Below are 41,558 nucleotides of genomic sequence, written 5' to 3'. Positions count from 1 at the left end.
CCGTCAGTGTGTTGCTTGGCACGCTGCGCTCGGTCATCCCGCCACGACCCCTCCCGTGCGTTCAGCGTCTGCGGCTCCGTGCCACTTGCGGCCCGGCTCGGTGCCTTGTGCGGCCCGTGCGACTTCCGCCGCCCGCTGGCCCGCCCCCTCCCGCTGTAGGCGGCTGGTCCACCGCCGGGTGCCCGTTCTGTAGGGAGAAGGGCACAGCCCAGCCCCCGGGGGGATACGCCGAAGGCCCCGTCCAGGTGGGCGGGGCCTTCGGGAAAGGTGGCTGGGGCCGGGATCGAACCGGCGACCTATCGCTTTTCAGGCGATCGCTCGTACCAACTGAGCTACCCAGCCACGCGATTTCCGCGAGCGGAATTCGCAAGCGGTCCTGACGGGATTTGAACCCGCGGCCTCCACCTTGACAGGGTGGCGAGCACTCCAAACTGCTCCACAGGACCAAGCTTCGTGCGAGCACCAGTCTCGCACAGGTGTTGCTCCCAACGGGATGCGCGGGCTCCCCAGGGCGGCACGGACAGTCAGCGGCACGCGGTTCCAGGCTATGTCAGGCGGCGGCTCGCGTGGCCGGCCGGGGCGTGGTCGGCTCAAGGCGTCGGGCGCGCACGGCCAGGATGATCATGACTGCCGGGATCAGGAGGTCGTTGACGAGGACCCCGCCGGTGTTGCCGGGGGCGTGGTCACCGCCCGCGAACCACTGGTAGACGTGGCCGGCCAGGGCTCCCCAGAGGAACATCCCACCGCCGAGCCCGATGGTGATGCGCTCGCGCGCGGATGCCGACGCGGCCCGGAAGCCCATGACCGCCAGGCCGAGGTTGGCGAAGGCGATCTCGAACATGAAGGGCGTCCGGTCGAAGCCGATCGCCGTCGCCATGACGTCCGGCGCGCCGAGGAACGCGACCGTCATCCACAGACTGCCGCAGCCGAAGGCGCCGATGGCCCACCAGCGTTGCCAGGTCTCCAGCGCCTGCTGAGGGGAGGAGGCGTGGCGGGTTCGGATGCAGGCTCCGACGGTCGGCACCAGGAGCCACACCAGGGGGAACGCGGACTGCGCGAGGTAGGAGAGGTTGCCCATGAGTCAGTCTTAACAGGTTAATATTAACCTCGCAAGAGTCGGGTACAGTGGTGCTGTGGATGACGGACTCGCAGACCTGCTGCACCGAGTGGTCCTGCTGCTCGGCGACGCGGCCCGGCGGCGTACCGACGGCCCCGACGGCTTGACCTACAGCCAGATCCGGCTTCTCGGCACGCTGGAGGACATCGAGCCGACGACGCAGCACCGGCTCGCGCAGGCCCTTTCGGTGTCCGACCCGGCGATCAGCCGGGCGCTGGGGCCGCTGCGGGCGGGCGGCCTGGTGCAGATCACCGTCGACCCCGAGCACGCGCGGCGGCGGCTTGTCCGGCTCACCGAGGCCGGCCGGGCAGCCTTCCACGCCACGGGAAAGCCGCTCGACGAGGAGTTCCGGGCCGCACTCGTCGCCGCGGGCTTTCCCTACGACCGCTATCTCGAAGACACCCTCCGGCTGGCCGATCTCCTCGCGTCCGACTGAGTGCGCCGCCAGGAGTAGAGAGTCTGATGGTTCCGTTCGCCCACAAGCTGTGGCTCGCGGGCGAAGGGGGCCGTTGTCGCCCTGGGTGGGTCTTCGCCGGGATGCAATGCAAAGAGAACGCCCCGGACGGCATGCCGTCCGGGGCGTTCTCGAAGTGGTGGCTGGGGCCGGGATCGAACCGGCGACCTATCGCTTTTCAGGCGATCGCTCGTACCAACTGAGCTACCCAGCCACGCGATTTCCGCGAGCGGAAATCGCAAGCGGTCCTGACGGGATTTGAACCCGCGGCCTCCACCTTGACAGGGTGGCGAGCACTCCAAACTGCTCCACAGGACCAAGCTGTGCAGAAACGAACACTGCACATGGTGTTGCGTGCCCCCAACGGGATTCGAACCCGTGCTACCGCCTTGAAAGGGCGGCGTCCTGGGCCACTAGACGATGAGGGCTAAGGGCCCGCCGTGGGCGCTTTGCAGCGCGTCGGGGACGTGAGAAGCATATGGGATGGGAGGAGGGATCGCCAAAACGGTTTACGAGGGCGGCGCCGGCGGGGGCGTCGAGGGGTCGGCGCCGGGCTGGTTCTCCTTGGGGAGGTGGCGGCTGACCTCGGCCTTCGTGAGGCCGAGGCCGCCCAGCTTGATCGCAGCCGCGTGCCTTTCTCCATGACCTCCATCTCCTGGTGGTGCACGTGCCCCGCGAGCACCAGCGGCACCGCCCCGTCCGTCTTCCTCGCGGCCGTCGGGTTGTGCGCCACCGCCACGTCCACCGGCCTGCCCTTCGCCGCCTCGGCGAACAGGGACGTGGCGAGGTCGGTGCCCGCCATCTCCTGCACCTCCTCCCCCTCCTGCTTCTCCGAGCGGTCCGGTGTGAACTGGGGGTCCCCGATGCCCGCGAACCGCAGGCCCGCGACGTCCACCGGCCTTCCGCCGTCCAGGACGTGGGTGTTCTTGAGTTTCCCGAGGTACTTCTGGGTGGTGCGGGAGTCGTGGTTGCCCCGTGCCCAGACGTAGGGCGCGCCGAGGTCCTCGATCGGGTCGAGGAACGCGTTCTCCGCCGCCGTCCCGTGGTCCATCGTGTCCCCGGAGTCCACGATGACGTCGATCTCGTACTGCTCCACGAGGGAAGAGATGATCTTCCAGCTCGCCGGGTTGAGGTGGATGTCCGACACGTGCAGCACGCGGATCGTCGACGGGTCCGGTTCGTACGCGGGCAGCGTCGATGTCACGTCGTACAGTTTGGTCACGTTCGTCACCAGGCGCGCCAACTCCCGCTGGTAGACGTCGAACTCGCTCACGATGCTGCGGGCGTTGCCGACGACGGAGGGGGCGCTGCCGAGCAGCCCGGAGAACTTCGGCTCCAGGACCGACTTCGGGTTCCACGTCGCGTACGCCACCCCTCCCGACGCCGCCAGGAGCGTCAGCGCGAGACCGCCCGCCGCCAGTGCCCTGCGCGGCCTGCGGTACACCGCGAGGCCCAGTGCCGTCGCGCCCGCGACCACGGCGGCGCAGGACCGTACCGCCAGGTCGAGCGTCCCGTGCGCGACGTCCTCGGCCACCTCCTCCTGCATCCCCGAGATCCGCTCCGGGTGGTCCACGAGCGCCTCCGACCGCACCGGGTCGAGGCGGTCCACCTCGACGTCCAGGCGGATCGGCGCCACGTGCGAGTTCAGCTCCAGGGCGCCGAGCGGGGACACGTCGATCTTCGTTCCGCCGGTCAGGGACGGGCGCAGCTGCATCCGGGTGTCCATCGGCCCCACCGAGGTGCGGACACTGCCCACCACCAGCAGGCCGAGCCAGGCCCCGAGCACCACCACCGCCACCAGGCCGAGCGCGCGGCCGAACGGGTGCGGGGCGCGGGTGAGGTCCGCCGTCGGTGGTGGGTGGCCTGTGCGGCAGCGGCGTACCAGAGCTGTCGGCGCCCCGCGCAGGCTGCTCAGCTTTCGTAGAACGACCGGCACTTCGCGCCCCATTGGGCCCGTATGCCCGTGCCCGCCCGCCACCATGCCCCCTCCGGGGAGGTGGGGGAGGCCGGGTGTGGCCGACAATGGGCGGGTGCTGGAGATGACGCGCGAGGAGTTCGAGGAACTGGTGGCCGAGGCGCTCGACCGGATCCCCCCTGAGCTGACGCGGCTCATGGACAACGTGGCGGTGTTCGTCGAGGACGAGCCGCCCAGCGACGACCCCGAGCTCCTCGGTCTGTACGAGGGGACTCCGCTGACCGATCGCGGCGAGTGGTACGCGGGGGTCCTGCCCGACCGCATCACCGTCTACCGGGGGCCCACCCTGCGGATGTGCGAGTCCCGCGAGGACGTGGTCGCCGAGACCGAGATCACCGTCGTGCACGAGGTCGCCCACCACTTCGGGATCGACGACGACCGGCTCCACGCCCTGGGCTACGGCTGACCTGCCGCCGGGCGCGGTGACGCCGGGGCTGGACGTGGGGCGGGGCCGGGGCCGGACCGGGGTTGGACCTGGGCCGGGGTTGGGCCGGGGCCGGAGCCGCAGCACAGCTCCACGGCGGAGCCGTCCCCGTCCGTGTCCTCCCGCAGGGCGCGGGAGTTGGGCAGGGCGTCCCTTCCCCCAGCGCCCTCGGAGGTGCTCGGCCGTGCGCCAGTTGTACGTAACCGTCAGGTGGGCCGCGGCCGCGGTGGCCGTCGCGGCGACCACGGGCTGTATGAGCATCGGCGACGACGGGAGCGGTGCCCCCGCCCCCGCGCGGTCCGCCGGTGAGCGAAGCGGCGACGTCGTCCCCGACGGGGGGTCCGTGAGTCCCGGGGGAGCGCGCGGCCCCGGGGCCGAGGGCGGCCGCGAGGAACGCGACGGCAAGGGCCGCAAGGGCGCCAAGGACGGCAAGGACGGCAAGGACGGGAGGGACGGGAAGCGGGGGCGGGGGGACCGCGGCGGCGACGGCGAGAAGACCGCCGCCGGCCACGGCAAGGGCGCCGCCGTGGACGGCGAGCCCTCGCGCGGCGGGAACAGCGGTGGTTCGAGCGTGACCCCCACCGGCGGCCGCCCCACCCCCACCCGTACCCGTCCGGGCCCCGCGCCCACCCGCAGCACGCCCCCGCCCGAGCCCTCGACCCCCACGCCCACCCCCACGCCCACCCCCACACCGCCCGAGCCCTCCTCGTCCGCGCACGGCGGGGTGGGGGAGCGCGCGGGGCGGGGGGAGCCCTCTCCGCACGCCGGTCCCGCCTAGTGGGGAGACGGGTGCTCGGCGAAGGCTGGTGGGGGATGTGAAGCCCCGATATGGTGGGCGTTTGCCATATGGGGTGGGGGGTGCGTATGGTGGTAGATCGTTTGATCCCATTTGCCCGGCGCCGCCAAAGAGAGCGCCGCGTGGCGCGTACTCTCCCTTGCCGTGGCTGACCGCATAGAGGCGGTCCATTGCGAAATCACGGAGTTGTGGGCGCGTGCCGAGACTCCGGAAGGTTTCGCATTTCGCATGTCCATTTCCAGTTTTGACGTTCAGGCTGCCCAGGTCCAGGACGAGAACCAGACCACCGAGCCCGTCGAGTCCGTAGCGGCCGTCGAGCCCATCGAGACCGTCGAGCCCATCGAGTCCGTCGAGTCCGTCGCGACCGTCCAGGGCGAGGCCCCGGCTGCCGACGTCTCCGAGGCCCCGGCCGACGCGGCCGCGGCCACCGCCGACGCCGCCGAGGACGACGCCGAGCCCGGCCTCACCTTCGGTGACCTCGGTCTGCCCGACGGCGTCGTGCGCAAGCTCGCGCGCAACGGCGTGCACACCCCCTTCCCGATCCAGGCCGCGACCATCCCGGACGCCCTGGCCGGCAAGGACATCCTCGGCCGCGGCCGCACCGGCTCCGGCAAGACGCTCTCCTTCGGCCTGCCGACCATGGCGCGCCTCGCCGAGGGCCACACCGAGAAGAAGAAGCCCCGCGCGGTCATCCTGACCCCGACCCGCGAGCTGGCGATGCAGGTCGCCGACGCCCTCCAGCCCTACGGGGACGTCCTCGGCCTGAAGATGAAGGTCGTCTGCGGCGGTACGTCCATGGGCAACCAGATCTACGCCCTGGAGCGCGGCGTCGACATCCTCGTCGCCACCCCGGGCCGCCTTCGCGACATCATCAACCGCGGCGCCTGCTCCCTGGAGAACGTCGAGGTCGCCGTCCTCGACGAGGCCGACCAGATGTCCGACCTCGGCTTCCTGCCCGAGGTCACCGAGCTGCTCGACCAGATCCCGGCCGGCGGCCAGCGCATGCTGTTCTCGGCCACGATGGAGAACGAGATCTCCACGCTGGTCAAGCGCTACCTGCACAACCCGGTGACGCACGAGGTCGACAGCGCCCAGGGCAACGTCACGACCATGACGCACCACATCCTGATCGTGAAGCCCCGCGACAAGGCGCCCGTCACGGCCGCCATCGCCGCCCGCAAGGGCCGCACGATCATCTTCGTCCGCACCCAGCTGGGCGCCGACCGCATCGCCGAGCAGCTCCGCGACTCCGGCGTGAAGGCCGACGCCCTGCACGGCGGCATGACGCAGGGCGCCCGTACGCGCGTCCTCGCGGACTTCAAGGAGGGCTACGTCAACGCCCTCGTCGCCACCGACGTCGCCGCCCGCGGCATCCACGTCGACGGCATCGACCTGGTCCTGAACGTGGACCCGGCCGGCGACCACAAGGACTACCTGCACCGCTCCGGCCGCACCGCTCGCGCGGGCCGCTCCGGCACGGTCGTGTCCCTCTCGCTGCCGCACCAGCGCCGCCAGATCTTCCGCCTCATGGAGGACGCGGGCGTCGACGCCTCGCGCCACATCATCAACGGCGGCGGCACCTTCGAGCCGGAGGTCGCCGAGATCACCGGCGCCCGCTCCATGACCGAGGTGCAGGCCGACTCCGCGGGCAACGCCGCGAGCCAGGCCGAGCGTGAGGTCCGCGACCTCACCAAGGAGCTGGAGCGCGCCCAGCGCCGCGCCGCCGAGCTGCGCGACGAGGCCGACCGGCTGACCGCCCGCGCCGCCCGTGAGCGCGGCGAGGACCCCGCCGTCGCGGTCGCCGAGGCCGCCGCCGCTGCCGAGGCCCCCGCCGAGGCCGTGGCCGAGCCCGCCGTGGCGTCGGTCCCGGAGCAGTCCGCGCCCGAGCGCCCGGCGGCCCGCGAGGACCGTCCGTCGTACGAGCAGCGCCGTCCCGCCCGGGACGAGCGCGGCAACTACGAGCGCCGCCCCTCCCACCGCGACGACCGTGGTGGTGACCGTGGTGGCTTCCGCCGTGACGACCGTCGTGACGACCGCGGTGGCCGTTCCTTCGAGCGCCGTGACGACCGCGGTGGCTTCCGTCGCGACGACCGCCGTGACGACCGTGGCGGCTTCAACCGCGACGACCGCAGTGGCGACCGCGGCTTCCGCCGTGACGACCGCGGTGGCGAGCGTGGCGGCTTCCGTCGTGACGACCGCGGCGGCCGTCCCTTCGAGCGCCGTGACGACCGCGGCGGCTCCGGCTTCAACCGCGACCGCCGTGACGACCGCGGTGACCGCGGTGGCGACCGTGGCGGTTTCCGCGGCGGCGACCGTCGTGACGACCGTGGCGGCCGCCCGTTCGAGCGCCGTGACGACCGCGGTGGCTTCCGCCGTGACGACCGCCCGTCCGGCGGTCACCGGGGCAGCGACCGCCCGTTCAACCGTGACCGCCGCGACGACCGCCCCTCCGGCGGCCACCGCGCCGGCGGCCACGACCGCCCGTCCTACAACCGCGGCTCCGGCTCCGGCACCGGTTCCTTCGGCCGCCGCGACGACAAGCCGCGCTGGAAGCGCAACGGCTGACGCAGGCCCGCGGTAGCGAGCAGCAACGAGTGAAGGCCCGTACGACACCCCGTCGTACGGGCCTTCCCCGTTCTTCCCGCGCCCCCGCGAGGAACGCGCGGGCACCCGGTCGGCGATACCCGATCGGAAGCCGAGGCCCGTCCGGCTATGCTCATGGGGGTGCCGACGTCCTGTCGGCGAGGACCGTTAGCTCAATTGGCAGAGCAGTGGACTTTTAATCCATTGGTTGTGGGTTCGAGTCCCACACGGTCTACGGCTCAGGCCCAGGTCAGCGGCTACGCGACCTGGGCCTGCGGCGTGTTCAGGGGGCCCAGTGATCGTTAGCTCGGCCCCTGCTCGGCCGAAATGTCAGCGATCATGAAGAAGCGACCCCGCCGGACCGGAGTCCCACGGGGCCGCCCTCACCCGCCGCGCTGCCTTTCCAAGCTGGCGACGGGAGCTTGATCCAAAAATGTACGGTCGGCTGTACAGACGCGCTTGCATGATCCGACAACTGTGGGAGGAGTGCCAGCCCCACCGTCCGAGCGAGTGCTCGCTGCTCGCCGAGCCGTCGGTGAGCGCATCCGCACCGCGCGCCTCCACGCGAATCTCACGCAGGAGCGGCTGGCCGAACTGGCGGAACTCGATCGGCAGTCGATCAACCGGATCGAACAGGGCCACGCCAGCCCGCTCCTGGACAACCTCGTCCGCATCGCCGACGCGCTCGGCGTCCCGCTCGCTGACCTCGTCCGCTGACGTACTCATGAACCCGTCCGCTCCGTTGCCGGGGGTGCCTGGAGCGGACGGGCGTTTGGGGGTTCAGCAGTCCCTGCCCCGTGGGCGGGCGTGGCACCGTTCCAGGTGCAGGTAGCTGAACAGCATCCCGGTCGTCCCCATGAACAGGTAGGGCCGGAAGGTGTCCGGCTCGACCGTGTGGTGGCAGTGCGAGCAGAACGCCTTCGGCTTCTTCGCCCGGGCCAGTGCGTCGAGGTGGGCGTGGCCGAGGGCGCGGGCGGTGATGCACGGCGGGTCCATCGTGCACAGGGGGCACTGGGCGGCGTGGTCGTGCCAGTCGAGGTAGGTGGCGAGCGCGCGTGTCTGGGCGTCGTAGCAGTCGCGGCAGGCGTGGGGCAGCCAGCTGCCGGAGCCGCCCAGGTTGATGCCCTGCCCCGGTCGCAGGGTGCGCGTGCACCATGCGCAGGCGCTGCCTGCGTTCTGCTGCACGTCGAGGAGAGCGGCGCCGGGTACGACGTACAGGTGCAGGGGTTCGGTCACGTCCCGCATCGGGTGCCTCCCGTGCGGTTCAGGTGGGCCCTGACGGCGGCGCCGCGTGCGGCGTTCCACGCCCGGCGCAGGCGGGTCCCCTTCGGGCAGTAGTCCATGCGCCGACAGGGCGGGCAGGCGTGCAGGTGTCCCATGTACGTCGCGTAGACCCGCGCCGCCGCGGCGTCGAGCTCCGCCGCCATGGCGCTCACGACTCCACCTCCAGCGGTTCGGCCGTGGCGAGGAGCGCGGCCAGGTGCGAGGGGTCGCACAGATACCCGGGGCGAGCGGGGGTCACGACCCAGTGCGCGTGCAGGGACAGCACACCGGGGCGGGGCACGCCCAGATACGTCTCGAGACGGAGGCACTCCTCGGCGCCTTCCCATACGGCGTCCGGTTCGATCAGTACGTAGTACGGCCCCATGCTGTTGCGGAGATCCCGGATGACCGGGCCGTCGAGCCAGGAGCGCAGGGCGGTGGCGACTTTCTGCGGGTCGTCGCTGCCGACGGCGGCGTGGATGCGCTCGCACGGGACGCGGATTGCGTCGAAGCGCCGGCCGAGCGGGAGCAGGGCGATGCCGTCCTTCGCCCACGCGCGGTAGACCGAGCCTGGGTCGGAGTCGGTCTGCGCCAGCCATTTGGCGATGCCGCTTCGGTCCAGTGCCTGCTCCCGTGCGCTGCTTTCCGGCAGCGGCGGACGGCCCGTAGTGTCGGCCACGTCGACTCCTTCGTAGTCGGCCACGCCCCGGGGCCGGTCGCACGGTCGCCGGGGTGCTTTGCTGCCAACTGTCGTGGGAGCACCCGCAAGCCCTCATCCCCAGCGCGGGTATACCCATGATGGGTAGCTTTCCTGGATCCGCCGCCGCTGGCTGCGACCGCACGGAAGAGTGCAGCTCATGACCGGATACACGCCGCCGACAGCCCTCCCGGCATGGCTCGTGGGTGACAGCGAGCTGCGCGCAGCAGCTGCCCGCCACGACTTCGGGACCGTGTTCCGTCTGGCCCGAAAGCGTGCAGGGATCAGCTACTCGCAGATCGCGGCCGAGTGCGACATCAAGCCCGACCGCGTCGGGACCCTGGCGCGAGGCCGGGGCAAGGTGGCAACCTTCGAAAAGATCGCTCAGATTTGCGATGCGCTGCGCATCCCTGGGCGCCTGGTGGGTTTGGCCGAACGGCCGTGGGAGACGGGGCCGAACGCCTCGGCAGGGGCAGGGGCGGAGGTGGACGAGGAGTTGCTGCGCCGCCACTTCCTCGGAGTCGCCGGACTCGCCGCCACTATGCCGGCCTACCTCGCCCGCCCGCCCGGCAGGATCGGCCCCGCCGAGGTCACCTGCCTGCGCGAGCGCACCGCGCGGCTGCGGCGCCTCGACGACATCCTCGGCGGTGGCGACACGTACAGGGTGTACACGGCAGAGTACCAGGCCACGAAGAAGCTTCTGCGCGATGCGACCTATAGCGAGACCACCGGCCGTGCGCTGCTGTCCGTCCTCGCGGAACAGGCACAGCAGGCCGGATGGGCGGCGTTCGACGGTGGACGTGAGGCGGACGCGACGAGTCTGTATGAGGCGAGCCGGGTGGCCGCGCTCGACGCGGGGGCCCCGGCGCTGGTGGGCAACGCGCTCGCGTTCCTCGCGTACCAGCGGCTCGGCGGAGACCGCCGGGCAGGCGCGGAGATCGCGAGCCGGTCCACGGAGACCATCGACGGCCGCACACCCGCCAGCGTGCGCGCGCTGCTGCACGAGCGGCGGGCATGGGCGTGCGCTGTCGCCGCCATGCCGGTCGAGGCAGAGCGGTCCCTGGTCGCAGCCCACGAAGCGCTGGCCGCAGCCGACGGGCAGCCGCAGCCGGACTGGGCGACGTGGGTGGACCGCACCGAACTGGACATCATGACGGGCCGGTGCTGGGCAGAGCTGCGCCGCCCGCTGCGCGCGGTGCCCGTGCTGGAGCAGGCCCTGGCCCGGTACAACGACAGCCACGCACGGGACAAGGCCCTGTACTCCTCATGGCTCGCGCAGGCCTACCTCACAGCGGGCGAAGCAGAGCAGGCAGCAGTCGTGACCAGCCGCGCACTGGTTCTGTCGGACGGCGTGGCGTCGGTGCGGCCAAGGCGACGGCTGAAGCCGGTCCTGGCAGAGCTGTCAGCGGGCCGGTACCGGGCGCTGCCCGCGGTCGCCGAAGTGCTCGACCAGGCCCGCTTCTAGTCCGCGGCGGTGTACGAACGGATCCACTCCAGACAGGCGTCCGGGGCGGCCACGATCGGTACCGCGCAGACCTCCGGGTTCTGCCACGGGTGATTGTCCAGCAGGTGCTTCTCCAACTGCGGATACCGGTCGGTGGTGGTCTTGATGAGCAGCTGCCATTCCTCTCCGGTGCCGAACTCTCCGTTGTGCCAGAACACGGAGGTGACGGGGCCGATGATCTGGGCGCCTGCGGCGAGCCTGTCGCGCACGGCGGTGCGCGCCAACTCGACGGCCTGGTCACGGTTCTCGGTGGCGGTAGATACCTGCACGTAGTCAGCCATGCGGCGAGGGTATCGGCGTCCGGACATGACGAAGCGGCTTCGATCAGTACGTAGTACGGCCCCGTGCTGTTGCGCAGGTCCCGGATGACCGGGCCGTCGAGCCAGGAGCGCAGGGCGGTGGCGACTGTCTGCGGGTCGTCGCTGCCGACGGCGGCGTGGATGCGTTCGCACGGGACGCGGATTGCGTCGAAGCGGCGGCCGAGCGGGAGCAGGGCGATGCCGTCCTTCGCCCACGCGCGGTAGACCGCGCCTGGGTCGGAGTCGGTCTGCGCCAGCCATTCAGTGATCAGATGCCTGTCGCTCATCAGGACGCCCTCACGGTCGCGGTGATCTGCCTCACAGCAGTGACCGTAAGGGCGCGCCCCACTGAGGGAGGACCGGATTCCGGTCCCTCCGTCAAGCAGCCAAGATGCCGACCCGTACGGCCAGCTCAGAAGCGCGACGGCGCCGCTCGGCCTGCTTCGACTCGACCTCTTCGAGGATGATCCGGCGCGCGTACCCGTTGTACGCGATCGTCTCCGGCGCCGCCTCGTACGCCTTCTGGAGCGTGGCGATGGCGACGTCCGGCTGTCCGTCGAGCTGGAAGCCACGCGCTTCCTCGATCCGGTGCCGAGCACGACGAGGCAGCGACTTGATGACCGCCTTGTCGGCCTTCGCCGCTTGGCGAACGGACTCGCCACCCTGGTGGAGTTCGACCGCTACGGTCACCGCGTGCGCGCCCATGACGGCGCGGCTGAAGCTGGTGACCGGGTGGTAGTAGCCCTGCGGCAGACCCTTGGCCATGTCGTTCGCTCTGTCCCAGTGCCGCCATGCCGTCCCGGTCTCTCGCCGACGGGCTGCCGTGTAACCGAGCTCGAACTGGAGAGCACCCGCGATGGCCAGGACATCATCCGAGGCGTCGGGCAGAAGCGGTTCGAGGAAGCGCACGGCTTCGAGGGTGACGGCGTCGGCTGCGTCGAAGTGACGCTGTCCGCTGTCTCGGTGTGCCTGCGCCAGCAGCCAGGCCGCCACGCCGATCGTGTGCGGGTCCTCGGATTCCTGCGCTGCGGTCATGCCGCGTTCAGCAACTCGCCAGAGCAGGCTCGGGTCTGGCTGGTAGGCGACGAAGAACTGGCACAGGCTGTACGCCTCTGCGAGTAGGGCCTGCGCGGCCCGACGCTCGGCGGCGCTGTCCGAGTGGCGCACGAGTGCCCGGCTGTCACGGATGAGGTCCGGAAGCAACTTGCCGATGACGTCCCGGTGGTTGCGGGCCTGATGCCGCGCTGTCCATGCCGCGTGCAGGCGCGCGTCGAGGTGCGCGACGGGGGGCGGCTCGACCGCGGAGGAGAACGCGAACGAGTCGACCGCGGCCTTGACGGAAGGGAGCCGGGGGTGGCCGGGTCCCGCGAAGAGATCGACGTGCATATCGGGACGGCCTGTCAGGTCGGCGAGGTCGCCCACTCGCAGTGCTTCGGCGATGCGCAGCACCATCGCCAGGCCGGGGGCCTGCTGCTGACCGTTCTCGATCTTCTTCAAGGTGTGCGGTGAGACGCCCACGAAGTCGGCCAGCTGGGGCCGCGTCATCCCGCGGCGTTCGCGGAGGATCTGTACGCGTTGGCCGAAGCGCAGCGGGTCGGCGTATGGGTCCGAGGTAGCGTCTGAAGACATCGCGGCCTTGCCCCTCCCTGAACAGCTCGTCACTGTCAGGGTATTGGGCAGGGCCCTTCTCATGTGAGACGTCTCTCACCCCCGGTCTTGGCTGACGGTGGTCGACGTCTCAGTGGACCCCTCGCTCCGCAGGGCGACCCGCCTCCGCCGCACGGGGGAGGCAGTTCCTGCGCAGGCGGGATTCGCGGGGTTCTCCGACGTCCCGTACACCAGCGCCTGGTGGCGGCTGCTCGCTGCCGCCGTCAGTGGCCTGATGGCGCTGTGGGGGCCGCTGATCCTCGCCCTGACGTACGGCTACCACCGGCGCCGGTGCCGCGTGTCCGCGTGAGAACGGACCGTCGGCGGCACACCGGTCGCGGGGCCGCGGGGAACCGATTCGCTATCCGCGTCCCGCATGGCGTACTGTTGGGTTCACCGACGCGGGGTGGAGCAGCTCGGTAGCTCGCTGGGCTCATAACCCAGAGGTCGCAGGTTCAAATCCTGTCCCCGCTACTGAAACCGAAGGCCCGGAATCGTTCATCGATTCCGGGCCTTCGGCATGTGGGGCCCACCCCGGCGCCCGGGCTCCGGTTCCGGCGGCTCCTTCCGGTGGCTTTCGGCTGTTCGTGCTGCCCTTTCGCGCCGTTGTCCCCGGCGGCCTTTGCCTTGACTCGTGTGCCGTGCGTAGCGTTGCGGTCACCATGAGTCGGGTGCGGTACGTGCTGTCAGTGGTGCTGCTGACCATCTGCGCGCTGTTCGCCGGTGTGTGCCACGGGCCGCACGGGCTCGCCGCCACGAGCCAGGCCGCCGCCGCCCCCGCCCACCACGTCTGCCCCGGCCCCGCGCACGGCGAGCACGCCGGTTCCGCGCACGGCGCCGCCCTCGCCGCCCAGCCCGCCGACCGGGAGCGGCCCGAAGGCGCGGGCGGCGGCAGGAGCGGTGACCGCGGCGCCGACGACCTGGCGCCCCCCGCCCCGGCCCCGGGGGCCGCGGCCGCATCCCGGGACGGACCCCCGTGCCCCGCCTTCGGCCAACGACTCCTCGTCGCCATCGGAGTGGACCGGAACTGAGGGGCCCCGCGGTCCCCGGGCGCCGGCGCGTACCTCGTACGCCCCGGCCGCGCGGACCCCGAGCCACCCCCCATCCACGTACCGAAGCACCGAAGGACGCACCCCCATGATCGGAAAGCTTCAGCCCGCGGCGGCGGCCGTGGGCAACACGCCCGTGCTCTGGATCGACGAACCCGCCCCCGACGGCGGCCGCGGCTACTGGGCCAAGCTCGAAGGCTTCAACTTCGGCGGCATCAAGGACCGCGCCGCCCTGCACCTGGTCGAACGCGCCCGCGCCCGCGGCGAACTGCGGCCCGGCGCGCCCGTCGTCGAGTCGACGTCCGGCACCCTCGGGCTCGGCCTGGCCCTCGCGGGCGTGCACTACGGCCACCCCGTGCACATCGTCACCGACCCCGGCCTCGAACCCATCGTGGAGCGGATGCTGGTCGCGCACGGCGCCCGCGTCCACCTCGTACGCGAACCCGGTGCCGTCGGCGGCTGGCAGCAGGCCCGGGTCGACCGGGTCGAGGCTCTGCTCCAGCGGCCCGAGTTCGCGGGCGCCTGGTGCCCGAACCAGTACCACAACCCCGACAATCCGGAGGCCTATCGGGGACTGGCCGCCGAACTCGTCCAGCAGATCGGGCAGTTCGACGTGCTGGTGTGCGCCGTCGGCACCGGCGGGCACTCCGCGGGGATCGCGCGCACCCTGCGTGCCGCCTCCCTGCCCGGGCTCGAACTCGTCGGCGTCGACAGCGTCGCCTCGACGATCTTCGGGCTGCCCGCGGGCCCCCGGCTCATGCGCGGGCTCGGCTCCTCGATCCATCCGCGCAACGTCGACCACGCCGCGTTCGACGAGGTCCACTGGGTGGGCCCGGCCGAAGCGGTGCGCAGTGCCCGGCGGCTCGCCGGGCGGCAGTTCGCCACGGGGGGCTGGAGCGTCGGCGCGGTCGCGCTCGTCGCGGGCTGGCTGGCGCGTACGCGGCCTCGCGGGACGCGTGTCGCCGCGGTCTTCCCCGACGGCCCCCAGCGGTACTTCGACACCGTCTTCAATGACGAGTACTGCCACGAGCGGGGGCTGCTCGGCGGCGCGGGCTCCGTCCCCGACGAGCCGCGGGAGGTCGCGGGGCCCGGCGAGGGGATCGTCGAGTGGAGCCGGTGGCGGGCCGAGCGGCGCGCACGCACCGGGGCCCGCGGGGACGCGGGGGCGGCGGGCGGGCAGGCCGGGGTTCCGGCGGGGGCGGGTGCCCAGTGAGCGCCGGGAGCCGGGTGGGCGCGGTGGGCGGTGTCCGGGCTCGGGTGCGGGCCTTCGAGCCCGCCGTGCAGCTGCTCTTCGTCAACCAGTTCAGCATCAACCTCGGTTTCTACATGCTGATGCCGTACCTCGCCGCCCACCTCTCCGGCGACCTCGGCCTCGCCGCCTGGGCGGTGGGCCTGGTGCTCGGCGTGCGCAACCTCTCCCAGCAGGGGATGTTCCTGGTCGGCGGGGCGCTCGCCGACCGGCTCGGGTACAAGCCGATGATCGTGGCCGGCTGCGCCCTGCGCACCGCGGGCTTCGCCGCCCTCGCCTTCGCGCAGACACTGCCGGTGCTCATCGCGGCTTCGGCGGCGACCGGGCTCGCGGGCGCGCTGTTCAATCCGGCGGTACGGGCGTACGTCGCCGCCGAAGCGGGCACGGCGGAGCGGCGCGTGGAGGCGTTCGCGCTGTTCAACGTCTTCTACCAGACCGGCATCCTGCTCGGTCCGCTCGTCGGGCTCGCCCTGACCGGCGTGGATTTCAAGCTGACCTGCGCGGTGGCGGCGGTCCTCTTCGCCGTGCTCTCGGTGGTGCAGGTGCTGCGGCTTCCGGTGCGGCGGGGGGAGGCGGGCTCCTCCGGCGACGGCGACGGTGACGGCGTCGGTGCTGGTGCCGGTGCCGGGGGCGGGCAGTGGCGTGCGGTGTTCGGCAACCGGCCGTTCTGGCTGTTCTCGCTCGCCATGACCGGGTCGTACGTCCTGTCGTTCCAGGTGTACCTGGCGTTGCCCCTGGAAGTGGAGCGGCTGCTCGGCGGGGGGACCTCCACGACCGTCGCGACCAGCGCGCTGTTCGTCGTGTCCGGGCTCGTCGCCCTAGTGGGCCAACTCCGGATCACCGACTGGTGCAAGCGGACGTGGACGCGGGAGCAGTGCCTGGTCGCCGGGCTCGGCCTGATGGGTACGGCGTTCCTGCCGCCCGCGCTCGGCGGGCCCGGGTACGCGGGCGTCACCGTGCTGCTGCTGTGCGCGGCGGCGCTCGCCGCCGCGAACGCCGTGCTCTACCCCTTCGAGATGGACACCGTCGTCTCGCTAGCCCGCGAGCGGTGGGTGGCCACGCACTACGGCCTCTACAACACGGTGTGCGGCGTCGGGATCACGGCGGGGAACCTCGCCATGGGCGCCCTGCTCGACCTGGGGGAGAGCCGGGGGCTGCCCGCCGTGCCGTGGCTGGTGCTCGCCGCCCTTGGCGCGGGCTGCGCGCTGGCCCTGCGTGCGCTGGGGCGGTCGGGCCGGCTCACGGCACCCGTACCGGCGCTCGGAGGTGACACCACCTGACACGTACGCGCCCGGGGCGCACGCCGGGCCCACCCGCTCGCCCCGCACCCCGGGCGCCTTCCACCACCGGCGACCCCTAACCCACTCGGCCCACACCAGGTCGCCTCCCGGCGCCGCTGCGGGAAGCCTGGGTGGGCCGAGGCGGCACGGGTTGAGGTGAGAGCGGAGCGGTGGTGGTTGCTGTGCGTGGTGGGGGGCCGAGCGATGCGCGCGGCGGGCGGGGCTCGGGTGCGGGAAGTGAGTCGGGCGGCGCAGGTGGTCAGCGGGGCGTAGGTGCCGAGAGTGGGGCCGGTGGTGGGCGGGACTCCGGTGCCGGGCATGAGGCCGGTGGTGTGCGGGGTACGAGGGCCGGGGGCGGCTCTGGTGCTGGGCGTGGCTCGGGTGTTGGGCATGGCTCCGGTGCTGGGCGTGGCTCCGGCGCCGGGCGTGGCTCCAGTGCCGGGCGTGGGGCCCGTGGTGTGCGGGGCTCGGGTGCGGGGCGCGGTCCCGGGGGAGCGCGGAACGTGCCCCGGGAGCGCGCCCTCGTCAGGGCGCTGCCCCCGCTGCTCCTCGTCGTCGGCATCTGCTTCGACGCGCTCACCCCGCCCGAGTTCACCGCGTCCCCGCTGTTCGCCGCCGCCCCCCTGATCACCGCCCCGTTCTTCCGGCTGCGCACCACCGTGGCGGTCGCCGCGATGTCCTGCGCGGCCGTGATCGGCCTGCGCCTGCGCGGCGACGGCGCGAGCGCCGACGTCGAGGTGGTCACCGAGTTCCTGACCATGCTGACCGTCGGCGTCCTGGCCGTCGTCATCAACCGCGTCGTACGCCGCGGCGACGCCCGCCTCGCCTCCGCACGCTCCATCGCCGAGACGGCCCAGCGCGCGGTGCTCCCGCAGCCCGACCCCCGCATCGGCGGCCTCGACATCGCCGCGCGCTACGAGGCCGCGCAGGCCGACGCCTTCATCGGCGGTGACCTGTACGCCGTGCAGGACACCCCGCACGGCGTACGCGTCATCGTCGGTGACGTACGCGGCAAGGGCATGGGCGCGGTGGCCGCCGTCGCCGTGGTGATCGGTGCCTTCCGGGAGGCCGCCGAGCAGGAGTCGACCCTGGAGGCGGTGGCGCAGCGCCTGGAGCGGGCACTCGCCAGGGAGGGCATGCGGCGGGACGGCCTCGACGCCTTCGAGGGGTTCACCACGGCCGTGCTCGCGGAGGTCCCGAGGGGCGGCGAGGGGATCGTACGGATCATCAACCGGGGGCACCCGGAGCCCTTGGTCCTGCGCGGCGACGGGCGGCTGTGCGTGCTCACGCCGGCCGAGCCCGCGCTGCCGCTCGGCATGGGGGACCTCGGCACCTGGCCGGACCGCGCCGACCGCGTCGAGTTCCCGCCCGGTGCCACACTGCTGCTCTACACCGACGGGCTCTCGGAGGCCAGGAACGCGGAGGGGGAGTTCTTCGACCCCGCCGTACGGCTCGGCGGCCGCGTCTTCCCCGGCCCCGGCGGCCCCGACGCGCTCCTGGCCGCCCTCGTGGACGACGTCCGCGCCCACACCGTGGACGGCGCCACGGACGACATGGCCCTGCTCGCCGTACGACGACCCGTCACAGCCGGTGACTGAACGGCGTCCCTCCGCACAACGGCTGACGCGGCATCAGCCGATCCGCGGGGGCCGTATCGCTGCGCTGGGTCATGACCACCGTTCAACTCGCCCCACTCACACCGCAGATGTCCCTTGTGTTCGTGGCGTAAGCGTTTAACGATCAGCCGGAACAGCTTGGAATACCGACCCGCTGTCTATTAACGTTCGATAACGCAGCGCGGTCGTCCCAGTCGACACTCAAGTCGGCTCCGTGCGCACACGCCTAATCCCGCAAGGGAGCCGGGGAACCACCACATTGGGGTGAATCGGGCATGATCCGTGCCCGTAGGAGACCTTCCTGCTCCGAACCCGTCAGCTAACCCGGTAGGCGAAAGGAAGGAAAGGAGTGCGCCCCAGTGGCGTCCAACCGGCCTGCCCCCGAAGCGCTCTATGTACCGAACGGCGAATCCGTCGAAGGGCCCGAAGCCCCGACCGGATTCGGCGGGTACGCCCCGCAGGAGCCGTGGGAGGAGTGGAACCCCACCGCCGAGTCCGTCCGCCCCGTGCGCGGCCGGCACCGGATCCACAAGAAGGGCGGCGGCGGCCTCGCCCGCAGCTCCACCGTCCTCGGCGTCGGCGTCATCGCGGCCGTCGGCGCGGGCGGCATAGCCACCGCGCAGGGCGGCAAGCCGCCCGTCTCCATAGCCCTGCCGGACATGTCGGCGGTCACGGACTCGCTGCCCGACGCCGGGTCCCTGCCGGGCGTGGGCGCCCTGCTGTCGGACGACGCGCCCGAGGACACCGTCACCGTCGCGGCCGCCGCGCCCCTCAGCTCCGCGGGCGTGAGCGCCGCCGACGCCGAGCAGGGCACCACCGGCGCCGGTGAGGCACTGCGGGCCCGCATCATGCAGCAGGCCGAGAACCAGCAGAGCCAGGCGGACGACGCCGTGCGCAAGGCGGCCGAGGACGCGGCCGTGCGCAAGGCCGCCGAGCAGGCCAAGGCCCAGCAGTCGAAGGCGCAGGCCGAAGCCAAGGCCAAGGCGGCCGAGGAGAAGCGGAAGAAGGAAGAGGCCGCGCGCAAGAAGGCCGAGGCGGAGCGCCTCGCCAAGCTCGCCAAGAGCTATTCACTGCCCACCTCCTCGTACACCCTCACCTCGCACTTCGGTGTCTCCGGCTCCATGTGGTCCTCCGGTCAGCACACCGGTCTCGACTTCGCTGCCCCTACGGGTACCCCGCTCAAGGCCGTGCATTCAGGCACCGTCAAGGAAGCGGGCTGGGCGGGCGCGTACGGCTACCGCACCATCCTCGAACTCGACGACGGCACCGAGATCTGGTACTGCCACCAGTCCTCGCTGAGCGTCGGCGCCGGCCAGAAGGTCACCACCGGCGACGTCATCGGCCGCGTCGGCGCCACCGGCAACGTCACCGGCCCGCACCTCCACCTGGAGGTCCACACCAGCGGCGGCGCCAACGTCGACCCGCTCGGCTGGCTCCAGGGCAAGGGCCTCAACCCGTAACACCCGGGCTTCGGCGGCCCTGGCGACAACCCCCCGACGCCAGGGCCGCCGGAATTACCGCCTCCGTGTGCGTGTTGATCTCCCCATGACCATTCTTCGCCCCCTGGGCTCCTCCGACCTCGAAGTCTTCCCGCTCGCCCTCGGCGGCAACGTCTTCGGCTGGACCGCAGACGAGCAGCAGTCCTTCGCGGTCCTCGACGCCTACACCGCGGCGGGCGGCAACTTCGTGGACACCGCCGACGTGTACTCGGTGTGGGCGCCCGGCAACGAGGGCGGCGTGTCCGAGACCGTCATCGGCCGGTGGCTCGCCGCGCGCGGCAACCGCTCCGACGTGCTGATCGCCACCAAGGTCGGCGGCCACCCCGACTACAAGGGCCTCTCGGCGAGCACCATCAAGTCCGCCGCTGAGGAGTCGCTGCGCCGCCTCGGCACCGACTACATCGACCTGTACTACACGCACTACGACGACCCGTCCGTGCCCGTCGAGGAGTTCCTGACCGCCCTCGACGACCTGGTGCGGTCCGGCAAGGTGCGGGCCGTCGCGGCCTCCAACATCACCGCCGAACGCCTCCAGGAGTCCCTGGACTTCTCCGACCGCGAGGGCCTCGTGCGGTACGTGGCCCTCCAGCCGCACTACAACCTCGTCTCGCGCGACACCTACGAGGGCCCCCTCCAGGATGTCGCGTCCCGCGCGGGCCTCGCGGCCGTGCCCTACTACGCGCTCGCCGCGGGCTTCCTGACCGGCAAGTACCGCAAGGGCACCCAGGTCGACAGCGCACGGGCCGGGGGAGCGGCGCAGCACCTGGAGACCGAGCGCGGGCAGCGCGTCCTCGCCGCCCTCGACGAGATAGCCGCGGACCGCGGCGCCGAGCACGCCACGGTGGCCCTCGCCTGGCTCGCCGCCCAGCCGACGGTGGCCGCGCCGCTCGCCTCCGCCCGCTCCGTGGAACAGCTTCCCGCGCTGCTCGCGGTGGCCGACCTGGAGCTGACGCGGGACGAACTGTCCCGTCTGACCGCCGCGTCGGCATGACCGCGACGGCCGGGCCTCAGGTCCGGTAGGGGTTGGACGAGGGGTGGACGGGGCCCGCCGGGGACCCGTGCCCGGCGTGGGGCTGCCCGTACGGCGCGTGCGGCGTTCCGTACGCGGTACGGGGCACCCCGTACGCGGTGGGGAAGGGACCGTACGCGGCGTACGGGAGCGGCAGCACGACGGGCGCCGTCGCCCGGGCCGCGTACGCCAGCGCGGGGCGCGCCACCTCGCGCCGCTCCCACAGGGCGTCGAGCAGCTCCCGCTCCCGTACGACGAAGTCGGCGCCGGCCCGGCCGCGGTGGGCCCGGTGCCGCAGCAGGGCGAGGGAGGTCGCGTACGTCTCGTAGTCGACGACGGCACGGCCCGCGGCTCTGCCCAGGTGGTACGCGGCGTGGTCGCGGGCGAGGGTCCGCGCGCGCATCGAGCCGAGCGCGAACGGCTCGGCCGCGGTGAGCCAGCCCGCCACCACGTAGGCGGGCAGCTCGGCCCGCACGAGGGCGAGCTCGCGCCGGCGCAGCCAGACGGCGAGCCAGGTGAGCAGCCCGAACACCGGCAGCATGAAGGTCGCGTACACGACGAAGAAGCCGTATTCGCCGAAGCTCGCCGAGCCGTTCCAGAAGGCGTGCGTGCCCATCGCGAGCAGCAGCCCCCCGAGGGGCAGGAGCACCCGGCGGGCCGTGTGCCGCTCGCCGCTGAGGGCGGCGATGCCGAAGCCGATGCCGGTGAGCACGGTGAACAGCGGATGCGCGAACGGCGACATGACGACGCGGACGAAGAAGGTCGCCGCCGTCACCGAGGCGAGGCCGGTCTCGCCGCTGAGCTGGTCGGTGCCGAAGGCGTTGCCGAGGTAGAGGATGTTCTCGGTGAAGGCGAAGCCGGTCGCGGTGACGCCCGCTATGACGAAGCCGTCGACGACACCGGTGAAGTCGGATCTGCGGAAGAGGAAGACGAGCAGTACGGCCGCGGCCTTGGCGGTCTCCTCGACGACCGGGGCTATGACGGTCGCGCCGAGGGTGTCGGCGCTCGACGGGTCGGCGGTGGCGGTGGCTATCCACTGGGTCGCGAAGCTGTTCGCGACGATCGCTATCAGGGCGGCCGCGCAGGCCCCCCACGCGAAGGCGAACACCAGGTTCCGCCGGGGCCCGGGAGCCACCCGGTCCAGCCACCGGAACGCGGCGACGAGCAGCGGCACCGGCAGGGTGGCGAGGCCGAGCCCGACCAGGAACCCCTCGGTCCCCGTCTGCTCGCGCACCAGGGCGAGGATCACCAGACCGGAGAGCGCGAGCAGCGTGACGAGCGCGCCCGCCCGGAGCGCCCCCCGCTGCCACCAGCGCGGATGCCGGTTTCCCGCGGTCCCCGCGGACCCGGCGGGCGGCGCCGGGTAGGTCGGGTACGCGGGACTGGTGGCCACGGCTTCGACAGTAACGAGGGTTGCGGCGGACCGCGACGGTGCCTCGGGGGCCCTGGGTCTCAGCCGTCTGCCGGGTTCGCGGGGTTCCGGGAGCCCTGGGGGTCCTGGGGGGCCGCGGGGGCCTGGACGTCCGGTTCCGGGCGCTCCGTGAGGGTGGCCGCGCGGCGGAACAGCAGGTCGTGGACGACGTGGCCCTTCCTGAGGCCCTGCCCCTCGAACCGGGTGAGCGGCCGGAAGTCGGGCCGGGGCGCGAACCCGCCGTCCTGCCGGGTGTTCTCGAAGTCCGGGTGCGCGGTCAGGACCTCCAGCATGTGCTCGGCGTACGGCTCCCAGTCCGTGGCGCAGTGCAGCACTCCGCCGGGCTTCAGGCGGGGGGCGAGCAGGGAGAGGAACTCCGGTTGGATCAGGCGGCGCTTGTTGTGCCGGGCCTTGGGCCAGGGGTCCGGGAAGTACACGCGGACGCCGTCCAGGGACTCCGGGGCGAGCATCTCGCGCAGCAGGATGACGGCGTCGCCGTTGGCGACCCGGACGTTGCTCAGCCCGTTGCGCTCCGCGAGGTTGAGCAGGTTGCCCTGGCCGGGGGTGTGCACGTCCACCGCGAGGATGTCGGTGTCCGGGTCGGCCGCGGCCATCTGCGCGGTGGCTTCGCCCATGCCGAAGCCGATCTCCAGGACGACGGGGCGCGGGGCCCCCGGCTCGGGCCGCCGGAAGAGCGCGGCCAGGTCCAGGACGTCCTTGCCGTCGATGTCCAGGCCCCACACCTGCCACAGCCGGCGCAGGGCGTCGCCCTGGGCGGTGGTGACGCGGCTGCGGCGCGGGGTGAAGCTGCGGATCCGCCGCTCGAACTGGGACCCCGTGGGGTCGGGGGTGGGACCTTCGGGGAAGCGGGGGGTGCCCTTCGGGCGGGAGTTCTCAGACACAGTGCGTCGATTTTAGTCGGGGATGCGGGCGGGCGTGAGCCTTGCCGGGGGCTCCCCGCTGTAGCCATCAGCGCGCTCCGCGCGCGGGCACCCCTTGCCGATCCTGGGGCTCCGCCCCAGACCCCGTATCGGCGCTCCGCGCCTCGTCCTCAAACGCCGGACGGGCTGGATCCGTGCCGGTCGGGTGGTGACTTCGCCGCACCGGCGAGAGTTTTTGAGCCCGTCCGGCGATTGAGGACGAGGCCGCAGGCCGACAACGGGGTCCGGGGCGGAGCCCCGGTTTCGGGAAGGGGCGGGATGGGGGAGCCCCCCGGCAAGGACTACAGCGCGGCCAGCGCCCGCCGGGCCACCTCCCTGCCGATGGGCAGCGAAGCGGTGGCCGCGGGCGAGGGCGCGTTCAGGACGTGCACCGCGCGCGCCGACTCCCGGAAGAGGAAGTCGTCGACGAGCGTCCCGTCCCGCAGGACGGCCTGCGCCCGCACCCCGGCCGCCGCGGGCATTAGATCCTCCTCCCGCACGGCGGGCAGCAGCCGCCGCACGGCTTCGGCGAAGGCCGCCTTGGAGATCGAGCGCCGCAGCTCCCCGGCGCCGTACCGCCAGTGCCGCCGGGCGAGCTGCCAGGACCCGGGCCAGCCGAGCGTCCCGGCCAGCTCGCGGGGCCGGACGACGGACCAGTCGTACCCCTCGCGGGCCAGCGCGGGCACCGCGTTCGGCCCCACGTGCACCCCGCCGTCGATGCCACGGGTGAGGTGGACGCCGAGGAAGGGGAAGGCGGGGTCGGGGACGGGATAGACCAGGCCGCGCACGAGCCCGGGCCGGACGAGGGTGAAGTACTCGCCGCGGAAGGGCACGATCCGCATGCCGGGGTCGTCGCCGGTCATCCGCGCGACGCCGTCGCAGTGCAGCCCGGCGCAGTTCACCAGGACCCGCCCGCGCACGACGTCACCCGCGGCGGTGCGCACCGCGACGCCGAGGTCCGCGCGCCGGTCGATCCGCACGACCTGGGCGCCGTAGCGCACCTCGACGCCGGAGGCGCGGGCGAGCTGGGCCGCCACCGCCCCGTAGTCGCAGATGCCGGTGGTGCCCACGTGGATGGCGGCGAGGCCGCGCACGCACGGCTCGTACGCGGCTATCTGGGCGGGGCCGAGCTCGCGGACCGGGATGCCGTTCTCCCGGCCGCGCTGGACCAGGGCGTGCAGGCGGGGCAGCTCGGCGCGGTCGGTGGCGACGATCAGCTTGCCGGTGACCTCGTGCGCGATGCCGTACTCCGCGCAGAACTTGATCATCTCGGCGGCGCCGCGCACGGCGTACCGGGCCTTCAGGGAGCCGGGGCGGTAGTAGATCCCGCTGTGGATGACGCCGCTGTTGCGCCCCGTCTGGTGGCGGGCGGGGCCCGGCTCCTTCTCCAGGACCGTGACGCGGGTGCCGGGGCGGGCACGGGTGAGGGCATACGCCGTCGCGAGCCCGACGATCCCGCCGCCGACCACGAGCACGTCACAGTCGTACGTCACGGCTGCACCCCGACCCCTCACCTCTGCACCTCCCGCCCCCGATACTGCCCTGCACCACTGACAACGTCCGCAAACCTGCCGGCGGAGGGGCGGCACTGAGGCGTGCGGCACACACGCGGTGGGCCGCCGCCCCCGGCGGGCTAGGCGGGCGCGACGAGCAGCGGCCGTGCCCGCTCGCGCAGCTCCACCACCCGTGGCTCGTCCCCGTACGGTTCGAGCCGGTGCAGGAGGTCCTTGACGTACTCGGTGGTGCGCGCGGAGGAGATGCGTCCGGCGACCTCCACGGCGCGCACGCCCTGCTCGCACGCCGCGTCGAGGTTCCCCGACTCCAGCTCGGCCACCGCGGACACCACGAGCCGCAGCCCGTGCGAGCGCACGAACTCCTCGGTGGGCCGGGACAGGGCCTGCTCGGTGAAGCGCCGGACCTGCCGTGGCGCCTTCAGGTCGCGGTAGCACTCGGCGGCGTCCGCGGCGAAGCGGTCGTAGCCGTAGAAGCCGAGCCACGAGGGGTCGTTGTCGCCGTCCCTGGCCCGCTCCAGCCAGCCCTCGGCGGCCCGCAGCGCCGCTCCGGCGGCCGGTGCGTCGCCGGCGCGCGCGTGCGCGCGTGCCTCGACCAGGCGGAAGAAGCTCATGGTGCGGGCGGTGGCGAGCCCGCGGTTGCGTTCGAGCGCGGCCTGCGCGAGGTCCACGCCCTCGTCGCCGAAGCCGCGGTAGGTCGCCTGGAGCGACATGGACGCGAGGACGTACCCCCCGAGGGGCACGTCGGCGGCGGCGCGGGCGAGCCGCAGGGCCTGGATGTAGTACCGCTGGGCGGCCTCCTGCTGGCCGGTGTCGAAGGCCATCCAGCCGGCGAGCCGGGTGAGCTCGGCGCTGGCCCCGAAGAGCGCGCGGCCGACCTCGTCGGAGTACGAGCCGAGGAGCAGCGGTGCCGCCTCCACGCGCAGGCACTCGGGGACCATGGACGAACGCCAGTCGCCGCCGCCGTACTTGGAGTCCCAGCGGCGGGCGTCCTCGGCGGCCTCGCGCAGTTTGAGCACGTCGCTGTGGCCGACCTTCATCGGCGGTCCGCCGTCGTCCTGGTGGGCCGTGTCGCGTGGCCCGTCCTGGGAGGCGTCGCGCGCGACGGAGCTGTCGGCCGGGGTTATGAGCCAGCGGGACGCGGGTGTGGCGTACGCGCTGACCGCGAAGGAGCCCGCGAGGGACTGCCAGATGCCGCCGCCGGTGCGGCGGCCCGCCAGATCGAGGCGGTACAGCTCGGTGGCCGACTTCACCGCGGCGCCGACGTCGCGCGGGAAGGCGAGGCCCACTTCGGGCGCCGGGTCCGCGTCGGCGAGGCCGATCTCGTGCAGCGGCACGGGGCGGCCGAGCTTCTGCCCGATGGCGGCGGCGATGAGGTGCGGGGCGGCGCCCTGCGGCACCATGCCCTTGGACACCCACCGGGCCACCGATGTCTTGTCGTAACGAAGCGTCAACCCGCGTTGGGAGCCGAGGTCGTTGACCCGGCGTGCGAGTCCCGCGTTGCTGATTCCCGCGAGGGCGAGAACGGTGCCGAGTTTCTCGTTCGGCCCGCGTTGCTCCCTGGACATGCGCCACCCCTCGACACAGACGGCTGCCGGGCAGTGGCTGGACCGCGCGGCATTCGTGCTGTGTTCTCCCGGGGACAGCGACTGGGTTCGGGAACCGTCGGCGTGACGTGCACCACGGTCCCTCCCCGGCCGCAAGAGCACTTGGCCGAGCCCCCAGGAATATGCCTCCGCGAAAACAGCAGCACACCCAGCGTAGTTCGACGGATCCCAAGCGTTAAGAGGCGCAGTTCCGGATGGCGAGATTGTTGTCCGTACGGGAGTGCGGCGCTCCGGTGGCGTGCTCCGGCCGTGTGGCCGTGCGCCCGTGCGTGCGCTCTTCTCCGGCCAGATGGGGAGCGCTTCCATGGTGGGGCGTGGGTCGGCCCGCTGCGCTGGAGTCAGTGGGCTGGGGGACACCGCCGCCTCCATCCCCGCGGGCGGCGGACCGGTCCGGGAGGCGTATGCCGCCTCCCGGGCTGTGCGTGGGTGCCGTGGCGGGGTGGGGCGTGTTCGGCCATGGCTGAATTGGCCGAAAAGCGACCCCTCGAAAGTGTGCTCACAGCGCTCCACGTCGCCTTGTCGGTGCCGTTGCGGTATCAACAAGGGATCACTCAGGGCGCGTTCGCGCCGGTGCGAGCGCCGTCCGGGCTCCTCCCGTGCCCCTCTTGTGCGCCTCCTTCGTGGCAGCATGGGACCCCGGTCCCTCGGTTCCCGGGCGCACTGGTGCCGTTCACGGTCCCCGCACCCGGTTTCCGTATTCGGGCGGACCAGGTGCGGGCCGGTTCCTGCGCGTACCGGCCGTCCACAGCCTGTGGAGGCGGCGATGCGGTGGTTGGTGGGGTGGAGCAGTACCACCACGAGGCCTTCAGCCGCCCTCGGCACGGCGGGCGCCACCGGTGACGACGGCGAGACGCTGCACCCCGTGGGGTCCCAGCTCCTGTGGGGCGACCCCGACCCGCTGTGGGCCGTCGGCGACTGGCGCCCCGACGAGGTGCGCACGGTGAAGGCCGACGACCAGACCCGCATCGCCGTGCTCGGCACCTGCGGGGCCAGCGACGAGGAGCTGCGCGTCAGCCTGTTCGCGGCCCGCGGCGGCGCCCTGCGGCACCTGACGGCCTGGCCCGGCAGCTACACCGCCGTCGTCCAGGTCGGCCGCCGCGTGATGGTCGCCGGTGATCTGGCGGGCGCGCGGCCGGTGTTCCACACTCCCTGGGCGGACGGCACCGCGTACGCGACGGCCGCGCTGCCCCTGGCGGACCTCATCGAGGCCCACCTGGACATCGGGCACCTCGCGGCGCTGCTCGCGGCCCCCGACGTCCCGGAGGCGCTGCACGACTCGACCCCGTACCAGGACGTGCGCCGGGTGCCGCCGGGCCACGCGCTCATCCTCCGCGCGGGCGCACGGGAGATCGCCGGCTACGAACCCGTCGCCTCGCTCGCCGTCGCCGCGCCCGCCGCCGACGAGGCGGACGCCCTCGGCGGGGTCAGGGACGCCCTCGTCGACGCCGTACGCGCACGGCTGCGCGCGCCGCGCCACGTACCCGGAACGGACATCGACCCCGGGCCCGTGCCGGGCATGGGGCCCGCCGAGCGGCGGGCCGCCCGCGGCATGCCGGTGCCCGGCATCGGAGCCGACCTCTCCGGAGGGCCCGCGTCGGGGACCCTCGCCCTTCTCGCCGCCGGTCTGCCGGGCATGCCGGGAACGGTCCTCGGACACGGCACGGGGGCCGGTGAGCGGCTGCTCGCCGTCACCTTCAACGACCTGGTGACGGGCGGCCGCGAGGCCGAGCTGGAGCGGGCGGGCGTCATCGCCGCCAACCCGCGGCTGCACCACGTCGTCGTCGCCGCGGGCGAGGAGGCGCTTCCGTACGCCGACCTCGACGGCCCCCTGACGGACGAGCCGAGCGGCGTCATCGTCACCGCCCAGCGGCACCGCCTGCGGCTCGCCGCCGGCAGCGCCGACCACTTCACGGGCCACGGCGCCCGGCAGGTCCTCGACGCCCACCCGGCCCGCCTCGCCGACCTCCTGATGGACCGCAAGCGGCGGCACCTGGTGCGGCCCGTGACGGCCCTCGCCAAGGCCGAGGGCTCCGTCATGGTGCCCGCGCGCGTGTACGGGGCCGCGCGCAGACTCGCCCGCACGACGCACCGCGCGGGCGTCAAGGCGCTCGCCGATCGCCTCCTGCACCGCTCCTTCGACGAGCCCGGCGGGGCCGTGGGGGCCTCGCTCGCCGCCCTGGCCTGGGCCAGACCCGGGCCCGCCGCGCGCTGGCTCACCGGTGAGGCCCTCGCAGAAGTATCGGTTCGGCTCCAGGAGACGGCGATCCGGCCGGGGCCCGGGCCGGGCCAGCGCCCCGGCGAGTTCCGCGCGCGGGCGGCGCTGTTCAGGCACGCGGCGGATCTGCGCGTCCTTGAGCAGGCCGCAGAGGTCCGCTTCCAGCGGCTGCACGCGCCGTTCCTCGACAACCAGGTGGTACGCGCGTGCCGGGCGCTGCCGGAGTCCCTGCGGGTGCAGCCCGGTGCCCGGGCCGCCATCCTCCGTACGGTCCTGGAGGGCGCCGGTGTCACCGAACTCCCGCCCGGCTGGGGCGCCCCCTCGCACGCCTCCGCCGCGGCGGCCGCCCGTACGGGGCTCAGGGTCGCCGTGGACGGCCTCGTCGGCCTCTTCGACACGCCGCTGCTCGCGCAGGCGGGCCTGGTCGAGGCCCGCGTCGTCCGCAAGGCGCTGCGGGCCGCGGCGCAGGGCGAGCCCCTCCCCCTGGACGGCCTCGCCGACCTCGTCGCCGTGGAGGTCTGGCTGCGGCGGCTCCTCGCCCGCCGCGGCACCTGCTGGACGGGCACCCCGGCTCGGCAGCGGGCGGTGCCCACGGGGTCGGTGGTGCCGGAGCGGGGCGCGCTGGGCGCCGGCCGCTGAGGCTGTAGGGGGTCGGTTCGTCACCGCCGCGCGACCCTGAGCCAGCCCTACCTCCCCCCTGTGGGCAGCTGGTCCGCCCAGAGGGCGGAACGGGTGGGCACAGCCCACCCTTACGGTGCCCCCGTTGCAGGGGGAGGGGCACAACGCCCGGCCCGCAGTGCCCGCCGCGGTCCGGCGGCTACAGGAGGCAGGGGCAGGGGTGCGACCCGTACCGGGACCCGGCGGGGGCAGGGGTGCGTCCCGTACCGGGGCCGCCGGGCCAGGACACAATGGCCCCGTGCGGTACCGGATCCTGGGCGCCACGCAGGCGCACGACGACGAAGGGACACCCCTGCCCGTGGGAGGCCCCCGCCTGCGGGCGCTCCTCGCGGCACTGGCCCTGCGCCCCGACCGCACCGTCCCGGTGACCACCCTCATCGACGACATCTGGGCGGACAGTCCCCCCGCGGACGCCCCCGCCGCCCTCCAAGCCCTGGTGGGCCGCCTCCGCCGGGCCCTCGGCAGCCACACCGTCGTCTCCGGCCCCGGCGGCTACCGCCTCACCGCCACTCCCGACGACGTCGACCTGCACCGCTTCGAACGCCTCACCCGCGAGGGCACCGCCGCCCTGGACCGCGACGACCCGGCGACAGCCGCCCGCGTCCTCGGCGAAGCCCTGTCCCTGTGGCACGGCCCCGCCCTCGCCGACCTGCCCGACCGCACGGCGGCCACCCGCCCGGAGGCCCGCCGCCAGGAGGCCACCCGCGCGCGGGTCACGGCGGACCTGCTGCTCGGCCGCGGCACCGACGTACTGCCGGACCTGAAGGAACTCGTCGCCGACCACCCCTACGACGAGGCCCTGCGCGCCCAGCTCATCCGCGCCCTGCGCGACGCGGGCCGCGGCGCCGACGCGCTCGCCGCGTACGAGGACGCCCGCCGCACCCTCGCCGACGGCCTCGGCACCGACCCGGGCGAGGACCTGCGGGCCCTGCACGCCGAGTTGCTGGCGGCACCGACGGCAGCGGCGGCAGCAGGGCGTGCGATAGCCACCGGCGGCACAGCGGCCACCCCCGCCCCCCGGCCCCCCACCGACCGCAGGGGCAACCTCCGGCCCCGTCTGACGTCCTTCGTCGGGCGGGAACCCGAACTCGCCGCCATCCGTTCCGATCTGTGCGGAGCCCGCCTGGTCACGCTCACCGGCCCCGGCGGTTCCGGCAAGACCCGCCTCGCCGAGGAAGCCGCCGCCGGGCATCCGAGCGCGTGGCTGGCCGAGCTCGCCCCGCTCGACCGGCCGGAGGCGGTCCCCGGCGCGGTCGTCAGCGCGCTCGGCCTGCGCGAGGTCGTGCTGCGGACCAGCGAGCTGACCACCCCGCAGGGCGACCCGGTCGCCCAGCTCGTCGAGTACTGCGCCCAGCGCAGCCTGCTCCTGATCCTCGACAACTGCGAGCACGTCATCGGTGCCGCCGCCGAGTTGGCGGAGACCCTCCTCACCCGCTGCTCGGGGCTCACGGTCCTCGCGACCAGCCGCGAACCCCTGGGCGTGCCCGGTGAGCGCGTGCGCCCCGTCGAGCCGCTGCCGCCCGACCCCGCGCACCGCCTGTTCGCCGAGCGGGCCGCGGCCGTGCGCCCCGACTTCGACCCGGTCGGCCAGTCCGGGGCGGTCGCCGAGATCTGCCGCCGTCTCGACGGCCTGCCCCTGGCCATCGAGCTGGCCGCCGCCCGGCTGCGGCTGCTCACGCCCCGGCAGATCGCCGACCGCCTCGACGACCGCTTCCGCCTGCTCACCAACGGCGCCCGCACGGTCCTGCCGCGCCAGCAGACCCTGCGTGCCGTCGTCGACTGGTCCTGGGACCTGCTCGACGCCGCCGAGCGCACGGTGCTGCGCGAGGTGTCCGTCTTCGCGGGCGGCTGGGACCTGGAGGCCGCCGAGGCGGTCTGCTCCGGCCCCGCGGCGGACCTCGTCGGCGCCCTCGTCGACAAGTCCCTGGTCGTCGCCACGCCGTACGATCCCGCGTACCCCGATGCCACGGACCCCGATGCCACGGACCCCGGCGGGCCGGGCCCCGGCATGCGCTACCGCCTCCTGGAGACCATCCACGAGTACGCGGGGGAGCGCGCGGCCGAAGCCACCGCCCTGCGCGCCAGGGCCGAGCGGCGCCACGCCGCCTACTTCCTCGCGCTCGCCGAGACCGCCGAGCCGCGGCTGCGTTCCGCCGAGCAGATGCCGTGGATCCACCGCCTGGAGACCGAGCTCGACAATCTGCGCGCGGTGCTCCAGCGCGCCGTGGAGTCCCGCGACGAGGACCTCGCCCTCGCGCTGTCCCTGGCCCTCGGCTGGTTCTGGTGGCTGCGCAACTACCGCGTGGAGGGGTCGGAGTGGGCCGAGAGGGTGCTCACCCTGACCGCGCCGCCGGAGGCGGACGGCACGACCGGGACCGGCCGGGCCGCGCGGGGCGGGAGTGCCAGGAGCGACAGAGCCGACAGAGGTGACAGGGGCGACAGGGGCGACGAGGGCAGCGGCACGGGCCGCCCCGGTGCGTCGTCGCCGTTCGCCGTGGGAGCCGCCGGGCTCGACGCGGACCTGGACGCCCACCGCGCGGACGAGGACGCCCCGCGGTTCTGGCCGCGCATGAGCCTGCGGTTGCTGCATGTGTTCCTGACGGTGGAGTCGAGGCCCACGGAGGCGCTGCGCGGCGAACGGGACAAGGCGTACATCCTGCGGGTGCGGGACGTGTTCACCCGGCCGGTGCCCGCGAGCGGCCGCTTCCCTGGACTGGTGTGGCCGTTCACGCTGTACTTCGTCGAGGAGGCCAGCGAGGTACTGGCGTATCTGGACCGGGCGACCGCCAACTGCCGTCGCTTCGGCGGCGACTGGGAGGTCGCGATCACCCTGATGTTCCGGGTGCACACCGCCGTGGACCAGCAGGGCAGCCTCCTCGAGGTCGACAGGGACCTGGCGGAGCTGCGGGAGCTGAGCCGGCGGGTGGGCGACCGGTGGCTGCGCGCGCAGGTGTGCGGCGCGGCCGGCGAGGCGGCGATGGCACGCAGCCTGCACGAGGAGGCACGGCAGCAGTACGAGGAGGCCCTGCGGCTCGCGTACGAGGTGGGCGCCTACGCCGAGGGCCCCTTCCTGATCGCCAGGATCGCGGAGATCGCCTATCGGACGGGTGACCGCGACCTCGCCGAGAGGGGCTGGGAGGCGTCCTCCGCGGCGGCCGAGCAGTACGGCGTGATCGACTCCCGGGCCTTCGTCTGCCTGATGCGAGCCGACATGGCGCTGCGCGACGGCGATGTGGAGCGGGCGCGAACCCTGTGCGACGCCGCCCGTGACGAGGCGGCGCGCGGGACCCCGCCGCCGCAGTTCACCGCGGGCCTCGGCGCGGTCCGGGCACGGGTCACGGCGGCCGAGTCCGGGCCCGGAGCCGGACTCGCCGTCCTGGTCGACGTCCTGCCGCAGGCGCTGCGCACCCGCTGCTCGGAAGCGGTCGTCGCCACCTTGGTGGACGGGGCGGCCGCGCTCACGTCCCGTTCCGGCGACCACGCGCGCGCGGCAAGGCTCCTGGCGTTCGCGACCCGCTGGCGCGGGGGCCTCGCACGGCCCATGCCGGAGCGGGCCGACATCGAACACACGGAGCGGGAGATCGGCGCGGCGCTCGGCGAGAGCGCCCACGGACGCGAGTCGGCCGCGGGGCGCGCGCTGACCATGGAACAGGCCCTCGAGGAACTGGCGGCCGCGGCCCGCCGCGCCGCCCCCGGAGGGTCTACTCGCAGCTGAGCCGTGACTGGGCCCAGCCCGCGAGGGCCACCGTGTCGAACGCCGTGTGGGGCTCCACGACCAGGCGGATCGTCCTGCGTCCGGTCAGCGCGACCCGTACGGGCACCGCCGGGTCGCCGCCCCTGACCAGCGGGGAGCGCCACAGCCGTACCCCGTCGGCGTACACGGAGAAGCGCACCTTGCCGAGCCCCATCGTCATGTCGTCCACGCCCACGAGCGCGTCGTAGGTCGAGCAGGTGCGGTTGAGGTCGATGGTGACCGAGGACCTGCCGTGCACGGTGACGCCGTGGCCGTAGTGCTTGTCGCCGATGTCCATGCCCTGGCGCTGCCACACCCAGCTGCTCTCGCCGAGCCGCATCTCGGGCTCGGTGCCGTCGCCGAAGAGCCCGTACTTCAGCTCGTTCCAGTGGTAGACGGCCGGGGCCGGGGCCGGTGGCCGCGGGGGCGTCGGCTTCGGCCGGGGCTTCGACGGGGTGGGCGTCGGCTTCGGCGGGGCGGGCGGGGGCGGCGGCTCGGGCCGTGGCCGCTTCGGCGGCGGCTTCGGCTTCGGGGTCGGCTCGGGGGTCGGCTCGGGAGTGGGTCTCGGCTTCGGCCGCTGGGCGGGCTCGGGCGCGGGCCTGGGCCTCGCCACCGGGGCGGGGGGTTTCGGCTTCGGCTCGGCCTTGGGGGGCGGCGGCTGGGGGTTGCCCGGCAGGCGGGGTTCGACCGCGGGGGGTTTGGCCGCGGGTTTCTCCTCGGGCTTCGGGTCACCGGCGAGCGCGAGAGCCGCCGCGACCGCGGCCGCGACGACGACTCCCGCGGCGATGGCGGCCTTGGCGGGCGCGCCGAGCCCCTCGGAGGCAGCCGCGCCCCCGGCCGAACCGCCACCGCCCGCCGCGGCCCCCGCGGCTCCCGCCGCGCCCGCGCTCGCGCCGCCGCCGACGAGCGCGGCCACCTTCGCGTACCCGGCGGTGCCGAACCAGCCGATGACGGCGATCGGCACGACCCCGGGGATGCCGCTCGCGACTTCCTTGATCTGACCCGCGGCCAGGCGGCAGTCGGCGCACTCCTCCAGATGCTTGCGCAGCCCCCGTTCGGCGCGGGTGCGCAGGCCGCCGCGGGCGTAGGCGCCGAGCCGGTCCGCGTAGCGCGCGCACTCCTCGTTCTCGGTGCGGGTGGCGCTCACATGTGCCTGGAGGTAGGCCTGCTTGAGGCCCTCGCGGGCGCGGCTCGCCAGCACCCGGGTGCCGTTGGCGTCCAGGCCGAAGAGCGTGGCGACCTCGCTCGGCGACTCGTCCTCGACCTCGGTGTGCCACAGCACGGCCTGCCAGCGCTCGGGCAGGCTGCGGAAGGCCCGCATGGCGAGCGACTGCTCGGCCTCGTGCATGGCGCGCACATCGGCGCCGAGCTCCAGCGTGTCGTCGTCGAGCGCGTCGGAGCCACGGGAGGCCTGGGCGGCGAAGACCGCGAAGTCGTCGACCAGTTGCTCCCGCTTCGCCGACCTCGTCCAGCCGGCCGCGACGCGCCGCACCGTGGTCAGCAGATAGGCACGCACCGCGTGCTCGGGCCCGGACCCGGACCGTACGGCCGCCAGCATCCGTGCGAAGACCTCGGCCGTGAGGTCGTCGGCGGTGTGGGCGTCGCGGCAGCAGGTGCGGGCGTAGCGGCGGACGGCTTCGGCGTGCCTGCGGTACAGCTCCTCGTACGCCGAGTCGTCGCCCGCCCGCATCCGGCCGATCAGGTCGGCGTCGGGCGGCGGGATCTCCCGGGAACCGGACCGCGCGCCCGGGACGCCGGCCTGCGCACCCGCGGCGGGCCCGCCCACCGGACCGTCGTGCTCGGGGCCGCGCTCGCGCTGACTGGGCACGCTGGGGTCGGGTCCGGGACCCGCGGGTCCCGCGCCCGAGGCTCCGCCGCCACCGCCGGGACCGCCCTGGTTCGGCACCTGCCGGTGCGGGGACCCTCCCGGCTCACCCCCGCCGGGGGTGGGCTCGTCCCGCCCGTCGACACTCATCGCGGAAAGCCTCCGCACGCACACTCGGACCCGAACACCGGGCAAGAGTGCCACAGGGCCGCGCTCCGTCGAATAGCGCCGACGGGCAGTCACCCGTCCGGGGTGGGTTCCCGGAATCGGGGGCTACTGTTCACCCGTTCGGGGCAAGCTCAACCCCCGTCGTACAAACGAGGGTTGAGCACCCCGAAGGCGATGTTCCGCTACGGCGGGCCCGGCCTTCCGCTGCGAAAGCCGGGCCTTCCGCTACGAGGGCCGGGACCGGAGCCCCTCCAGCAGGATGTCGAGCAGCCGCGACGAAGCCGCCGCCTGCTGTGCCGCATCCGGCAGCGAGGGCGCCGCCGTGGCTATCACGAGCAGCACGTCCGACACGGTCACGTCCGCGCGCAGCTCACCCGCGGCCCGTGCCCGCTCCACGAGGCGTCCCACGACGTCGAGCAGCGCCGAGGCGCCCGCGTCGTCGTGCTCCACCGCCGGCGCCGTCCGCTGCTCCACGAGGCGCAGCTCCGGCGACGACGACAGCGAGGACACCTGCCGCTGCTGCGGCACCCGGGCTCCGGGCGCGTCGGCGCCCTCGGCCACGTCGTCGACCCCGACGCGCAGCACCTGCGGCGGCAGCAGCCGCCCCGCGCCCGAGGCCACGGACGTCCGCAGGAAGCGCGAGAGCGCCGACCACGGCTCGTCCTCCTGGCCCAGTGCCGCCCGGGCCTGTTCCGTCAGCCGGGAGGTCTCCTCCTCGGCTATCCGTCGCACCAGTACGTCCTTGCTGGGGAAGCGGCGGTAGACCGTGCCCACTCCCACGCGGGCGCGCCGCGCCACGTCCTCCATCGGCGCGCCGTACCCCAGCTCTCCGAATACCTCACGGGCCGCCCTCAACACGTGTTCGAGATTGCGCTGCGCATCCACGCGCAGCGGTGTCGAACGCGGTCCGTCGCTGAGCTCGCGGCCGTTTCCACCGTGGGCGACGGCGGCAGCCGACGCTGTGGCAGAAGTCCAGTGAGTGTCCTGAATGTGCATATACGTTCCCCCGGTAATGACGTCTCCCCCCGGAGACTCTCCCCGCCATACTTGAACGGCGTGTGAGAGCGAGCTCCTACGCGAGTCCGACAAACCGGACCCGACGAGCGCATCCCCCGACACCCCGACGTCACACGAACATAGTTGAGCCAGAGTCAATTCAGAAGAGGTGGGTTCCGCACACAGCGCCCCCCGATCGGAGTACGCACCGGTTCCCACCCGATTGCACCCCGCACAACCACCCCGGCACTCCGCTCTGACCTGCACACATTCCACCCGCACCGACGGCGGGACCACACGGTCGCACCACTCGCTTCCGGTCATACAAATTGTCGAGCCTGTGGACAAACACGAAGTGCGGGTGCGTCATGGGATGGTGACGGAACCTGTGCGCATTCTCGTTGTCGGTGGTGGCTACGTCGGGATGTACACCGCGCTGAGCCTCCAGCGGAAACTGAAGCCGGAGCTCAAGCACGGCGAAGTGGAGATCGTGGTGATCTCACCCGATCCCTATATGACGTACCAGCCGTTCCTGCCCGAAGCGGCGGCGGGATCGATCTCACCCCGCCATGTCGTCGTACCGCTGCGCCGCGTCCTCGGCGCCTGCCGGGTGATCGTCGGCGAGGTGCGGGCGATCGACCACGCCAAGCGCACGGCGTCCTTCACGACCCTCGCCACCGCCGAGGAGGGCACGGGCCCCCTGGACATCGCGTACGACGAACTGGTCCTCGCCCCCGGCTCCGTCTCCCGCACCCTGCCCGTCCCCGGCCTCGCCGACCACGGCATCGGCTTCAAGACCGTCGAAGAGGCCATCGGCCTGCGCAACCACGTCATCGAGCAGATGGACATCGCCTCCTCCACCCGCGACCCCGCCGTCCGCGACGCCGCGCTGACCTTCGTCTTCGTAGGCGGCGGCTACGCGGGCGTGGAGGCGCTCGGCGAGCTGGAGAACATGGCCCGCTACGCCGCGCGGTACTACCACAACGTCAAGCCCGAGGACATGAAGTGGATCCTCGTCGAGGCCTCCGGGCGGATCCTGCCCGAGGTCGGCGCGGAGATGGGCAAGTACACCGTCAGCCAGCTGCGCAAACGCAACATCGACGTACGCCTGGAGACGCGCCTCGACAGCTGCGAGGACCGGGTCGCCGTGCTCAGCGACGGCGCCCGCTTCCCCACCCGCACGGTCGTGTGGACCGCGGGCGTCAAACCGCACCCCCTGCTCACCGCCACCGATCTGCCCCGCAACGAACGCGGCCGCTTGAAGTGCACCGCCGAACTCGCCGTCGAGGGCGCACCCCACGCGTGGGCGGCCGGTGACGCCGCCGCCGTCCCCGACGTCACCGCGGACGAACCCGGCAAGGAGTGCGCGCCCAACGCCCAGCACGCCGTGCGCCAGGCCAAGGTCCTCGGCGAGAACATCGCCGCTTCCCTGCGGAAGCAGCCCCTCCAGGAGTACGCGCACGCATACGTCGGCTCCGTGGCGTCCCTCGGGCTGCACAAGGGCGTCGCCCACGTCTACGGACGCAAGCTCAGGGGCTACCCCGCCTGGTTCATGCACCGCGTCTACCACCTGAGCCGGGTGCCGACCGTCAACCGCAAGTCCCGGGTGCTCGCCGAGTGGGTCCTGTCCGGCCTCTTCAAGCGGGAGATCGTCTCCCTGGGGTCGCTCGAACATCCCCGTGCGGAGTTCGAACTCGCGGCCGGGGGCGAGCGGCCGAAGGAGTCGTGAACACTCCGTACAGGAACTCCGCAAGCGGGTCCGGCGTCTGACGGATGTCAGTCCTGTCGGCCAGACTGTGCGTGTGACCATGATGGGCGGTGCACACCTCAAGAAGGCGAGCCGCTCCACGCCCCGCAGTGCTCCGCAGTCCCACGCAGTGCCCCGCAGTCCCACGCAGTGCCCCGCAGCCCTACGCAGTGCCCCGCAGTGCCATGCAGTGTCTTCCCGGGAGGCGGCGTCGACAGCAGCCGCGCCACCGGCCGGACCCCCGGCCGGCCCACCCCGCCCGATCCAGAAGCGACACCACGAGGCCTACCGCAGTGAACTTCACGCGCTGGAGCGCCCGGCTCCCCGGAACACAGCGCCGCGCAGCGGCGCGCACCGAGACCGGCGGATCACCGGCACAGCGGGGCGAGAGCTCCGTCCCCGCGGCCCGCGCCGAGCGCCTCGCGGACACGCCCGCCGCCGGCGTCGACGAACTGCCGGCCCGCGAGGTGCTCGACCGCATCCCGGCCCTCGTCGCGCTCGTGCACGGCCCCGAGCACCGCGTCGCGTACACCAACGACGCGTACGCCGCCGCGTTCGGCGCCCGGCCCCTCGGCACGCCCGCGCGCGAGGCGCTGCCGGAGCTGGCCGAGGTCGGCCTGCTGCCGCTCCTCGACCAGGTCCTGCGCAGCGCGAGACCGCGCACGGTCAAGTCCCGCAAGGCCCCCGGCGGCCGCTCGTACACCTTCACCTGCACCCCGGTCGCGCTGCCGCTCGGCGCCGCCGCGGGCGACGGCTCGGGCGGCGTCCTGGTCTTCGCCGCCGACGTCACCGACCACGCCGAGGCCGCCGAACGCCTGCGCGCCAGCGAACGCAGCCAGCGCGAGACCGCCGTCACCCTGCAACGCTCCCTCCTGCCCCAGGAGTTGGAGCAGCCCGACGACCTGCGCATCGCCGCCACGTACCAACCGGGCGGCACGGACGCCGCGGTCGGCGGCGACTGGTACGACGTGATCACCCTCGGCGGCGGCCGCACCGCGCTGGTCATCGGCGACGTCATGGGGCGCGGCGTGCGCGCGGCCGCCGTCATGGGCCAGCTGCGCACCGCCGTGCGCGCCTACGCCCGTCTGGACCTGCCGCCGCACGAGGTCCTCCAGCTCCTTGACGGCCTCGCCGCGGAGATCGACGCCAGCCAGATCGCCACCTGCGTGTACGCGGTGCACGACCCGAACGAGGGCAGCCTCACGTACGCGTCGGCCGGTCATCTGCCGATCCTCGTCCGCGACGAGAACGGCACGATCCACCGCGCGGAGGAGCCCACGGGCCCGCCGCTCGGCACCGGCGGCTGGCTGCACGCATCCGGCTCGGTGCCGCTCGGCCCCGGCTCCACCGCCGTGCTCTACACCGACGGCCTGGTCGAGCGCCGCAGTGAGGACATCGACGAGGGCGTGGCCGCCCTGGAGCGCGCCCTGGCCGGGGCCACCGGCACGCCCCAGGTGGTCTGCGACCGCCTCATCCGCGCCCTGGGCGTGACCGCCGACCACGACGACGATGTGGCGGTCCTCGTCCTCCAGCAGCCCTCCCGTACGGGTGTGCACGCGGAGCTGTTCCGCAATGCCGCCCTGGAGCTGCTCGGTGGTGTGGAGGCGGCCCCACGCGCGCGTGCCTTCGCCACCGGCGTGCTCGCCAGCTGGCGCTTCCCGCCCGACCTGCACGACCTCGGCGTCCTCGCGGCCAGCGAACTCGTCGCCAACTCGCTCCAGCACGGCACACCGCCGATGCGCCTGCGGCTGCGCCGCACGGACCGCCGACTGATCATCGAGGTCACCGACGGCGACGACCACCTGCCGCGGCGCCGCCGCGCCGAGCCCGCCGACGAGGCGGGCCGTGGCATCGCCATCGTCGCCACGATCGCCTCGAACTGGGGCTCGCGGCGCACGCCGGGCGGCGGCAAGGCGGTCTGGTGCGAGTTCGCGCTGCCGCGCGCCCAGGCGACCCGCTAGGGCCTGTCGGACGACGCAGGCCCTAGGAGTGCGCGGCGACGTTCTCCGGAGCGTCCGGTGAGCCCTGCGCCACCACGCGGCTCTGCTGCTGGTACGGGTGGTTCTGCGCCGGGCTGAGGTGGCGCCCGAGGCGCAGCGCGAGCACGGTGATGCCGAGCGAGAAGAGCAGGAACGTCACTACGTACGGAGCGTGCAGCGTGGCACCCATCGGGCCGCCCACGGCCGGTCCGACCGCCAGGGCGAGCTGCTTGACCAGGGCGAAGGCCGAGTTGTACCGGCCGACCATCGACTCCGGCGCCAGATCGGCGACCAGCGGCGCCACGGTCGGCGCGAGCATCGTCTCGCCGATGCCGAAGAGCGCGTACGTGGAGATGAACGCGGCGGTCGCCATGGCCTGGCTGCCCTGGCCCGTGCCCGCGTACCCGGCGGCGATCCACGCCACCGCCCAGATGAGGCCGACGGCGGCGATCACCTGCGAGCGCTTGCGGCGCTCGACGAACCGCAGGACCGCGAACTGGGCGATCACGATGGCGCCGGTGTTGGCGGCCAGGGCGATGCCGAGCGTCGACGGGGAGATGCCCGCCGCTTCCACGCCGTACGCCGAAAGGCCCGACTCGAACTGGCCGTAGCAGGCGAAGAACAGGACGAACCCGAGGACGCACAGCTGGAGCATCACGGGGTTGCGGAACACGTCCCTGATGCTGCCGCCGGACTGCGGCGTGGTGTCCGCGATGCGCGGGGAGCGGGGGATGCGGGTCGTCAGCATGACGCCGATGAGCACCAGGAAGATGACGGTCTCGATGGCGAACAACAGGGTGAAGTCGCTCGGCCGCTCGTGCTTGACGAGCTGGCCGCCGATCAGGCCGCCGACGCCGAGGCCCAGGTTCTGTAGGAAGAACTGCATGGCGAAGGCGCGCGAGCGGGTGTCGGGGGTGGAGCACTCCACGATCATCGTGGCGAGCGCGGGCTGCATCACGGCCTGCCCGGCGCCGAGCGCTCCGGCCGAGGCAAGGACCAGCGGCGCGCTGTCGGCGAGACCCAGGCTGAGCGAGCCGACGGCGGCGGCGAGCAGCGCCGCCACCAGCACGGGCAGCGGCCCGCGCCGGTCGATGGCCCGCCCGGAGAAGGGGAGCACGATGAGCGCGGCCACGGCGAACGTGGCGAGCACGAGACCCGCTGTCACCGCGCCGAGGTCCCGCACCTGCGCCACGTAGACGTACAGGAAGGGGACGGTAAAGCCGAGACCGAACGCACTCAGCGCGTTGCCCACGTGGATCCGGCGCATCGCGCCCGTCGCCATGGTCACTTCTCACCTGCCTTAGGAGTGAAGACTTCGAAGCTAAAGTTAGGATCTAAACAATACACATCGAAGGACTTCAACGGCAAGGGACCCCGTGCCATACTGCGGCCATGGGCGATACCCCCGGCCCCTCGGAGCCGACACTCGAAGAGCAGATCGCCGCCTATCAGCGGGAGTTCCAGGACCTCGACCCCCAGGTCGAGAAGATCGTCTCGGCCCTCGGGCGGCTCAACCGCCGTATGAACGTCGCGTACGGCCGCCAGACCGCGACGCTGGACATCAGCAACGCGGAGTGGGAGGTCCTCAAGGCCCTGGTCCTGTCCGGCGCTCCCTACCGCATGGGCCCCGGCGAACTGGCCAAGCGCCTCGGCCTCACGCCGGCCGCGATGACCCACCGCATCGACCGCATGGTCAGCGAGGGCCTGGTCACCCGTGAGCGCGACGAGTCCAACCGCGTCCGCGTGATCGTCGAGCTGACCGCGGAGGGCCGCGAGAAGTGGCTGGAGGCGATGCGCCTCGCCACGGTCTTCGAGGAGGACCTCCTCCAGGACCTCTCCCCGGAGGAGCGCGCGGTCCTCGGCGAGGTGCTCACCCGACTCCTCCGCCGCGTGGAGGACGCCCAGCCGGACGCGGGCGGACGTCTCAGCGATCTCGACTGAATCCGAGGAGACCCTCCTCCCGCAGCCTGCTGGAGCCCCTGACCGGGGGAGCTTGACAGTCACCTGGGCGACCCGTAAGGTTCTTCGGGTTGCCGCCGGGCCGTAACGGTTCTGCGACAGCCACTTCCGCCGCTCACGCGGCCACTCAAACCACCTGCACGATCTCCTCACGGGACTGCTTTCGGCGCGCCCGAATGCATTCCCCGGATCCTGTCGCGACCGGTAAACGGCCCGATTAGGAACCGCCGGGAGAATCCGCTAAAGTTTGGGACGTCGGAACGGCCCAACAGCCGGAAAGACACCCCCGGTTGACTGGGAATCAGGCCCGAAAGGATCTGATAGAGTCGACACCGCCGGAAGGCCGAA

At 73.2% G+C, this 41,558-nt stretch carries 31 protein-coding genes, 7 tRNA genes, 1 pseudogene and 1 riboswitch; of the genes and pseudogenes, 20 read left to right on the top strand and 19 right to left on the bottom strand.

Annotation, left to right across the window (positions count from 1 at the left end):
• Positions 1-268: 268 nt before the first annotated feature.
• The 3 genes from ACH4DX_RS34800 to ACH4DX_RS34790 form a co-directional block, all read right to left on the bottom strand.
• Positions 269-342 (bottom strand) — tRNA-Phe (locus ACH4DX_RS34800).
• A gap of 29 nt (positions 343-371) precedes the next feature.
• Positions 372-446: transfer RNA gene (locus ACH4DX_RS34795), tRNA-Asp, on the bottom strand.
• A gap of 104 nt (positions 447-550) precedes the next feature.
• Positions 551-1,078: a DUF6790 family protein gene (locus ACH4DX_RS34790; RefSeq protein WP_398158046.1), complete on the bottom strand. Its 528-nt coding sequence runs from the start codon at positions 1,076-1,078 to the stop codon at positions 551-553.
• 55 nt (positions 1,079-1,133) lie between these two features.
• Between ACH4DX_RS34790 and ACH4DX_RS34785 the strand changes: the two genes are divergently transcribed.
• A complete protein-coding gene (locus ACH4DX_RS34785; RefSeq protein WP_398158045.1) occupies positions 1,134-1,553 on the top strand; it encodes a MarR family winged helix-turn-helix transcriptional regulator in 420 nt (139 codons plus the stop codon).
• Between the two features lie 155 nt (positions 1,554-1,708).
• Here ACH4DX_RS34785 and ACH4DX_RS34780 read toward each other — a convergent pair.
• From ACH4DX_RS34780 to ACH4DX_RS34765, 4 genes and pseudogenes are all read right to left on the bottom strand, one after another.
• Positions 1,709-1,785: transfer RNA gene (locus tag ACH4DX_RS34780), tRNA-Phe, on the bottom strand.
• A 29-nt stretch (positions 1,786-1,814) separates the two neighbouring features.
• Positions 1,815-1,889: transfer RNA gene (locus ACH4DX_RS34775), tRNA-Asp, on the bottom strand.
• Between the two features lie 37 nt (positions 1,890-1,926).
• Positions 1,927-1,999 (bottom strand) — tRNA-Glu (locus tag ACH4DX_RS34770).
• 81 nt (positions 2,000-2,080) lie between these two features.
• Positions 2,081-3,519 (bottom strand): annotated as a pseudogene (locus tag ACH4DX_RS34765) (metallophosphoesterase).
• An 82-nt stretch (positions 3,520-3,601) separates the two neighbouring features.
• Between ACH4DX_RS34765 and ACH4DX_RS34760 the strand changes: the two are divergent.
• The 5 genes from ACH4DX_RS34760 to ACH4DX_RS34740 all read left to right on the top strand — a co-directional run bounded on the left by ACH4DX_RS34760 (position 3,602) and on the right by ACH4DX_RS34740 (position 8,066).
• Positions 3,602-3,952, top strand: coding sequence for a metallopeptidase family protein (locus tag ACH4DX_RS34760; RefSeq protein WP_398123450.1), 351 nt, complete (start codon positions 3,602-3,604; stop codon positions 3,950-3,952).
• Positions 3,953-4,154: 202 nt separating this feature from the next.
• Positions 4,155-4,748 (top strand): hypothetical protein, encoded by a 594-nt coding sequence (locus ACH4DX_RS34755; protein ID WP_398158044.1) that lies wholly within the window; start codon positions 4,155-4,157, stop codon positions 4,746-4,748.
• 246 nt (positions 4,749-4,994) lie between these two features.
• Positions 4,995-7,331, top strand: coding sequence for a DEAD/DEAH box helicase (locus tag ACH4DX_RS34750; RefSeq protein WP_398158043.1), 2,337 nt, complete (start codon positions 4,995-4,997; stop codon positions 7,329-7,331).
• 180 nt (positions 7,332-7,511) lie between these two features.
• Positions 7,512-7,584 (top strand) — tRNA-Lys (locus ACH4DX_RS34745).
• A gap of 275 nt (positions 7,585-7,859) precedes the next feature.
• Positions 7,860-8,066 carry a helix-turn-helix domain-containing protein gene (locus tag ACH4DX_RS34740; RefSeq protein WP_398123453.1) on the top strand — a complete coding sequence of 69 codons (207 nt, stop codon included), beginning with the start codon at positions 7,860-7,862 and terminating at the stop codon, positions 8,064-8,066.
• Positions 8,067-8,129: 63 nt separating this feature from the next.
• On the opposite strand, the gene ACH4DX_RS34735 is transcribed toward ACH4DX_RS34740, so the two are convergent.
• From ACH4DX_RS34735 to ACH4DX_RS34725, 3 genes are read right to left on the bottom strand one after another with little or no spacing between them, the layout of a single operon-like run.
• A complete protein-coding gene (locus ACH4DX_RS34735; protein WP_398158042.1) occupies positions 8,130-8,594 on the bottom strand; it encodes a hypothetical protein in 465 nt (154 codons plus the stop codon).
• Entirely contained in the window at positions 8,582-8,785 is a 204-nt protein-coding gene (locus tag ACH4DX_RS34730) for a hypothetical protein (protein WP_398158041.1), read from the bottom strand. Before ACH4DX_RS34730 ends, ACH4DX_RS34735 begins: the two co-directional genes overlap by 13 nt.
• Entirely contained in the window at positions 8,782-9,291 is a 510-nt protein-coding gene (locus tag ACH4DX_RS34725; protein ID WP_398158040.1) for a hypothetical protein, read from the bottom strand. Before ACH4DX_RS34725 ends, ACH4DX_RS34730 begins: the two co-directional genes overlap by 4 nt.
• Positions 9,292-9,469: 178 nt before the next feature.
• Between ACH4DX_RS34725 and ACH4DX_RS34720 the strand changes: the two genes are divergently transcribed.
• Positions 9,470-10,774, top strand: coding sequence for a helix-turn-helix domain-containing protein (locus ACH4DX_RS34720; protein WP_398158039.1), 1,305 nt, complete (start codon positions 9,470-9,472; stop codon positions 10,772-10,774).
• Here the strand turns inward: ACH4DX_RS34720 and cutA are convergent.
• Positions 10,771-11,094 (bottom strand): divalent-cation tolerance protein CutA, encoded by a 324-nt coding sequence (cutA, locus tag ACH4DX_RS34715; protein ID WP_398123513.1) that lies wholly within the window; start codon positions 11,092-11,094, stop codon positions 10,771-10,773. The two genes, ACH4DX_RS34720 and cutA, sit on opposite strands and share 4 nt — an antisense overlap.
• 396 nt (positions 11,095-11,490) lie before the next feature.
• Positions 11,491-12,741 carry a helix-turn-helix transcriptional regulator gene (locus ACH4DX_RS34710; RefSeq protein WP_398158038.1) on the bottom strand — a complete coding sequence of 417 codons (1,251 nt, stop codon included), beginning with the start codon at positions 12,739-12,741 and terminating at the stop codon, positions 11,491-11,493.
• Between the two features lie 97 nt (positions 12,742-12,838).
• Here ACH4DX_RS34710 and ACH4DX_RS34705 point away from each other — a divergent pair, with 97 nt between their 5' ends.
• The 8 genes from ACH4DX_RS34705 (at position 12,839) to ACH4DX_RS34670 (ending at position 20,443) form a co-directional block, all read left to right on the top strand.
• Complete coding sequence (locus ACH4DX_RS34705) at positions 12,839-13,069, top strand: hypothetical protein (RefSeq protein WP_398158037.1); 231 nt, start codon at positions 12,839-12,841, stop codon at positions 13,067-13,069.
• 90 nt (positions 13,070-13,159) lie between these two features.
• Positions 13,160-13,233 (top strand) — tRNA-Met (locus ACH4DX_RS34700).
• Between the two features lie 197 nt (positions 13,234-13,430).
• A complete protein-coding gene (locus ACH4DX_RS34695; protein ID WP_398123516.1) occupies positions 13,431-13,790 on the top strand; it encodes a hypothetical protein in 360 nt (119 codons plus the stop codon).
• A gap of 106 nt (positions 13,791-13,896) precedes the next feature.
• Complete coding sequence (locus tag ACH4DX_RS34690; RefSeq protein ID WP_398158036.1) at positions 13,897-15,021, top strand: PLP-dependent cysteine synthase family protein; 1,125 nt, start codon at positions 13,897-13,899, stop codon at positions 15,019-15,021.
• 23 nt (positions 15,022-15,044) lie between these two features.
• Entirely contained in the window at positions 15,045-16,337 is a 1,293-nt protein-coding gene (locus tag ACH4DX_RS34685; protein ID WP_398158047.1) for an MFS transporter, read from the top strand.
• A gap of 503 nt (positions 16,338-16,840) precedes the next feature.
• Positions 16,841-17,935 (top strand): PP2C family protein-serine/threonine phosphatase, encoded by a 1,095-nt coding sequence (locus ACH4DX_RS34680; RefSeq protein WP_398158035.1) that lies wholly within the window; start codon positions 16,841-16,843, stop codon positions 17,933-17,935.
• Positions 17,936-18,166: 231 nt separating this feature from the next.
• A riboswitch (cyclic di-AMP (ydaO/yuaA leader) is annotated at positions 18,167-18,301 on the top strand.
• 11 nt (positions 18,302-18,312) lie between these two features.
• Complete coding sequence (locus ACH4DX_RS34675) at positions 18,313-19,413, top strand: M23 family metallopeptidase (RefSeq protein WP_398158034.1); 1,101 nt, start codon at positions 18,313-18,315, stop codon at positions 19,411-19,413.
• Positions 19,414-19,498: 85 nt separating this feature from the next.
• Entirely contained in the window at positions 19,499-20,443 is a 945-nt protein-coding gene (locus ACH4DX_RS34670) for an aldo/keto reductase (RefSeq protein WP_398123519.1), read from the top strand.
• A 16-nt stretch (positions 20,444-20,459) separates the two neighbouring features.
• On the opposite strand, the gene ACH4DX_RS34665 is transcribed toward ACH4DX_RS34670, so the two are convergent.
• From ACH4DX_RS34665 to ACH4DX_RS34650, 4 genes are all read right to left on the bottom strand, one after another.
• Positions 20,460-21,854, bottom strand: coding sequence for a PrsW family intramembrane metalloprotease (locus tag ACH4DX_RS34665; protein WP_398158033.1), 1,395 nt, complete (start codon positions 21,852-21,854; stop codon positions 20,460-20,462).
• Between the two features lie 59 nt (positions 21,855-21,913).
• The gene (trmB, locus tag ACH4DX_RS34660) at positions 21,914-22,774 is read right to left on the bottom strand and encodes a tRNA (guanosine(46)-N7)-methyltransferase TrmB (RefSeq protein WP_398158032.1); all 861 of its coding nucleotides are present in this window, start codon (positions 22,772-22,774) and stop codon (positions 21,914-21,916) included.
• A gap of 320 nt (positions 22,775-23,094) precedes the next feature.
• The gene (lhgO, locus tag ACH4DX_RS34655) at positions 23,095-24,285 is read right to left on the bottom strand and encodes an L-2-hydroxyglutarate oxidase (RefSeq protein ID WP_398158031.1); all 1,191 of its coding nucleotides are present in this window, start codon (positions 24,283-24,285) and stop codon (positions 23,095-23,097) included.
• Between the two features lie 140 nt (positions 24,286-24,425).
• Positions 24,426-25,871, bottom strand: coding sequence for an MFS transporter (locus ACH4DX_RS34650; RefSeq protein ID WP_398123523.1), 1,446 nt, complete (start codon positions 25,869-25,871; stop codon positions 24,426-24,428).
• Positions 25,872-26,673: 802 nt separating this feature from the next.
• Between ACH4DX_RS34650 and ACH4DX_RS34645 the strand changes: the two genes are divergently transcribed.
• Positions 26,674-28,764, top strand: a complete 2,091-nt coding sequence (locus ACH4DX_RS34645) for an asparagine synthase-related protein (RefSeq protein ID WP_398158030.1) — start codon at positions 26,674-26,676, stop codon at positions 28,762-28,764.
• 277 nt (positions 28,765-29,041) lie between these two features.
• The gene (locus ACH4DX_RS34640) at positions 29,042-32,518 is read left to right on the top strand and encodes an AfsR/SARP family transcriptional regulator (RefSeq protein ID WP_398158029.1); all 3,477 of its coding nucleotides are present in this window, start codon (positions 29,042-29,044) and stop codon (positions 32,516-32,518) included.
• On the opposite strand, the gene ACH4DX_RS34635 is transcribed toward ACH4DX_RS34640, so the two are convergent.
• The gene (locus tag ACH4DX_RS34635) at positions 32,505-34,511 is read right to left on the bottom strand and encodes a sigma-70 family RNA polymerase sigma factor (protein ID WP_398158028.1); all 2,007 of its coding nucleotides are present in this window, start codon (positions 34,509-34,511) and stop codon (positions 32,505-32,507) included. The two genes, ACH4DX_RS34640 and ACH4DX_RS34635, sit on opposite strands and share 14 nt — an antisense overlap.
• Before the next feature lie 243 nt (positions 34,512-34,754).
• Entirely contained in the window at positions 34,755-35,525 is a 771-nt protein-coding gene (locus ACH4DX_RS34630; RefSeq protein WP_398123527.1) for a TetR/AcrR family transcriptional regulator, read from the bottom strand.
• Between the two features lie 373 nt (positions 35,526-35,898).
• Here ACH4DX_RS34630 and ACH4DX_RS34625 point away from each other — a divergent pair, with 373 nt between their 5' ends.
• Positions 35,899-37,254, top strand: coding sequence for an NAD(P)/FAD-dependent oxidoreductase (locus ACH4DX_RS34625; RefSeq protein ID WP_398123528.1), 1,356 nt, complete (start codon positions 35,899-35,901; stop codon positions 37,252-37,254).
• A 311-nt stretch (positions 37,255-37,565) separates the two neighbouring features.
• On the top strand, positions 37,566-39,233 hold the full coding sequence (locus ACH4DX_RS34620) for a SpoIIE family protein phosphatase (RefSeq protein WP_398158027.1): 1,668 nt from the start codon (positions 37,566-37,568) through the stop codon (positions 39,231-39,233).
• Between the two features lie 22 nt (positions 39,234-39,255).
• Here the strand turns inward: ACH4DX_RS34620 and ACH4DX_RS34615 are convergent, their stop codons facing one another.
• Positions 39,256-40,533 (bottom strand): MFS transporter, encoded by a 1,278-nt coding sequence (locus tag ACH4DX_RS34615; protein WP_398158026.1) that lies wholly within the window; start codon positions 40,531-40,533, stop codon positions 39,256-39,258.
• 110 nt (positions 40,534-40,643) lie between these two features.
• Between ACH4DX_RS34615 and ACH4DX_RS34610 the strand changes: the two genes are divergently transcribed.
• The gene (locus tag ACH4DX_RS34610) at positions 40,644-41,192 is read left to right on the top strand and encodes a MarR family winged helix-turn-helix transcriptional regulator (RefSeq protein WP_398158025.1); all 549 of its coding nucleotides are present in this window, start codon (positions 40,644-40,646) and stop codon (positions 41,190-41,192) included.
• Positions 41,193-41,558: the final 366 nt, after the last annotated feature.

The sequence above is a fragment of the Streptomyces sp. NPDC017940 genome, assembly GCF_044328435.1.
Lineage (GTDB): Bacteria > Actinomycetota > Actinomycetes > Streptomycetales > Streptomycetaceae > Streptomyces.
This window is presented reverse-complemented; position numbering and strand designations above follow the sequence as displayed.

Coding starts and splice junctions, on each gene's coding strand:
- ACH4DX_RS34790 (WP_398158046.1), bottom strand. CDS start 1,078: ATGGGCAACCTCTCCTACCTCGCGCAGTCCGCGTTCCCCCTGGTGTGG.
- ACH4DX_RS34750 (WP_398158043.1), top strand. CDS start 4,995: ATGTCCATTTCCAGTTTTGACGTTCAGGCTGCCCAGGTCCAGGACGAG.
- ACH4DX_RS34735 (WP_398158042.1), bottom strand. CDS start 8,594: ATGCGGGACGTGACCGAACCCCTGCACCTGTACGTCGTACCCGGCGCC.
- ACH4DX_RS34720 (WP_398158039.1), top strand. CDS start 9,470: ATGACCGGATACACGCCGCCGACAGCCCTCCCGGCATGGCTCGTGGGT.
- cutA (WP_398123513.1), bottom strand. CDS start 11,094: ATGGCTGACTACGTGCAGGTATCTACCGCCACCGAGAACCGTGACCAG.
- ACH4DX_RS34710 (WP_398158038.1), bottom strand. CDS start 12,741: ATGTCTTCAGACGCTACCTCGGACCCATACGCCGACCCGCTGCGCTTC.
- ACH4DX_RS34690 (WP_398158036.1), top strand. CDS start 13,897: ATGATCGGAAAGCTTCAGCCCGCGGCGGCGGCCGTGGGCAACACGCCC.
- ACH4DX_RS34670 (WP_398123519.1), top strand. CDS start 19,499: ATGACCATTCTTCGCCCCCTGGGCTCCTCCGACCTCGAAGTCTTCCCG.
- ACH4DX_RS34650 (WP_398123523.1), bottom strand. CDS start 25,871: ATGTCCAGGGAGCAACGCGGGCCGAACGAGAAACTCGGCACCGTTCTC.
- ACH4DX_RS34645 (WP_398158030.1), top strand. CDS start 26,674: ATGCGGTGGTTGGTGGGGTGGAGCAGTACCACCACGAGGCCTTCAGCC.
- ACH4DX_RS34635 (WP_398158028.1), bottom strand. CDS start 34,511: ATGAGTGTCGACGGGCGGGACGAGCCCACCCCCGGCGGGGGTGAGCCG.
- ACH4DX_RS34630 (WP_398123527.1), bottom strand. CDS start 35,525: ATGCACATTCAGGACACTCACTGGACTTCTGCCACAGCGTCGGCTGCC.
- ACH4DX_RS34625 (WP_398123528.1), top strand. CDS start 35,899: ATGGTGACGGAACCTGTGCGCATTCTCGTTGTCGGTGGTGGCTACGTC.
- ACH4DX_RS34615 (WP_398158026.1), bottom strand. CDS start 40,533: ATGGCGACGGGCGCGATGCGCCGGATCCACGTGGGCAACGCGCTGAGT.
- ACH4DX_RS34610 (WP_398158025.1), top strand. CDS start 40,644: ATGGGCGATACCCCCGGCCCCTCGGAGCCGACACTCGAAGAGCAGATC.